The organism is Leisingera sp. SA215 (genome assembly GCF_055902035.1).
Window position 1 is genome coordinate 170,535 of sequence record NZ_JBVVXU010000006.1, and the last position, 54,442, is coordinate 224,976.

Annotated in this window: 40 protein-coding genes (1 of these 40 running past the window's edge); 24 read left to right on the forward strand and 16 right to left on the reverse strand. The window is 64.8% G+C overall.

The annotated features are described in order from the left end of the window. From eutH to AC0KW6_RS09075, 3 genes are all read right to left on the reverse strand, one after another. Positions 1-6 carry the beginning of an ethanolamine utilization protein EutH gene (gene eutH, locus AC0KW6_RS09065; protein ID WP_474034753.1) on the reverse strand. 204 nt of this gene lie to the left of the window's left edge, so the window shows 6 of its 210 coding nt (coding positions 1-6); it begins with the start codon at positions 4-6; its stop codon lies off the left edge, out of view. Positions 7-107: 101 nt separating this feature from the next. Continuing rightward, positions 108-449, reverse strand: a complete 342-nt coding sequence (locus AC0KW6_RS09070) for a zinc ribbon domain-containing protein YjdM (RefSeq protein WP_323783966.1) — start codon at positions 447-449, stop codon at positions 108-110. A gap of 318 nt (positions 450-767) precedes the next feature. Continuing rightward, positions 768-1,226, reverse strand: a complete 459-nt coding sequence (locus AC0KW6_RS09075; RefSeq protein WP_474034733.1) for an Lrp/AsnC family transcriptional regulator — start codon at positions 1,224-1,226, stop codon at positions 768-770. A gap of 113 nt (positions 1,227-1,339) precedes the next feature. Here AC0KW6_RS09075 and AC0KW6_RS09080 point away from each other — a divergent pair, with 113 nt between their 5' ends. After that, on the forward strand, positions 1,340-2,542 hold the full coding sequence (locus tag AC0KW6_RS09080; protein ID WP_323779539.1) for a methionine gamma-lyase: 1,203 nt from the start codon (positions 1,340-1,342) through the stop codon (positions 2,540-2,542). A 10-nt stretch (positions 2,543-2,552) separates the two neighbouring features. Continuing rightward, positions 2,553-4,940 carry a transketolase gene (locus AC0KW6_RS09085; protein WP_474034734.1) on the forward strand — a complete coding sequence of 796 codons (2,388 nt, stop codon included), beginning with the start codon at positions 2,553-2,555 and terminating at the stop codon, positions 4,938-4,940. Positions 4,941-4,979: 39 nt separating this feature from the next. Here AC0KW6_RS09085 and AC0KW6_RS09090 read toward each other — a convergent pair whose 3' ends face one another. From AC0KW6_RS09090 to AC0KW6_RS09105, 4 genes are all read right to left on the reverse strand, one after another. Next, positions 4,980-5,738, reverse strand: coding sequence for an iron ABC transporter ATP-binding protein (locus AC0KW6_RS09090; RefSeq protein ID WP_474034735.1), 759 nt, complete (start codon positions 5,736-5,738; stop codon positions 4,980-4,982). Continuing rightward, positions 5,735-6,679, reverse strand: coding sequence for an iron chelate uptake ABC transporter family permease subunit (locus AC0KW6_RS09095; RefSeq protein WP_323779542.1), 945 nt, complete (start codon positions 6,677-6,679; stop codon positions 5,735-5,737). Before AC0KW6_RS09095 ends, AC0KW6_RS09090 begins: the two co-directional genes overlap by 4 nt. Beyond that, positions 6,672-7,604: an ABC transporter permease gene (locus AC0KW6_RS09100; protein WP_323779557.1), complete on the reverse strand. Its 933-nt coding sequence runs from the start codon at positions 7,602-7,604 to the stop codon at positions 6,672-6,674. The genes AC0KW6_RS09095 and AC0KW6_RS09100 overlap by 8 nt, the downstream gene beginning before the upstream one ends. A gap of 61 nt (positions 7,605-7,665) precedes the next feature. Further along, positions 7,666-8,577 carry a siderophore ABC transporter substrate-binding protein gene (locus tag AC0KW6_RS09105; RefSeq protein WP_474034736.1) on the reverse strand — a complete coding sequence of 304 codons (912 nt, stop codon included), beginning with the start codon at positions 8,575-8,577 and terminating at the stop codon, positions 7,666-7,668. A 273-nt stretch (positions 8,578-8,850) separates the two neighbouring features. On the opposite strand from AC0KW6_RS09105, the gene AC0KW6_RS09110 reads away from it, so the two are divergent. The 6 genes from AC0KW6_RS09110 to AC0KW6_RS09135 all read left to right on the forward strand — a co-directional run bounded on the left by AC0KW6_RS09110 (position 8,851) and on the right by AC0KW6_RS09135 (position 18,035). Beyond that, positions 8,851-10,836, forward strand: coding sequence for a TonB-dependent receptor plug domain-containing protein (locus AC0KW6_RS09110; protein WP_474034737.1), 1,986 nt, complete (start codon positions 8,851-8,853; stop codon positions 10,834-10,836). Positions 10,837-11,180: 344 nt separating this feature from the next. Then, the gene (locus tag AC0KW6_RS09115) at positions 11,181-12,971 is read left to right on the forward strand and encodes an IucA/IucC family protein (RefSeq protein ID WP_474034738.1); all 1,791 of its coding nucleotides are present in this window, start codon (positions 11,181-11,183) and stop codon (positions 12,969-12,971) included. After that, positions 12,958-14,670: an IucA/IucC family protein gene (locus AC0KW6_RS09120; protein ID WP_474034739.1), complete on the forward strand. Its 1,713-nt coding sequence runs from the start codon at positions 12,958-12,960 to the stop codon at positions 14,668-14,670. Before AC0KW6_RS09115 ends, AC0KW6_RS09120 begins: the two co-directional genes overlap by 14 nt. A 1-nt stretch (position 14,671) precedes the next feature. Continuing rightward, positions 14,672-15,910 (forward strand): AMP-binding protein, encoded by a 1,239-nt coding sequence (locus AC0KW6_RS09125; protein WP_474034740.1) that lies wholly within the window; start codon positions 14,672-14,674, stop codon positions 15,908-15,910. Continuing rightward, the gene (locus AC0KW6_RS09130) at positions 15,907-17,202 is read left to right on the forward strand and encodes a DUF6005 family protein (RefSeq protein ID WP_474034741.1); all 1,296 of its coding nucleotides are present in this window, start codon (positions 15,907-15,909) and stop codon (positions 17,200-17,202) included. The genes AC0KW6_RS09125 and AC0KW6_RS09130 overlap by 4 nt, the downstream gene beginning before the upstream one ends. Then, a complete protein-coding gene (locus AC0KW6_RS09135; protein WP_474034742.1) occupies positions 17,199-18,035 on the forward strand; it encodes a sugar phosphate isomerase/epimerase family protein in 837 nt (278 codons plus the stop codon). The genes AC0KW6_RS09130 and AC0KW6_RS09135 overlap by 4 nt, the downstream gene beginning before the upstream one ends. Before the next feature lie 88 nt (positions 18,036-18,123). Here AC0KW6_RS09135 and AC0KW6_RS09140 read toward each other — a convergent pair whose 3' ends face one another. Further along, complete coding sequence (locus AC0KW6_RS09140; protein WP_474034743.1) at positions 18,124-19,965, reverse strand: ABC transporter ATP-binding protein; 1,842 nt, start codon at positions 19,963-19,965, stop codon at positions 18,124-18,126. 287 nt (positions 19,966-20,252) lie between these two features. Here AC0KW6_RS09140 and AC0KW6_RS09145 point away from each other — a divergent pair, with 287 nt between their 5' ends. Next, complete coding sequence (locus tag AC0KW6_RS09145) at positions 20,253-20,564, forward strand: DUF2218 domain-containing protein (RefSeq protein WP_474034744.1); 312 nt, start codon at positions 20,253-20,255, stop codon at positions 20,562-20,564. Between the two features lie 159 nt (positions 20,565-20,723). Here AC0KW6_RS09145 and qhpR read toward each other — a convergent pair whose 3' ends face one another. Further along, on the reverse strand, positions 20,724-21,752 hold the full coding sequence (gene qhpR / locus AC0KW6_RS09150; protein WP_323783911.1) for an AraC-like transcriptional regulator QhpR: 1,029 nt from the start codon (positions 21,750-21,752) through the stop codon (positions 20,724-20,726). A gap of 160 nt (positions 21,753-21,912) precedes the next feature. Here qhpR and qhpG point away from each other — a divergent pair, with 160 nt between their 5' ends. From qhpG to AC0KW6_RS09190, 8 genes are read left to right on the forward strand one after another with little or no spacing between them, the layout of a single operon-like run. Next, a complete protein-coding gene (gene qhpG / locus AC0KW6_RS09155) occupies positions 21,913-23,274 on the forward strand; it encodes a flavin-dependent monooxygenase QhpG (RefSeq protein ID WP_474034745.1) in 1,362 nt (453 codons plus the stop codon). After that, positions 23,250-24,773, forward strand: coding sequence for a quinohemoprotein amine dehydrogenase subunit alpha (peaA, locus tag AC0KW6_RS09160; protein ID WP_474034746.1), 1,524 nt, complete (start codon positions 23,250-23,252; stop codon positions 24,771-24,773). Before qhpG ends, peaA begins: the two co-directional genes overlap by 25 nt. A gap of 18 nt (positions 24,774-24,791) precedes the next feature. Next, positions 24,792-26,216: a quinohemoprotein amine dehydrogenase maturation protein gene (gene peaB / locus AC0KW6_RS09165; RefSeq protein ID WP_323776621.1), complete on the forward strand. Its 1,425-nt coding sequence runs from the start codon at positions 24,792-24,794 to the stop codon at positions 26,214-26,216. Continuing rightward, positions 26,213-26,536 (forward strand): quinohemoprotein amine dehydrogenase subunit gamma, encoded by a 324-nt coding sequence (gene qhpC / locus AC0KW6_RS09170; protein WP_024091506.1) that lies wholly within the window; start codon positions 26,213-26,215, stop codon positions 26,534-26,536. The genes peaB and qhpC overlap by 4 nt, the downstream gene beginning before the upstream one ends. 13 nt (positions 26,537-26,549) lie before the next feature. After that, a complete protein-coding gene (gene peaD, locus AC0KW6_RS09175) occupies positions 26,550-27,629 on the forward strand; it encodes a quinohemoprotein amine dehydrogenase subunit beta (protein ID WP_323776623.1) in 1,080 nt (359 codons plus the stop codon). Beyond that, positions 27,626-29,368, forward strand: a complete 1,743-nt coding sequence (locus AC0KW6_RS09180; RefSeq protein WP_474034747.1) for an ABC transporter ATP-binding protein — start codon at positions 27,626-27,628, stop codon at positions 29,366-29,368. The genes peaD and AC0KW6_RS09180 overlap by 4 nt, the downstream gene beginning before the upstream one ends. Further along, on the forward strand, positions 29,365-30,111 hold the full coding sequence (locus AC0KW6_RS09185) for a hypothetical protein (RefSeq protein WP_474034748.1): 747 nt from the start codon (positions 29,365-29,367) through the stop codon (positions 30,109-30,111). Before AC0KW6_RS09180 ends, AC0KW6_RS09185 begins: the two co-directional genes overlap by 4 nt. Before the next feature lie 15 nt (positions 30,112-30,126). Then, positions 30,127-31,530 carry an aldehyde dehydrogenase family protein gene (locus AC0KW6_RS09190; protein ID WP_323776628.1) on the forward strand — a complete coding sequence of 468 codons (1,404 nt, stop codon included), beginning with the start codon at positions 30,127-30,129 and terminating at the stop codon, positions 31,528-31,530. Between the two features lie 120 nt (positions 31,531-31,650). Here AC0KW6_RS09190 and AC0KW6_RS09195 read toward each other — a convergent pair whose 3' ends face one another. Beyond that, on the reverse strand, positions 31,651-32,355 hold the full coding sequence (locus AC0KW6_RS09195; protein ID WP_323776630.1) for a CpXC domain-containing protein: 705 nt from the start codon (positions 32,353-32,355) through the stop codon (positions 31,651-31,653). A 35-nt stretch (positions 32,356-32,390) separates the two neighbouring features. Continuing rightward, positions 32,391-37,886, reverse strand: a complete 5,496-nt coding sequence (locus AC0KW6_RS09200; RefSeq protein ID WP_474034749.1) for a hypothetical protein — start codon at positions 37,884-37,886, stop codon at positions 32,391-32,393. Between the two features lie 351 nt (positions 37,887-38,237). On the opposite strand from AC0KW6_RS09200, the gene AC0KW6_RS09205 reads away from it, so the two are divergent. Further along, on the forward strand, positions 38,238-38,588 hold the full coding sequence (locus AC0KW6_RS09205) for an META domain-containing protein (protein ID WP_323776633.1): 351 nt from the start codon (positions 38,238-38,240) through the stop codon (positions 38,586-38,588). A gap of 115 nt (positions 38,589-38,703) precedes the next feature. Here AC0KW6_RS09205 and AC0KW6_RS09210 read toward each other — a convergent pair whose 3' ends face one another. Continuing rightward, positions 38,704-39,798 (reverse strand): ParB/RepB/Spo0J family partition protein, encoded by a 1,095-nt coding sequence (locus tag AC0KW6_RS09210; protein WP_323776635.1) that lies wholly within the window; start codon positions 39,796-39,798, stop codon positions 38,704-38,706. Then, positions 39,776-41,197 carry an AAA family ATPase gene (locus tag AC0KW6_RS09215; protein ID WP_024091497.1) on the reverse strand — a complete coding sequence of 474 codons (1,422 nt, stop codon included), beginning with the start codon at positions 41,195-41,197 and terminating at the stop codon, positions 39,776-39,778. Before AC0KW6_RS09215 ends, AC0KW6_RS09210 begins: the two co-directional genes overlap by 23 nt. Before the next feature lie 590 nt (positions 41,198-41,787). Here AC0KW6_RS09215 and AC0KW6_RS09220 point away from each other — a divergent pair. After that, complete coding sequence (locus AC0KW6_RS09220) at positions 41,788-43,071, forward strand: replication initiation protein (RefSeq protein WP_323776639.1); 1,284 nt, start codon at positions 41,788-41,790, stop codon at positions 43,069-43,071. Between the two features lie 81 nt (positions 43,072-43,152). Here AC0KW6_RS09220 and AC0KW6_RS09225 read toward each other — a convergent pair whose 3' ends face one another. The 3 genes from AC0KW6_RS09225 to AC0KW6_RS09235 form a co-directional block, all read right to left on the reverse strand. Next, entirely contained in the window at positions 43,153-46,194 is a 3,042-nt protein-coding gene (locus AC0KW6_RS09225) for an efflux RND transporter permease subunit (RefSeq protein WP_474034750.1), read from the reverse strand. 10 nt (positions 46,195-46,204) lie between these two features. Continuing rightward, positions 46,205-47,245, reverse strand: a complete 1,041-nt coding sequence (locus AC0KW6_RS09230) for an efflux RND transporter periplasmic adaptor subunit (protein ID WP_323776644.1) — start codon at positions 47,243-47,245, stop codon at positions 46,205-46,207. Between the two features lie 430 nt (positions 47,246-47,675). After that, entirely contained in the window at positions 47,676-48,152 is a 477-nt protein-coding gene (locus tag AC0KW6_RS09235; RefSeq protein WP_323776645.1) for a MarR family winged helix-turn-helix transcriptional regulator, read from the reverse strand. A 213-nt stretch (positions 48,153-48,365) separates the two neighbouring features. Here AC0KW6_RS09235 and ectA point away from each other — a divergent pair, with 213 nt between their 5' ends. From ectA to ehuR, 5 genes are all read left to right on the forward strand, one after another. Beyond that, positions 48,366-48,896, forward strand: a complete 531-nt coding sequence (gene ectA, locus AC0KW6_RS09240; RefSeq protein ID WP_323776646.1) for a diaminobutyrate acetyltransferase — start codon at positions 48,366-48,368, stop codon at positions 48,894-48,896. Between the two features lie 62 nt (positions 48,897-48,958). After that, positions 48,959-50,248, forward strand: coding sequence for a diaminobutyrate--2-oxoglutarate transaminase (gene ectB / locus AC0KW6_RS09245; RefSeq protein WP_323776647.1), 1,290 nt, complete (start codon positions 48,959-48,961; stop codon positions 50,246-50,248). A gap of 3 nt (positions 50,249-50,251) precedes the next feature. Next, a complete protein-coding gene (locus AC0KW6_RS09250; protein ID WP_323776649.1) occupies positions 50,252-50,644 on the forward strand; it encodes an ectoine synthase in 393 nt (130 codons plus the stop codon). 31 nt (positions 50,645-50,675) lie between these two features. Continuing rightward, entirely contained in the window at positions 50,676-52,112 is a 1,437-nt protein-coding gene (locus tag AC0KW6_RS09255) for an aspartate kinase (RefSeq protein ID WP_323776651.1), read from the forward strand. A 63-nt stretch (positions 52,113-52,175) separates the two neighbouring features. Further along, complete coding sequence (gene ehuR, locus AC0KW6_RS09260) at positions 52,176-53,555, forward strand: MocR-like ectoine utilization transcription factor EhuR (protein WP_474034751.1); 1,380 nt, start codon at positions 52,176-52,178, stop codon at positions 53,553-53,555. The last annotated feature ends 887 nt before the right edge of the window (positions 53,556-54,442 follow it).

Genomic DNA, 54,442 nt, shown 5'->3' on the forward strand with positions numbered 1-54,442 from the left:
CAGCATGATGCCGGTATAGCCCGCAATCTCCAAGGCCCATCCAGGCCTCGCCGACGATGTGAACCTGCGTGACGCGGGCCATCAGGCGGCCTCGGGCGGCAAGGGTCTTAGCCGGTCACTTTCTTCACAAATTGCGACTTCAGGCCAATCGGGCCGACTCCCGGCACCTTGCAATCAATATCATGATCGCCATCCACCAGCCGGATGCCCCGCACCTTGGTGCCAACCTTAATGACCGAGGACGTCCCCTTCAGCTTCAAATCCTTGATGACCGTCACCGTGTCGCCGTCCGCCAGCAGGTTGCCGACGCTGTCGCGCACTTCGGCGGTCGTGTCGCCAGCAGCCACCGCCGCCCATTCATGGGCGCATTCGGGGCAGATCAGCAGCGCGTCCAGCTGATAGGTATAGGCAGAGGCGCATTCGGGGCACGGAGGCAAAGTGTCAGTCATGCCTGCTCCAATAACCCGTTGGCCGGGCTCTGGCCAGCCAGAGATTACCCGCTGTCCTCAAGCCGCCTGCAGCCAGTCCCCCGGCGAGGTTGCTGCGCAGATCGATGACAGGGATTCACTTAGCGGTTCCTGCCGGTTGACAAGCCGCTGAATAACACTGCCTTGCGGAACGCTTTCCCCGCGTATGATGTATTTTGCGAGCGCGAAGGGCCGTGGCACTGCTCTTGAACCGGCTGCGCGCCTCATGCGGCGAGCAGCATCGGCAATCTGGCCGGATTTCATGCAATCATCGCGGGGGTGAACCCGGCGCGCCCGGGTTCATTCGGTCAACGGAAAGACGGCAATGCGTTTGACGGTGCTGTAGACAAAACTGGTGTCGATCGATGCGATGCCGCCGATCGGGTGAATGCGGTGGCGGATGAAATTCTCATAGGCTTCCAGATCAGGCACCAGAACGCGCAACTGGTAGTCCATTGCGCCGGTCAAAACGTGGCATTCCAGCACTTCCTCGATCATTTGCATCCGCCGTTCGAAATTCTGAACATCGGTTTCGTTATGCCGTTCCAGCCGGATGCGGACAAAGACCGTGATCGCCAATCCGCAGGCAGCAGCATCCGCATCCGCGCTGTAGCCTCGGATAATCCCCTTGGCCTCCAGGTTCCGGACCCGCCGCAGGCAGGGCGACGGGGACAGGCTGACCGCGTCGGCAAGCTCCTGGTTTGTCATCCGCCCGTCCTGCTGCAGGGCGCGGATGATTTGTCTGTCCTTGGCGTCCATGCAGCCCCCTGTTGGCAGTATCTGCCAATTTGCCTGCACATTGAAGCACAGTTCGCAATCACTTGCCACAACTTCTGGCGTATTATGGCTGAAATCAGATTGAGGAGACAGCCATGACCCGCCCCAACGGCTTTGCCACCCGCGCCATTCACCACGCCTATGATCCGCAGGACCACGAGGGCGCGCTGACGCCGCCTTTGCACCTTACCTCGACCTTTGCGTTTGAGACCGCCGAGGCGGGCGGCGAGATGTTCGCGGGGGAGCGCGCGGGCCATATTTACAGCCGCATCTCAAACCCGACCTGCGATCTGCTGGAGCAGCGCATCGCCACGCTGGAGGGGGCGGAAGCAGGCCTGGCGCTGGCCAGCGGCATGGGGGCGGTGACCGCTGTGCTGTGGACGCTGCTGTCGCCGGGGGACGAGGTCATCGTCGACAAGACGCTTTACGGCTGCACCTTTGCCTTTATGCGCCACGGGCTGGCAAAATGGGGCGTCACCATCACCCATGTCGACATGAGCGATCTGGACAACCTGCGCCAGGCAGTCACCAGCAAGACCCGGGTGGTCTATTTCGAAACGCCGGCCAATCCCAACATGCGGCTGGTCGATATCGCCGCCGCGGCCGGGATCGCCCATGCTGCCGGCGCCCAGCTGGTGGTCGACAACACCTATTCCACCCCGTATCTGACCCGCCCGATTGAACTGGGCGCTGATATCGTGCTGCATTCCGCCACCAAATACCTTGGCGGTCATGGCGATGTGGTGGCCGGGCTGGTTGCAGGCCGCGCCGAGCAGATCTCCGAAATCCGGCTGGTCGGCATGAAAGACATGACCGGCGCGGTGATGGCGCCGTTCAATGCGATGCTGATCCTGCGCGGGCTGAAGACGCTGAACCTGCGGATGGACCGCCACTGCGCCTCGGCCGGGGTGGTTGCAGACTACCTGGCCGCCCATCCGGCTATCCGCACGGTGCATTTCCCAGGCCTCAAAAGCTTCCCTCAGCATGACGTGGCAGAACGCCAGATGGACCAGCCGGGCGCGATGATCGCGTTTGAGGTTGACGGCGGCCTGCCCGGCGGCATCGCCCTGATGAACGGTCTGCAGATGATCCAGCGCGCGGTGTCCCTGGGTGATGCGGAAACCCTGATCCAGCACCCCGCCTCGATGACCCATTCGACCTACACGCCGGAAGAGCGCGCCGAACATGGGATCAGCGACGGGCTGATCCGCCTGTCCGTCGGCCTGGAAGAGGTTGAGGACATTCTGGCTGATCTGGAGCAGGCCCTGCCCGCCCCGGTGCAGCACGCCGCCGAATAAGGAGACCGCCATGCGTCCGGCCCTGCCCCATCTGAAAACCATTGAACAGCGGCTGTTGTGGCTGTCACATTGGATGATCCACAATGCCAATCACATCCGCCCCAATCCGGACGGGATCAAAGTGGGCGGGCATCAGGCCTCCTCGGCCTCGATGGTGTCGATCATGACGGCGCTGTATTTCTCGGCGCTGCGGCCCGAGGACCGGGTCGCCGTCAAACCCCATGCCGCGCCGGTGTTCCATGCGATGCAGTATCTGATGGGCAATCAGACCCGCGAAAAAATGGAAAACTTCCGCGGCTTTGGCGGGGTGCAAAGCTATCCCAGCCGCACCAAGGACATTGACGATGTGGATTTCTCCACCGGCTCGGTCGGGCTGGGTGTCGGCATCACCGCGCTGGCCTCGATTGTGCAGGATTTCATCGCCGCCAAGGACTGGGGCGCGGAGACCAGGCTGGGCCGCATGGTGGCGCTGGCAGGCGACGCGGAACTGGACGAGGGCAATATCTACGAGGTGCTGCAGGAGGGTTGGAAAAACGGTCTGCGCAACACCTGGTGGATCATCGACTACAACCGCCAGTCGTTGGACGGGATCGTCCGCGAGGGCTTGTTCGAGCGCATTGAAAAGGTCTTTGACGCCTTTGGCTGGGATGTTGTGAAGGTCAAATACGGGGCGCTGCAGCGTGCCGCGTTCGAGGAGCCGGGCGGGGACGCCCTGCGCGCCTGGATCGACGCCTGCCCGAACCAGGAATATTCGGCGCTGACCTATATGGGCGGCGCGGTCTGGCGGCGGCGGCTGCTGGATGATCTGGGCGATCAGGGCACGGTCACCGCGCTGATTGAGGGCCGCGATGATGCGGAACTGGCGGCGCTGATGGAAAACCTCGGCGGCAACTGCGTGGAAACCATGGCAGAGGCCTTTGCCGCCATTGATCACAACCGCCCGGTCTGCTTCCTGGCCTATACGGTCAAGGGCTGGGGCACGCCGATTGCCGGTCACAAGGACAACCATGGCGGACTGATGACCAAGGCGCAGATGGCGGACTGGCAGACCCATATGGGGGTGCCCGAAGGCCGGGAATGGGATCCTTTCGCCACCGTTGCGGATGTGCCTGCACTGCAGGCCTTTCTGGGCCAGGTGCCGTTTTTTGCCCAAGGCCCGCGCCGCTATTCCGAGGCACCGCTGACCGTGCCGCCCGTGACATTCGAGACATCGCGCGAAATCTCGACGCAGGCCGCCTTTGGCAAGATCCTTGATGATCTGGCGCGGGGCGGCAGCGCGCTGGCCTCGCGGATCATGACCACCTCGCCGGATGTGACCGGCACAACCGGGCTGGGGCCTTGGGTGAACCGGCGCAAACTGTTCGCCCGCGAGGCCCAGGCGGATGCCTTTATCGAGCACCGCATTCCCTCGACCGCCAAGTGGAACTTTGCCCCCGAGGGCCAGCATCTGGAACTGGGCATCGCCGAGATGAACCTGTTCCTGCTGCTGGGGGCAGCGGGGCTGGCGCACAGCCTCTGGGGCAAGCGGGTGATCCCGGTCGGCACGGTCTATGACCCCTTTGTCTGCCGCGGTCTCGATGCGCTGAACTATGCCTGCTACCAGGATGCGCGCTTCATGATCGCTGGCACCCCTTCCGGCGTGACCCTGGCGCCCGAGGGCGGCGCCCATCAATCCATCAGCACGCCGCTGATCGGGATGAGCCAGGACGGGCTGGCCGCCTTTGAACCCGCCTTTGCCGATGAACTGGCGGTGATCATGGAATGGGCCTTTGGCTATTTGCAGCGGGAGGGCGAGGGCGACCCGGATGAACGCACCTGGCTCCGGGATGAGACCGGCGGATCGGTCTATTTGCGGCTCAGCACAAAACCGCTGGAGCAGCCCGGTAAACGCGCCGATGATGATTTCCGCCAAGGCGCCATCGACGGTGCCTACTGGCTGCGCAAGCCCGGACCCAATTGTTCGGTTGTGATCGCCTATCAGGGCGCGGTCGCGGATGAGGCGATTGCCGCCGCCGGCCTGATCGGCGAAGTGCGGCGGGATGCCGGCGTGCTGGCCGTCACCTCGGCGGACCGTCTGAACGCAGGCTGGACCGCCGCCCAGCGGGAGCGCGCCCGCGGCAATCCGGCTGCCCTCTCGCATATCGAACAGCTGCTGCGGGATCTGCCTGCGCATTGCACCCTGGTCACCGTGATCGACGGCCATCCGGCCACCCTCGCCTGGCTTGGCGCGGTGGCAGGGCACAGGACAGTGCCGCACGGGGTGGAGCATTTTGGCCAGACCGGGACGATCGGGGATCTCTCCCGCCATTTCCGGATCGACCGGCAGGCAATCGTCAATTCCATTGACGGTCTTACAGCGGGCCGCAAGGCGGCGCTGATGCCGGCCAATCCCGGCTGACACGGGTCAAACGGCCCGCCGCGGCGCCTGCCTCCGCCCTTAACGGTGGTATTGCGCAACCGGCAGGCCGCCGATCCGGGTCAGGGCCACCGGTGTCTGATACAGCGCCGTCAGGCTGGCGGCGCTGGCGGCCTCATCCACCGGGCCCTGAAAAGCGATCCGGCCGTCCTTCAGCGCCACCACGTGATCGGACCAGCTGATCGCATAGTTGAGGTCATGCACCACAATCACGATGCCTTTGCCGCGCTCTTCGACCAGGCGGCGCAGCTGCGCCATCAGGTTGCGGGCGTGGTGCAGGTCCAGGTTGTTCAAAGGCTCGTCCAGCAGCAGCCAATCGGTGTCCTGGGCATAGGCCATGGCGATAAAGGCCCGCTGGCGCTGGCCGCCTGACAGCTCATCCAGGAACCGCTGCTGCAGCGGGGCAAGGCCGAACAGTTCTGTTGCATCCCCGATTGCCGCGTGATCCGCTGCCGTCAGCCGCCCCTGGCTGTGGGGCCAGCGGCCGAAACCGATCAGATCCTTGACCCGGACCCGGCTGGCCACGGTCAGGTTCTGGGCCACAACCGCCATCTTACGCGCCAGCCGGCCGGGGGCGATCCGGGCCGCGTCCATACCGTCCAGGCTGATGCAGCCGCGGCTCGGGGTCAGCTGCTGCGCGATCAGGTTCAGCAGGGTCGATTTGCCTGCGCCATTGGGGCCGATCAGGGCGGTGACACGGCCTGCGGGGATCTCCGCATCAATCCCGTCCAGAATAGGCTTCGCGCCATGGCCATAGCTCAGGCCGGATACTGTAATCACCGGATTTTCCCCCTTGTCAGCAAATATATGAACAGCAGGCCGCCGCAGAACTCGATGACAACGGCCAGGGTGGATTGCAGCCTCAGAATGCGTTCGAACACGGTCTGGCCCGCAACCAGGATAAGCGCGGAAATCAGCGCCGCGGCCGGCAGCAGCAGCGCATGGCGGTGGGTCCGCATCAGGCTGTGCGCCAGGCTGGTCACCAACAGCCCCAGAAAGGCAACCGGCCCGGCCAGCGCCGTCGACACCGAGACCAGCGCGGCAATGATGCACAGCACCTTCAGCTGCAGCCGGTCATGGCCCACACCCAGGCTGCGCGCCGTGTCCCGGCCAAGCGCAGCCACATCCAGCACCGCATGATTGCGCCAGAGCCACCAGAACGCCAGCAGCATCAGCCCCAGCGCCATAACCAGGGCCTCGCGGTCGATGCTGCCGAACTGTGCGAACATCCTGGTCTGCACGATCGAGAATTCGGACGGGTCCATCAGCCGCTGAAGAAAGGCGGTGATGGTCCGGAACATCAGGCCCAGCACCACGCCGGTCAGCACCATCAGCTGAATGTCGTGACGGGTCCGGCGCAGCACGCTGGTGAACAACAGCAGCGCCGCGCCCATCATCACCGCGGCGTCGAGCACAAACCCCGCCAGGGGCGGGATCCGGCTGCTGCCGGCAATTCCCAGCCCGGCAACCAGCCCGGTCTGCAGCAGCAGGAACAGCGCATCGAACCCCATGAAGGCGGGCGTCAGAATGCGGTTGCGGCTGATCGTCTGCAGCAGCACCGTTGCCACCCCCACGGCGGCCCCGACCGACAGCAGCCCCGCCAGCTTGACCATCCGCAGCTCCAGGATATAGGCCATCGGCCCGCGCAACCCCCAGAACAGGAACAGCGCCGCCGCTGCCGCCAGCACACAGCCAAGGCCCAGGATCCGCCGGTCAGCCATGCGCTCGCCGCCCCAGCAGCATGTACAGGAACACCGCGGCACCAAAGAGACCGAAAACAGTCCCGGCGGGGATCTCGTAAGGGTAGCGGAGCAGCCGCCCCAGAATATCGCAGAGCAGCAGCAGCCCGGCCCCGGTTGCCGCGACCGCCGGCAGGCTGGCCCGCAGATTGTCGCCCATGATGCGTGAGACCAGATTGGGCACCACCAGCCCGACGAAGGGCAGCATGCCAACGGTCACGATCACCAGAGCCGACACCAGCGAAACGGTGACAATGCCGAACCCCAGCACCTGCCCGTAGCGCAGCCCCAGGTTCAGGCTGACAGCCCGCCCCAGACCCGCAATGGTGAATTGATCGGCGGCGAAATAAGACAGCAGCGCCAGCCCCCCGGCCAGCCAAAGCAGCTCGTAGCGCCCCGCCAGAATGCCGGAGAACTCGCCGCTCATCCAGATGCCAAGGTATTGCAGCAGATCGGTCTGAATGGCGATGAAACTTGCACAGGCCATCAGCACCCCGCCGTAAACCAGCCCGGCCAGCGGGATCAGCAGCGGCTGCTCCGGCGGAATGCGGCGGGACAGCAGGATGAACAGCACCGTGCCCGCCAGGGCCGACGCCGAGGCCGCCAGCATCTTGCCGAACAGGGGCATCGCGGGGGTCAGCAGCGTCACCGCAAGCAATCCCAGCATGGCGGCTTCATTGGTGCCGGTGGTGCCGGGTTCGACGAATTTGTTGCGCACCAGCAACTGCATGATGACACCCGCCACCGCCATCGCAGCACCGGTCAGCAGCACCGCCACGGTGCGGGGAATGCGGCTGACCGCCAGCAGCTGCAGCGCTTGCGGATCGCTCAGCAGGGCGCCGGGATGCAGCGGGCTGGCACCCACAAACAGGCTGATCCCGCCCAGCAGGCACAGCAGCAGAGCCATCAGAACCAGCGGGCGGCGGCCCGCGGCACCGCGGCGGCCGCCGCTGTCCAGGGCGGCCGGATCAGCCACCGGCCGCAAACCCTGCCAGAATCTCCTCCAGCGTCGCGGTCATCGCCTGAATGCCGCCGCCGGCCACATAGACGTTGGCAGCATCCAGATAGACCACCTGCTGCCGGCGCCAGGCCGTGGTGCCCGCCACCAGCGCGTTATCAAGGGTGACCGCCGCCGCCTGATTGCCCTGGCCGATCGCCGCGGCCCGGTCGATGATGATCAGCCAGTCGGGGTCCGCCGCGGCAATGAACTCAAACGAGACCGCCTCGCCGTGGGTCTGCGCCTCGACGCTTGCAACCGCCTCCGGCAGGTCCAGCGCGGTGTGCAGCCAGCCGAACCGCGACCCGGCGCCGTAGACCGACACTTTGGGGCCGTTGGTCATCAGGATCATCGCCTTGCCGCGGCCCGCAACGGCGGCTCTGGCCCGCTCCAGCTTGGCGGTGAACGCCGCTTCCAGATCCGCCGCCCGTTCCTCCTGCCCGGTCAGGCGGCCATAGCTGCGCAGCCGTGCCAGCGATTGCCCAATGTGGTCTTCGCCCCAGATCGTCATGTCGATGGCTGGCGCGATCCCGGCCAGCGCCGCAACCTGGGCCGAGGACCGCCCGCCCGCAATGATCAGATCCGGGGCCAGCATGGCAATGGCCTCGTAATCCGGCTCAAACAGGGTGCCCACCGGCGCGGCCTTGTCCTGCAGATCCTGCAGGTGGCGGGCATAAAGCTGCGACGGCACCCCGGCTATGGGCGCCTGCAGGGCGTCCAGCGTGTCCGCAGCAGCGGCATCCAGAACGACGATTTTCTGCGGCGGCCCAGGCAGCTCTACCGCGCCGCGCGCGGTGTCGATGGCAATGCCTTGCGCCTGCGCTGCGCCGCACAGGGCAACAGCAATTGATGCAGCCAGCTGCACGATCTTCCGATGGGCCATTTTCTATCCTGCTGAGATGGAAATTGGCTGGCGGGGCTGGCTTGCTCAAAATCGAGAGGGGCTTACCGGCCCGCGCGGCAAAAGTCCAGCCATGCCGCTGGATCCCCTGCCGCCACCCGCAGGCCGCGCAAAAATGCAACATCAGCATATTAACGGCAAATCTCCCCGGCAGGGGCTTGCAGCTGCGGCGATTGCTTCTTATCAGACCCCAGCCTTTGCAAGGCCAGCCAGGATTCAACCCAAGCTATCAGCTCTTAGAACACGGGTTTTATCATGGCACGAACTTCCAACATCCGCCTGTCAGGGCTGCTGTGCAGCACCGCTCTGACTCTCATCTCCGCCCCGGCAGCCTTTGCAGAAGACGACGGCGTGCTGTCGCTGGACCCGATCACCGTCAAACAGCGCGACCCCGCAGGCAACGCCGCCGACCGCGCCACATCGATCTATGTCGCCGACGCCGAGATCGAACGCGCCGCGATGGGCGACCTCAAGGACCTGTTTGCCGGCATCGCCTCGGTCTCTGTCGGCGGCGGCATTCCAATCGCGCAGAAAATCTTCGTCAACGGAGTCGACATGCTGAACCTCGCGGTGCAGGTGGATGGCGTGTCGCAGAACAACCGCACCTTCCACCACGTCAGCGCCAATGCCTTTGACCCCGGCCTGATGAAATCGGTCCGCGTCGATCCCGGCGTTGCCCCCGCCGATGCCGGCCCGCGCGCGCTGGCGGGCCGGGTGGTAATGGAAACCATCGACGCCGAAGACATCCTGGAAGACGGCGAAACCTCCGGCGGCCGCTCCCGCCTGTCCTATTCCAGCAACGGCGGTACCGCCCAGGGGTCGCTGACCCTGGCAGGCCGCAGCGGCGGCTTTGAAATCCTCGGCTACGCCAAGCGCGCAACCGGCGATAACTACAAAGACGGCGACGGCAACGAGGTCACGGGATCTGCCGCGAACCTCACCGCAGGCCTGTTGAAATTCGCCTATGAGGGCGAACAGGGCGACCGGATCGAACTGTCGCTGCAAGAGGCGCAGGACAATGAAATCCGCAATTTCCAGCCGAACTTCGGCTCCAGCCCCCGCGGTTTCGCTCCCTATTTCACCCGCCGCCGCATCGCTTCGCTGCGCTATGAAAGCGGCAATGAAACCGGCCTTTGGGACCCTTCGGCAACCTTTGGTTTCTCTGAAATCAATGTTGACCGCCCCTCCGATCCGTTCGGGGATTCCACATCCACCAGCTCGAACACCTACGCGCTGACGCTGCAGAACGATTTCCACCTGTCCGACAGCAACACGATCACGGCCGGCGTCGACTATCAGATCCGCGAAAGCGCGGTGAACGCCACCTGGGTCAACGGGCTGACCGGGGAGGAAAGCAAGAACCTGGGCGTCTTCGCCCAGGCCCGGCTTGAACCCGCCAGCCGCCTCAGCGTTTCTGCCGGCCTCCGCTATGACTGGCAGGACTTCACAGGCCAGGACTTTGCCCAGACCGGCACGTCTTTTACCGCCTCCCCCTCCGGGGCAAGCGGCAACCTGTCGCTGGTCTATGACGTGACCGATGCCTTGTCCCTGCGGGCCGGGTATTCGAACGTCTTCGGCGGCATCGACCTCGAAGACAACTTTCTGTTTTATCAGGCCTGGGACTATTCCGCCCTGCAATCTTCACGCGCCGAAAACATCATCGTCGGCGCCGACTGGCAGCGCGGCAACTGGACCCTGGGCGGCGAGCTGTTCAAAACCGGTATCGACAACGTCCGCGGCGTCTCCGGGGCCGGTGCTGTCGCCGGCAGCGATTTCGAAAGCAAAGGCTTCAACCTGGCCGCAACCTATGGCTGGGACAGCGGCTTTGCCCGTTTCACCATGAACAACAGCGACGTCGAATTCAACGGCGCGCCGGCCGAAAGCTTCTTCCTGGTCGACTCGGGCACCCCGATCGGCAAGGTGCTGGCCTTCGAGGTGCAACAGGAAATCCCAAGCATGAACCTGCTGGTCGGCGGCAGCGTCGAGGCGGCGCTATCGAACGACAACGGTGTCTATGAAACCTACACCCAAAAGCAGGAAAGCTATCAGGTTCTGAACCTCTTTGCCGAATACAGCCCGCCGTCGCTTGGCAACGTCACCATCCGGGCGGCCATCGACAACGTGTTCGACACCCAATACGCCGACCGGGCCACCTATGGCACCGAATACTCCGCCTCGACGATCAACACGATCAAGGAGCCGGGCCGCAATATCTCGGTTGTTGCCACACTTAAGTTCTAAGCAACTGCAGGGGCGCCTGCCGTGGCGCCCCTGCCTCGGATTCCCGTCATGCGCGGTCTTCTGCCGGGCACCGTAAATCCTTCGTATTTTTAGCAGAACCCGCTTCCCAGCCTGTCGGAATCCGATTAAAAAAGCGGTGTGAAACCAACCTCACAACAGGCGCCCTGCCTTTCACCGGCGCCGCTCAGCAGCCAGCCTTCCCGCTAGTTCATGTCGAAACAGACCCGGTTGACCTGAATGCCCGGCCCCCGCCAGGCGTCAGCCCGCCGCGGCACGGCTACGGGAAAATCCTGGACCATGCGACCTGCCTTTCCTTCCATCACGTCCCTGCGGGGCTGCCCGCGATGAGTTTTCAGCAGCCCCTTCCGCCCGGCGCCTGCGGCCAGGCCGCATCCCAGGCCGCATCCCAGGCCGCGTCCTTGCAGGCGCTGCTGAATGGTTTCCTGCGGGAAATCATGCCGGACAATGTCAGCCCCGGCCGCCCGGTGGACATCCCGCTCAGCCACATCCCCGCCCGGCTGCGTGTGGCGGTCGTGTACCACTCCCGGACCGGGCCGCATCAATTCGGAGCGGCGCAGATCCGCTTCGCCGCCTCCCCCGCCTGGCAGGCGGCAGCGCCGGTGCAGGTGATCACCCTGATCGCGCAGGAATGCTTCTCGCGCCTGAACAGCCGCGATCCGGGCAAACTGCCGGAGTTCCTGCGCGGCATCTTCAACAGCAATGCCCAGATCGAAACCATCCTGCGCCGCAATGCCGGCCTGCCCGAGCCGGATGGTTTTCTGGCCGCCGAGCAGGCCCTGTCCTATGGCCACTGGCTGCACCCCACCCCCAAAAGCCGCGACGGGCTGACCGGCTGGCAGCAGGCGGCATATGCCCCCGAATACGCAGGCCGGTTCCCGCTCACCTTCTTTGCGGCGGATAAAACCATCGTCTCACAGGGCGCCGCCCAGGACGGAAAACGGGGCGCCGCTGCGGACTTGGTTGATCAGATCCCCGGCATCGCCGGGGCGTTCCAGTTGCAAGCCCATGAAATCCTGATCCCCGCGCACCCGCTGCAGGCCCAGGCACTGCGGCTGGATCCGGCAGTGCAGGCGCTTCTGACCGCCGGCAGATTGCGCGATCTGGGCGCGGCAGGCGGCGATTTTGCCGCCACCTCCTCGGTCCGTACGGTCTATGCGCCGGATTGCCCCTGGATGCTGAAATTCTCCATTCCCGTGCGGCTGACAAACTCCTTGCGCGTGACCCTGCGCAACGAGCTGGAGGTGGGCGTCTCAATGGCCCGGCTGCTGCACAGGCTCGGGTTCGCCGAGACCAGCCCGCGCTTTCAAATCATTGACGATCCGGCCTATCTGACCGTGGACCTGCCCGGCCGCCGCGAAAGCGGGTTCGAGGTGATCTTCCGACAGAACCCCTTTACCGGCGCGCAGGGCAAAGGCGTCTATAATCTTGCCGCGCTGACCGCAGACCCCCTGCCCGGCCGCACCGCCCTGCTGACCGGTATCATCACCCGGCTGGCAGCCGCACGCGGCGAACCCCGGGCCAAGACCGCCCGGATCTGGTTTGATGCCTATCTCGACTGCATGCTGGACCCGGTTCTGGCGCTCTACGACCGGCATGGCATCGCATTGGAGGCGCATCAGCAGAACAGCCTGCTGGATCTCGGCACCGGCCTGCCGTCGCGTGCCTATTACCGCGACAACCAGGGCTATTTCATCACCCGGGACGCCTATCCGCGGCTCAGTGCGCTGGAACCCTCGCTGGCGGGCCAGCCGGTGCTGGTCTTCTCTGAGGACCACATCAATGAACGGCTGGCCTATTACCTGATCGTCAATCAGCTGTTTGCGGTGATCCGCCGCCTGGGCTGCGACGGGGTGGCAGAGGAAGCCGCCCTGCTGCTGCAACTGCGCCGCCGCCTGACCGCAGCCGCCGGCCGCTTCACCGGCGCCGCCGCCGGGTTTGCCCGCTATCTGCTGACCGCCCCGGCCCTGGCCGCCAAGGCCAACCTGCTGACCCGCGTCCACAATATGGACGAGCTGGAGACCGACACCCAGGAAGGCCTGTTCCTGCAGATCAAGAACCCCATCGCCGCCTGCCTGCCGCAGCCCGCACAGGAGCATGCCGATGTCCTTGTATGAACACCGCTTTGCCGGCACTGCACCGCGCGTCCTGCGCCAGCTGTGCGAAGCCCTGCTCAGCGAAGGCTGGGCCGCATCGCTGCACAGCGGGCGCGGAGGGATGCTGCGCTGGTCGCTCAGGGGCACTCAGTTCCGCGCCCTTGGCCGCCGCGGCGCTTTTGACCGCTACCGCCTGCAGGACGCCAGTATCGAGGTTTATGACAGCACCGGATGGCGCCCCGCTGGTACCGGTGACGTGCTGGCAGCCGCGGCGGACCCCTCGCCCGCGATGGAAATCCTGCGCGCCGATCTGGCCCGCACCGAACAACTCAGCGATCTCAATGCACAGCAGATCCCGCCGATGACCGGGCGCCGCAGGCTGACGGTTTCCGCTCTGGAAACCGCCCTGCACGAGGGCCACCCATACCACCCGTGTTTCAAAGCCCGCAGCGGGTTCTCGGACGCCGATCACCTGGCCTATGGGCCCGAAGCAGGCCGGACCTTCCGGCTGGCCGGGGTTCTGTTCCACCACAGTCTGGTGCAGCAGTCCCTGCCGGATAAAGACTTCTGGCCGCAGGAGCTGGGCCGCCGCGAATGGGACCGCATCACCGCGCTGGCAGACCTGCAGAACGCGCCGCTGCAGGATTTCCGCCTGCTGCCGCTGCACCCCTGGCAAGCCGCCAGGCTGCAGGACGAACCGCTGTTTCAGGACTGGCGCCGCACTGGCCGGGCGGTGCAGATCGGCCCGACCGGCGAACCCTGCCGCGCCACCCAGTCGGTGCGCACCCTGATGAATGCAGACACCCCGCAGCGCGCCCATGTCAAAACCGCGATGGCCATGCGCAACACCTCCGCGCTGCGCACCCTCGCGCCGGAGTCGGTCGCTGTGGCCCCGGCCATCTCCAAATGGCTGGCCGATGTGCTGGACAGCGATCCCCTGTTTATCAGCCGCTACCCGCTGACGATCCTGCCGGAATACGCCGCCATCACCGCCGGCCGCGGCACCGTTCTGGACGGGCATCTGGCCGCGATCTGGCGCCAAAGCCCGGAGTCCCTCGGCCTGCCCGCGGACAGCATGATGCCCTTCAACGGCCTTGCCCTGACCGAGCCTGACGGCAGCCCGCTGATCGCCCCGTGGATTGAAAAACACGGGCTGGAGGCCTGGGTCGATCAGCTCATCGAGGTTACCGTTCTGCCGGTCTGGCATCTGCTAATCGCCCATGGCATCGGGCTGGAGGCGCATGGCCAGAACCTGATCCTGCATCACGAAAACGGCTGGCCCGCCGGCCTGATTGCCCGCGATTTCCACGAAAGCCTTGAATACCTGCCAAAGCTGCTTTCGCGCCCGGATCTCTGCCCAGATCTAGCCCAAATCGACCCGGCCTATGCGGATGCGCCGCTGGACCAATTCCACCGGATGTCCAGCGCAGAGGAGCTGCGCTGGCTGGTGATGGACACGCTGTTCGTGTTCAACCTCGCCGACCTCTCGGACCTGCTGCAGCGCCGTTACGGCCTGGCCGAAACCGCATTCTGGCGCCGGGTCCGGGCACGCCTTGACCGGTATGCCGCCGAGCACGGGCTGGAGACCCGCCAGGCTGCGCTGGCGCCCTTTGCGCCGCAGATCCACGCCGAAAGCCTCATCACCCGGAAAATCGATCCCGGCCGGCCGCTGTACCGCCATCTGATCGCCAATGCCCTGGCCCCTGCAAAGGACTGCTGACATGTTTGTGCTGAACGACACCCTTATCGACCCGGCTGATCCGGCCGCCCGGCTGGACAGCGTCCTGACCGGTCCCGCTGTGCACCGCTACGGGCTGCACATGCAGAACACCGGCGCCGCGCTCTCGGCGCTGCTGTACCTGCGGGCGCAAAACGCGGGCGTGTTCCCGATCCATGCCGGCATCCCGGCGGAAACCGCCCGCGAAATGGCCCGGGCCGCCGGCTGCGATCTGCTGCTGAGCGACGGGCTGAAGCAAACCGCCATACCGCAACCCGGCGGCACCGCGCGCGGCGGCGTTCTGGTGCAGATGAGCTCGGGCACAACCGGGGCCGCCAAGGTCATTACCCGCACCTGGGAGGAAATCGCGGCAGAGATCGAAAGCTACGCCGCCTTCTTTACCGCCAGCGCGGCGATGACGCCGGTGATCGCCTGCCCGGTCACCCATTCCTACGGGCTGATTGCAGGCGTCCTGGTGGCAATGCACCGCGGCCATCTGCCGGTGATCCTCGACAGCCTGAACCCGAAATACATCCTGCGCCGCCTGCGCGAGACGGATCAGCCGCTGCTCTATACCTCGCCCGCGATGCTGCACACCCTGGCCCGGCTGCTGCCCGCGGACCAGCGGCTCTACGCGGCCAACACTTCCGGCACCGTTCTGCCCGAGGCCTGGTTCCAGCTGATCCGCGCCCGCACCACCCATTTCTTCCAGCAGTACGGCTGCTCCGAGGCCGGCTGCGTTGCCATCAACCAGGATCTGCAAGACCCCTATGACGTCGGCCACCCGCTGCCGCACGTGACCCTGACCGCAGGCCGGAACGGCAGCCCGGATGCGGTGCGTATCACCGCCGCCGGGCGCGAAACCGACACCGGCGATCTTGGCCATCTGCGCGCGGACGGAATGCTGGTGTTCACCGCCCGCGCCGACGACATGATCAATGTCGCAGGCCTCAACGTCTATCCGCAGGACGTCGAGAAAACCGTCATGGCGCTGCCCGGCGTCTCCGATGCCATCGCCTTCCGCCTGCCCGACCCGCACTCCGGCGCCCGCGCCGGGCTGCTCTATGCCGGCAGCGCAGCCGAGGACGATGTGCGCCAGGCCTGCCGTGATACGCTGGCCGACTACCAGCAGCCGCGTCTCATCAAACACCTGCCCGCCCTGCCCCGCCAGGCCAACGGCAAGATCAGCCGCCGCGGGCTCGCGGCGCAATACGCCGCCCCCAAGGATCTGGAAAACGCATGACTTACGACAGTCTTCTCGAGGCCATCCGCCTGACCCTGCAAGGGCCGCTGGCAAATGCGCATATGGCGCGGTTCGGCCCCGCTGCCGTGCTGAACGACGATCTGCACATCGACTCGGTCATTCTGATCAACCTGATGCTGCATCTGGAAACCGATCACGGCATCGAAATGCCCGAACGCGCATTGTCCAAGGACGATTTTGCCACCGTGGACGCCCTGATCCGGATGCTGATGGGCGGAACTCCGGCACCGGCGACGGAGGACGGCAACGCTCCCGCCGCTAGTGAAATCACCGTGCATTGCTTTGTCAGCTGCCTCTGCGCCGCCATCCGCCGGCACCGGGATCTGAACTTCCGGCCGTTCTACTTCGGCACCTGGGACAGCAGCTTTGCCGTCACCCCTTCGATGCAGCTTGCCTACCACAGCAAGGAGATCACCCAGGACCACTACGCCGGCTGGGTCGAACGGCTCTACAATATCCCGGTGCGCGAATGGTACGATCACAGCCGGACCAAGGCGGAAAACCTGACCCGTTTCGAACGGCTGCTGTCCGCAAAATCAGATGACGAGCAGCTGGTGGTCTTCCTCGACATGTACCACCTGCCCGAGCGCGAGAATAAGTACAATCAGAACCCCTTCCCGCATTTCGTGATCATTGAGCCGACAGACGATCCGGACATTTGGCACCTCTATGATCCGGACTACCGCTGGCGCGGCGGCCTGCCGCGCGAAACCATCCTCAATGCCATGGCGCAGCCCACCGTCGCAGGCGGCTATATCATCAACAGCGGCCATGCGCGGGCGCCGCACCCGCAGGATCTGGCCGCCTATTTCAATGAAACCTTCCGGCCGGACGACAATGTGCTGACCAGCGCCCTGCGCCGGATCTTTGAATACCACTGCCTGCCCGCACGCCCGCTGGCCTTGGCAGACCTGCAGAACGCGGTGCGTGAATTGCCGGTGCTGTCCTTGCGCAAATACGCCTATGAGCACGCCTTTGCCTTCTTCTGGCAGGAGCTGGACACAGCGTTTGCAGCCTTCGACGCCGAATGCGACCGGATCGAGGCGCTGTGCGAGGGCTTCCGCAGCCTGCACTTCCTGGCCGCCCGCATCGCCCATACCGGCGACCGCGCAATGATCCCCGATCTGTTCGCCGCGCTGGAGGCGCTGGACGAGCTGGAATTCACCATAAAATCCGCGCTCCAGACCCAGTTCCACGCCTGGTGCGCAGCCAACCTGCCAGCCCCGCCCAGTCTTCCGGCCAGCCCCCAGCCGCAGGAGCTTCCGGCATGAAGATATCCCTTTGCACCATCTCGTTCCGCCACCAGCTCATCGGCCTCAAGGACATTGCGTTCTGGGCCCGTGACAACGGCTTCCAGGGGATCGAGCTGTGGGGCGTGCATGCCCGCAGCCAGCCGCCGCTGGCCCTGCATAACGCCCAGTGGATGGCAGCGCAGGGGCTGTCGGTGCCGATGATCAGCGATTACCTGCCGCTGCAGGACCCCGATCTGCTGCGCCGCCGCACCGTCGCGCTTTGCGCCCAGGCCCGGACATGGGGGGCTGGGAAATTACGCACCTTTGCCGGCCAGCACGGCAGCGCCGCCGCCACCCCTGACGAGCGCCGCCAGACCATCGGCGCCCTGCGCGAGGCCTGCACCATCGCCGCCGATCACGGGCTGCGGCTGCTGGTTGAAACCCACCCCGGCACATTGGCCGACACGCTGGCCAGCACCTGCGATCTGATCGATGCCGCCGATCACGATGCGCTGATGATCAATTTTGACGCCCTGCACGTCTGGGAAGGCGGCGGCGACCCGGTCGAGGCCCGCCGCATCCTGTTGCCCCGCATTGCGCATTACCACCTGAAAAACGTCGCCGCCCGCGACCGGCTCGGGGTCTTTGCCCCCGGCAACGTCTACAGCGCAGCAGGCAGCCGCGACGGCATGGTGCCGCTGTTCGACGGTGCTTATGATTACAGCCGATTCCTATCCGCCTTGGCACAGGAGCCCGGCTGCGAGGCCTCGCTGGAATGGTTCGGAGATGCGGTTTTTCAAACCCTGAAAAGCGATATCGCAGAAATCCGCGCCCGGACCCGCAACAACATCCCCGCGGCAAAAGCTGTCTAGCAACCAGGCCCGCCACTGCGGAAAAGAACCGGTGTGCATCCCTGCACACCGGTTTTACTTTTCTCTATGCCGAAATATCCAGCAGGCCTCAGCCGGCCGGTTCCAAGACCCGCCCGGACGGTCCCGCCTGGCGGTGCCACAATCCGGCATAGATCCCCTGCCCGGCCAGCAGCGCCTGATGGCTGCCGTCCTCGGCAACCCGGCCGTCCTGCAGCACCACAATGCGGTCCATCCGGGCAATCGTCGACAGCCGGTGGGCAATTGCAATCACCGTCTTGCCCTGCATCACATCCATCAGGGTTTTCCGGATCTCTTCCTCGACCGCACTGTCCAGGGCCGAGGTCGCCTCGTCCAGGATCAGGACCGGCGCGTTCTTCAGCACCACCCGCGCAATGGCGATCCGCTGCCGCTGGCCGCCCGACAGCGCCACGCCGCGCTCGCCCACATGGGCGTCGTAGCCGGTGCGCCCCGCCTGGTCTCGCAGCGCCGTAATGAACTCATGCGCCTCGGCGCGTTTGGCAGCGGCAATCATTTCCGCCTCGCTGGCGCCGGGGTTGCCATAAAGGATATTGGCCCGCACCGACCGGTGGATCAGCGCGGTGTTCTGCGTCACCACCCCGATCTGGCTCCGCAGGCTCTCCTGCGTCACCCCGCGGATGTCCTGCCCGTCGATCAGGATGCGCCCGCCCTCGGGGTCGCGGAACCGCAAAAGCAGGTTGATCAGGGTCGACTTGCCCGCCCCCGACGGCCCGGCAATGCCAACCCTTTGGCCCGCCGGAATATGCAGATCGATTCCGCTCACACCGCCGCGCGTGTTGCCGTAGTGATGCGTCAGCCCTTCGATCCGCACCTCAGCCCTGCCGACCTGCAGCGCCGGCGCCCCCGGCGCATCGGTGATCCCATGCGGCGCCGACAGCGACCGCAAACCCTCGCGGATCACCCCCATGTTTTCAAACAGCCGGATCGTCACCCACAGGATCCAGCCGCTCATCCCATTCAGCCGGATCGTCAGGGCCGAGGCCGCCGCCACCTCGCCGACGCTGACCTGGCCGCGCATCCAAAGCCAGATCGCGGGGGCCACCACGATCAGGATCAGCACGCCGTTGATCGCGATGCTGCCAAAGGCCAGCGTCGTCATCATCCGCAAGAACCGCTGATACCGCGCCCGCAGGCGGCGCAGCGCCGACAAGGCATAGACCTGCTCCTGCTGGTTGCGGGCAAACAGCTTGACCGTCTCAATATTGCCATAGGCATCCACGATCCGCCCTGTCGCGTTCGACCGCGCGTCCGACCATTTCTCGGCGGTGGCCGCGACGTTCAGCGCCACGTGGCGCACATAAAGGATGTACAAACCCACCCACAGCACCAAAGGCACCGCCAGCCGCCAGTCGATCTGCGACAGCACCAGCACCGCGCCGATCATATAGGTGACCGCAAACAGGATCGCCTCGAACAGCATATGCACGCTGTCCTGCACCGCCGGCCCCATCTGCATCACCCGGTTGCTCAGCCGCCCGGCAAAATCGTTTTGAAAAAAGCCGACCGATTGGCCCAGCAGATGCCGGTGCGCCTGCCAGCGCACTTGCTCCTGCAGGTTCGACGACAGCGTCTGCTCCAGCAGCAGATGGTTCAGCCCGGTCAATGCCGGCCGCAGGATCAGCACGCAAAACAGCGCCAGCAGCATCTCCGTGCCATGCGCGGCCCAGAACGCCGCGGCGCCGGTCCCGGCCATCAGATCAACCACCCGCCCTGAGTAAAAGATCAGCCCGCTTTCCATCAGCGCCGTCAGCACCCCAGTGGCAAACATCAGCGGCAGCCATTTTCTATAGGGCGCCATCTGCTGCATCAGATAGGCCCGCAAACTGGCTCGCGGCGGGTCCATCCGGTCCGCGGCAAAGGGATCGACAAGGTTTTCAAAAGCCCGGAACATGGGGACCCTCTCAAGTAGGTTGTTGGAATCGCTTGAGATGTGGGTTGCCGTTTCCGCCCTGCAGACGGCCCGCGGGCGGGACCGAATCTGAAACCATTGCGAAAGATGCCTGCACCGCAGCCCGGCTTTTCTAGAATGCGCGCAAGGCTTTGTCAGCAACGGATTTGCCCCCGCCGCAAATACCGCAACCGCAAAAACCCTCCGCCTGCGCCCGTGTTTACGGGTTGCAGTGCCGTGGCGATTCACTACATTGCCTGTAGCTTAGTAAAACAGTAAGGAATTTGGCGATGCTCACCGACACAGGCCGCTTTGACACCCCGGATGCAGCAAAATACCTGCAGCAGCTCTGCAAGCATTTCGCCCATAAGGTCGAGGTGAAATTCGACACCACCGATAAAACCGGCCACGGCACCGTGGCGCTGGGAATGGGCCCCGCAACCCTGCGCGCAACCGCACAGGAGCTGACCGCCGAAGTCACCGCCCCGACCGCTGATGAGCTGGATCATGCACGGCAGATCATCGACAACCACCTTGCCCGCTTTGCCTTTCGCGAAGAGTTCAAGACCATGGCCTGGCAGTCCGCAACAGCCCCGGCATAATCCCTCCGCAGGACAGGATATGCGCCCGGTTCCGGTTTTTTACCGTATTGGATAAATTTCCTGAAGATCCCCCGCTCTCCGTAGAAATTCATCGAAACCGGCACCCGCGACGCGCGGGCCTGCCCCCAATGCCCGGGACCGCGGCCCGCGTCAGCACATTTAGCTGCGGCCGGCTCCGCAATCGGAGGCTTGCTTGCGGTACTGGCTCGGCGTCGCCCCCTGCCGCTGGCGGAAGGCGCGCTCAAAGGCCGAGACTTCGGAATAGCCCAGCCGCTCCGATATATCATGCAGCTGCGCCCCTGGCGCCCGCAGCATGCGCTTGGCAATCTCCATCCGGCAGCCCGCCAGCAGCTGCGAGAACTTCTGCCCTTCCTCCTCCAGCTTGCGCCGCAGGGTCCGGCGCGACATGCCCAGGGCGGTGGCAATGACGGTCTGCTCGAAACTTTCGCGGCCAATGCGCATCAGCAGCTCGCGGCGCACCCGCACGGCAACCGGCGCCTCGCGCTCGTTTTGCCGGGCGCTGCGGACAATCGACTGCGACGCCGCCTTGAACGCCGGGCTATCGCTGTCCGCCAGCGGCAGATCCAGCAGGGCCTCCGGAAACACCAGCGTATTGGACGCGGCGGCAAACTGCACCGGGCAGCGCGGCCCGGCGGCGCTGCGGTGTTGCAGGGCGCTTGATTCGTGCTCCAGAGACACCAGATCGGGCCGCCAGTCCGGCCCGGCCGCAGATCTCACCAGGCTATGGAACACCGACAGCGTCAGCTCCGCATCCTGCTGCCGCGGCCAGATGCGGAGATCCAGGATCCGGTAGGTCAGCAGCGCCTTGCCCGCCTCCATCGACAGCCGCATTTCCGAGTCGCTCTGCACCATCGGAAAGGCATTGCGGAACAGCGACAGCGCCGCCCCCAGCGTCGGGGCCTGCTGGATGAATTCTCCAAGCCTGCCAAGATTTTGCAGGTCGAACACCGACCCCACCCGCCAGCCGAAATCGGGTAGCCCCAGCTGGTCCGAGGCATGCTCGCAGAAGTCCACGAATTTTTTCAGGCCGATCTCGCCCTCCAGATCTTCGGGGCCGATCCCGGCGGTGCGGAAAATCCCGGCGGTATCGCCGTTCATGAACTCAACAGCCCGCAACGGATCGTTCAATGTGGTGGCCGAAATCCGGGGCTGATAGTCGTTTGGCATCGCGCAATTCCTCAGGATTGCGTCAGAATACCGCAAAATCCCGCCATTCCAGAAAAAACACTGCGGTCCGGGCCGCAGCTGCCAATTCTGTCCGGAAATGTCGTCTTGTTGTCCGGATGTGTCCGCCACAAGCACCGCCGCCACAGTGCAGCCTGTGCAGATGGCACCTCAAACCGGCACCTTTCACATAGCAATCGCAGGCGGCGGCCCGGCCGGGTCGGTGGCCGCAGTGCTGCTGGCGCGGGCCGGCTTCCGCGTGGCGCTGGCCACCCTGCCGCCGCGCGGGGCCCGGTATGAGGGCCTGTCCGCCCGCGTCGCCGCAATCCTGCAGCGCCACGGGCTGCCGCTGGCGGGCATCGGGCCTGCGGCGCAGCGCCATGTCAGCTGGGGGGCTTTCCAGGGCGGCCGCAACAGCGAGCACCCGGCCGGCCGCAGCCAATTCGACGCCGGGCTGCTGGAGGCCGCCAAGGATGCGGGCGTTGCCGTTTTTCAACAACCCGTGGCCAGCCTCCGCCCGGACGCCGGCGTCATCCGGCTGGCCAGCGGTCAAAGCCTCTCCGCCCAATTGCTGTTCGAGGCCCGCGGCCGCCGCGCCCCGCGTCCCTGCACGGAACAAAGCCGGGCAAAGCTCCTCGGCCCGGAGACCATCTCCATTGCAGGAATTGTGCAGCCGCAGACCGGGGACCTGGACACACCGCAGTTAATGGCCCGGCCCGGCGGCTGGACCTGGTCCACCCCTGTGGGCAAAGATCAGCTTTGGCTTCAGGCTGCGGGCGATGCCGCCGCTCTGGACAAACGGGCCGGCGGCAAGGCGGCGGTGGCGGCGCTGTGGCACACAGTGCTGGCGGACACCCCCCTGCCCCGCCGCCCCGCCATCCATGCCATTGCACCGCGGCTGACCGCGCCGGAGCTTGATCCGCGCTGCCCGCGGCTGGGCGATGCCGCGGTGGCGCTGGATCCCCTGTCCGGGCACGGCATGTTCTGGGCGGTCTCCTCGGCGCTGATGGCGGTGCCCATCGCACGGGCCTTGCTGGACGGTCAGACGGCGCTGGCCCGCGATTTCTACCGCAACCGGGTGGCCGAAACCTTCTGGCGTCAGGCCCGGGTGGGCCGCGATTTCTACCGCGAGGCGGACATTCAAACACCGTTCTGGCAGCAGCGCGCCGCCTGGCCCGATGATCTCCCCGCCCACAACACCGGGATCCGCCCGCACATCGCCCGCCGGGTGATCGTGCAAAACGGCCATCTGGCGCGGCGCGAGGTGCTGATCACCCGCGATGCCCCCGGCGGTGCCGCCTTTGCCGCCGGGCAGGAGATCGTGCCGCTGCTGCGCCGCCTGAACGGCCGGCCGCTGCCGGACGCGGTGCGCTTTCACTCCGCGGTGTTACCGGCGGCCCCGCCGCAGACGGCCCGCGCCATCCATCAATGGCTTCTATCGCAAGGCTTCACCGAGGGGGCGCAGATCCCCTTGGACACCAGCAACAGGGAGAAACTTCCATGGCAAAACAATCAGCCAGTCTGACGGCTGCAATGCTCTTGACAGTCACCAGCGCCGCCCCCGCGCTGGCCAGCGAAGCGCTGGTGCAGGACATCTGCACCGCCTGCCATACCGGCGAAGACGGCGGATTGACCCGCATCAGCGGCCAGCGCAAGACGCCCGAAGGCTGGATGATGACCATCGTCCGGATGCAGCAGGCGCATGGGCTGGAGATCAGCCCTGAGGACCGCCGCGCCATCGTGCAGCATCTGTCAGACACCCAGGGACTGGCCCCGTCCGAGGCCGCCCCTTTCCGCTATGCGCTGGAAAAAGACCCCAACGCGCAGGAAAGCTTTGACGAGCCCTTTGCCTCGATGTGCGCGCGCTGCCACACCGGCGCCCGCGGTCTGCTGCAGAACCGCACCGCCGAGGAATGGACGCTGCATATGGATTTCCATGTCGGCCATTTCCCCACCATCGAATATCAGGCGCTTGGCCGCGACCGCGAGTGGTACAACATCGCCCGCACCGAAATCGCCGGTTATCTGGCCGAGCGGAACCCGCTGGAAACCGCCGCCTGGGCAGACTGGCAGGCGGCAGACAAACAGCCTGCGGCAGGCGATTGGGTGGTGATCACCGACCTGCCCGGCATCGGCGAGGCCTACGGGCGGCTGACGGTAACGGGTGATGCCTCGCCCTATCAGGTCAGCGGCGAATTTGTGACCGCAGACGGCACCAAACATCCCGCCTCGGGCCGGATGAACCTTTATACCGGCTATGAATGGCGCGCCAATCTGGACATTGGCGGCACCGCCTACCGCCAGGTTCTGGCCCTGTCCAAGGACGGCAACACCCTGCAGGGCCGCCAGTTCGACCGCAGCAACGACGCCCTCGGCGCACCCTTGAGCGGCGCGCGGGCGGGCGCGGGCAGCGTCATCCTCGGCACGGTTCCTTCTGCCGTTCCGGCGGGCGCCGCACAGGCGCAGGTGGTCGGCACCGGGCTGGACACCCTTGCCAGCTCCAGCGGCACTGCAACCGCAAATGGCTATGGCGCGGCGCTGTCGCTGGCGGCTGAGGGCAATGGCGTGGTCACCTTCAGCGCCGGCGGCGCCGAGGGGCAGATCGCCCATTACACCTCGGTCGACAGTCTCCGGGTGGAGCCGGAATTCACCATCGCCCGCGTCGGCGGCGGCAGCGACGCAGGACCGCCCCCGGTGCCCGCCTATTTCAACGCGATCGGCATGTGGAACGGTCCGGACGGCAAACCCGGAACCGGGGACGACATCCGCATCGGCCGGGTCGAAGCGCAATGGTCGGTGGCCAACGCGCATGAACATGCGGCCCATATGAAGGACACCGAATACGCAGGCGGGATGCAGCCGAACGGCATCTTCCAGCCCGCCATCGCCGGCCCCAACCCCGACCGCCCCTTCAGCGCCAATAACGCCGGTGAGCTGAAAGTGCAGGCCGAGGCAATGGGCCAGCAGGCCGAGGCGATGCTGATCGTCACCGTGCAGCGCTTCATCGATCCGCCGATCCGCTGAAGCACAGGGAGAGAGACCATGAAAGACTTTCACTATCAGCCAGCCAATGCGCACCGGGTCGCGGTCGACGGGCGCGAGGTTCTGTTCCACGTTCCCACCACCTCGATCTTCGAGATGGACAGCACCGACCGCGACATCCTCGACTACGCCGCGCAGGAACAGGCGTTCAGCATGGACGACTTCGCAGCCCGGTTTGCGGCATCGGATGCCGCCGCCCGGCTCGACGGGCTGGTGCGGCTCGACATTGTCAACGACGGGCGCCCGCTGCAGCCCGAGCGCCCGCCGATCGAGATCGAAAACTTCCCGCTCACCACCATCGTTCTGAACGTCAACACCGGCTGCAACCTGGCCTGCTCCTATTGCTACAAGGAGGATCTGGCGATCCCGTCCAAGGGCCAGAAGATGGCCTTTGACACCGCGCGGAAGTCGGTCGAGATGCTGCTGGCAGAAAACCCGGACCGCGACAGCTACAACGTGGTGTTCTTCGGCGGCGAGCCGCTGTCGAACCAGCCGCTGATCCGCCAGGTGGTGGACTGGGCGGAGCCGCATTTCGCCGCCCTTGGCAAGGCGGTGAACTTCAGCCTCACCACCAATGCCACCCTGCTGACCGAACCGCTGATCGACTGGCTCGACCAGCACCGGTTCGGCCTCACCGTCTCCATCGACGGCCCCAAGGCGCAGCACGACCTGAACCGCAAGACGGTCGGCGGCAAGGGCACCTATGACGCGGTCGCCGCCAAGGCGCGGCTGCTGCTGTCGCGTTATAAATCCAAGCCGGTGGGCGCCCGCGTCACCCTGACCGCAGGCATCACCAACATCGTCGAGATCTGGGACCACCTGATCAACGATATCGGCTTTGCCGAAGTGGGCTTCTCACCCGTCACGTCGGGCGAGATGGATGCCTTCAACCTCAACGGCGCCGAACTGCTGGAGGTGTTCGAGGGCATGAAATCCCTCGGCCGGCTCTATGTCGAGGCGGCGCTCAGGGGCCGCAACATCGGCTTTTCCAACATGCACCAGATGATGAACGACCTTTACGAGGGCCGCTCCAAGGCGCTGCCCTGCGGTGCCGGGGTGGGCATGCTGGCGGTCAACCACGACGGCGCGCTGAACCTGTGCCACCGTTTCACCGGATCGGAAATGGACCAGTTCGGCACCGTCGACGAAGGCATCAAGCGCAAGGAGCTATCGGGCTTCATCAAGGCACGCTCCGACCGCACCGAAAAGGGCTGCGCCACCTGCCGCATCCGCAACCTCTGCGCGGGCGGCTGCTACCACGAAAGCTATGCCCATTTCAGCGACCCGATGATGCCGACCTATCACTACTGCGACCTGATGCGCGACTGGATCGATTTCGGCGTCGCCGCCTATGCCGAGCTGATCGCCAAGGCGCCGCAGTATTTTCACCAGCATGTTGCGCCGAGGAGGGCGTTTGGAAAATGAAACCGCTCAATCAGAAAGCCGAACGCGTCCAGCAGGCCGCAACCGAGGGCCAGATGGAAGAGGTCCGCGCGATGCAGACGGTGACCGCCGGCTGCGCCACCACCTTCGATCCCGGCTGGGAGGTCGATCCCTTCGGCGGCCTTGCCGCCCTGTGCCAGCCGATGGAGGCGGACCTTTACGGCTGCTCCGACCCCTGCTGGTGGCCCGCCCAGGTGCCCGACATCATGGTCAACCACCAGAACTGGGACGAAAACGCCCCCAATGCCGCCAAGGACTGGCGCGCGCTTGGCGCCACCTACCCCACCGACGCCGAAACCTGAGGAGACCCGCATCATGAAAACCGCGTTTTTTGCTGCTGCCGCGTTCTGCGCCTCCGCCCTGCCGCTGGCCGCAGGCGATCTGCTGGTGACGGTGGCCCGCCCCTCCAACCTCTATGTCTTTGATGCCGGGGACCGCTCGGTCAAATCCGACTGCGATCTTGGCGCCAACGTGACGCCGGGGGTGATTGCCATGTCGCCGGACAACCGCATTGCCTATGTGCTGCTGAACCACTGGCAGGATGTGGTCGGCGTCGATATCGAGACCTGCGAGACAGTGTTCCACGCCGCCCAGTCCGACGGCGATGTGACCCGCCGCTCGCTGGCCTCGCTCGCTGTCTCCAAGGACGGCAGCCAAATCTATACGGTGCGCAATCCGGTGCGCAAACTGACCGACCGTTACGAGGTGATGCAGCCGGAGTTTGCCGTCTATGACGCCAGCGCCGGGCTGGAGGCCGCCCCCGCAGCCGTGTTCGAGGCGCCGCGCCGCTCGACGCTGATGGCCACCGACCGCAACGGCCAGGTCTATGTCGCGGGCCACGACCTCTACCGGGTTGATCCCGCCACCGGCAACACCGAGGTGGCCATCGCCAATGCCAGCTGGGACCGCCCCGCCTACAGCCCGCCGGATGTGCTCGCCTTCTGGCCCACCGGCAGTCAGAACGACGAGATGCTGCTGATGTACACGGCAGCGGTCTTCACCGACGAAACCCAGCAGGAAATGGCGGATTTCGTCTGGGGCTACCAGTCGGTCGACCTCACCACCGGCGAGACCGGGATCGCCGATTTCGCCTCCTTCGAGGTGCTGATGTTCTCCGCCGTTCGCAGCGCTGTGGACCCGAAATACCTCTATGGCGTCTATACCCAGCTCTCCAAGCACAATCTGGAAACCCGCGAGCTGGTGAAACGCGTGGACCTGCCGCACACCTATTACGTCATCAACGTCTCCAGCGACGGACGCGAGATCTATGTCGGCGGCACCAATGACGACATCGGCATCTACGACAGCGAAACGCTGGAGCGGACCGGCGAGATCCGGATGCCCTCCGGCGGCGATATGTCGGTCTCCACCCTGCACGTCGTGCCGCAGGGATGACCGGACCGGCCGCCAGACTCTCCCCCCAGCCGGGCGGCCCTGCGGCTGCCCGCACTTGGCCGCGCCTGCAATCCCGTGCAGGCGCGGCGCTTTTCACATCTTCCACCGCGGCCTGGCTGCTGCCGCTGCTGCACCCGCACCGGCACCGGCTGGCGCTGCTCTTGCTGATCAGCTTTGCCGCCGCCGCCATCGGCCTGCTGCCGCCCTATATCAGCAAGCTGGTGATCGACCGCGGCCTGATGGCCGGCGATGCCGCGCAGCTGGTGGTCTGGTCGCTGGCGCTGTTTGCCATCGGCCTCGCGGCCACAGCCACCGGCGCGCTCAGCAATATCCTGCACATGCGCGCCTCGCTCCGGATGCTGGCACGGCTGCGCCGGAAACTGCTGGCCCGGCTGGCCGCCAAGCCCTCCGGCTGGTTTGCCAGCCAGCGCGCAGGCGAGCTGCTGGCCCGCATCGACGGCGACGCGGCCGAAGTGCAGAAATTCGCCTTCAATGCGGTGCTCGGCGGCTCCTCGGCGCTGATCCGGCTGATCGGCGGCTCGGTGATGCTGATGGTGCTGGACTGGCGGCTGGGCCTGCTGACCGCGCTGCTGGCCCCCGCCGAGCTGCTGTTCCTGATCTGGGCCCGGCCGCGCACCGAACGCCACGCCGCCGCAGTGCGCGGCATGCAGGGGCGCTACGCCGCCGGTCTTTCGGAAACCCTGTTCGGCCTGCCCGCGCTGCAGGCCGCCCGCGGCACCTTGTGGGCGCAGCGGCGCAGCCTGCGCGACCATGCCGGGCTGAACAGCCGCCTGATCGCCCAGAACCTGTGGGGCGAATTCACCCGCGCGGTGCCGGTGCTGCTGTCGGCGCTGACCCGTTCCGCGATCTTTCTGGCCGGCGGGCTGATGGTGATCCGCGGCGACTGGCCGCTCGGCTCTTTGATCGCTTTCATCGCCTATATGGGCTTCATGACCGGCCCGATGCAGTCGCTGCTGGGCCTCTGGCACGCGCAGGCGCGGGTCAAGGTTGCCGCGGCGCGGCTTGATGCGGTGATGCAGCCCGCGGCGCGCGCGAAAGCTTCCTGTTTCTCCCCCGCGGGCTACGCCCTGCAACTGGACCGGGTCACCGTCGCCCGCGGCCAGGCTGCGCCGCTCGGCCCGCTGAACCTGACCATTCCCCAAGGCACCAAACTGGCCCTCAAAGGTCCCAGCGGCGCCGGAAAAACCTCGCTGCTCGCGGTGCTCTGCGGCCGGGCGCAGCCGCTGTCGGGCCGTATCACCCTCGGCGGCGCGGACCTCCGCCAGCTTGGCGGAGCCGCCTTGCCGGAGCAGGTGGCCTATGCCGGCCAGCGGCCCTTCACCCTGCGGGCCAGCCTGCGCGATAACCTGTTCCAAAGCCGCGCCTTCTGGGCCAATCCGGACAATGAAACAGACGTCTGGGAGCTGCTGGATCTGTTCGGCCTCGCCGAACGCTTCCGCAGCGCAGACGGCCTCGGCACGATGCTCGGCGAAAGCGGGCTGACCCTGTCGGGCGGCGAACGCCAGCGCCTTTGTCTGCTGCGCGCCCTGCTCACCCCCTTCAATATCCTGATCCTGGACGAGGCCCTGTCCGAGGTCGACCCCGCCACCGCCGCCCGGATCCTGACCCATATCGACCGGGCTTTCCCCCGGGCCACCCGCATCATCACCGCCCACGGCGGCGCGGCCGCCGCCGCCCCGTTCGATATGGAGATCACCCTGACCGAGGCCGGCGCATGACCCCCGCGCCGCTGATAGCGCTGATCGACGGCCCGCTGGCCGCGGACACCCCGGGCCGCGCCGCCCGCACCGATATCTGCGAGGTGCACCCCCGCGCCGCCGAAAGCCCCGCCGCCCTGCACGCCGCCCATATCGCCGCCGCCATCCGCGCCAATGCGCCGGCGGCCCGGTTCCTTGGGTTCACCATCTTTCCCGGCCGCCTCTCCGCCTCCCTCGCCAGTGTGGCCAAGGCCCTGCACCGCGCTGCCGGTTCCGAGGCGCAGATCGTCCACTGCTCCTTTGGCCAGCCACATCACAGCCCGCTGCTGGCCGCGGCCGCCGCCGCGGTGCTGCAGGCGGGCAAGCTGCTGGTCGCCTCCGCCCCCGCCCGCGGCGCGCCGGTCTACCCGGCGGCTTGCATCGGGGTGCAATCGGTGCAGGGCGACGCCCGCTGCGCCCCCGGCCAATGGTCGCTGCTGAACCTGCCCGGCGCGCAATACGGCGCTTGCCCCGGCGCACCGGACGCAGCAGTGCGCGGCGCCAGCCTGGCAGCGGCGCATTACACCGGCCTGCTGGCCCGCGCCCGCAGCGACGGCAGCGGCAAGACAGTGCTGCCCCCCCCGGCCTTCACGGGCCGCGAACGCATCACCCTGCCCCCGCCCAGCGGACCCTTGGCGCAGGGCTCACCCTCAGCCCCCCGGCGGCCCCCTGCCCCGCCGCCGGATCCTGCTGATCTTTTTCAATCCCCCAACGCTGACAAATAATCAGGGAGAACACCAATGGACTACCGAATGCTCATCAACGGCGAACAGGTTTCGTCAGACCGGATGATCGGCGTCATCAACCCGGCAACCGAGGCGGTCTTTGCCCGCGTGCCGCATGCCTCCGAAGCGCAGCTGAACCAGGCCGTGGCCGCCGCCAAGGCCGCCCAGCAGGATTGGGCAAACACCCCGATGGCCGAACGCCGCGCCAAGGTGGAGGCGCTGGCCGCCGCCATCGGCGAGGAGGCCGGCGAACTGGCCCGGCTGATCACCCTGGAACAGGGCAAACCGCTGCCCGAGGCACAGGGCGAGGTTGCCTGGTCGCAGGGCTATCTGGCCCACACGGCCACGCTGGAGCTGCCGGACCGCATTATCCAGGACGACGCCGAATTCCGGATTGAGACCCGCCATAAACCGCTGGGTGTGGTGGCCGGCATCATCGCCTGGAATTTCCCGCTGCTTCTGTGCTGCTGGAAAATCGGCCCGGCGCTGATGGCCGGCAATGCCATCGTGCTGAAACCGGCGCCGACCACCCCGGTCACGGCGCTGAAACTGGGCCAGATCTGCGCCCGCATCCTGCCGCCCGGGCTGGTCAATATCATCACCGATGCCAATGACCTTGGCCCGAAACTGACCGCGCATCCGGATGTGGCCAAGATCGGCTTTACCGGATCCTCCGAAACCGGCAAGCGGATCATGGCCGGCGCCGCCGCCACGATGAAACGGGTGACGCTGGAGATGGGCGGCAACGACCCCGCCATCGTGCTGCCCGACGTCGATGTAAAAGCCGCGGCCGAGAAGATCTATGGCGGCGCCTTCCTCAATGCCGGACAGGTCTGCCTGGCGGTGAAACGCGCCTATGTGCACAGCGACATCTACGAAGACTTCTGCGCCGAACTGGCCGCATTGGCCGAACAGGCAGTTGTCGATGACGGCATGAAACAGGGCACCACCATCGGCCCGATCCAGAACAAGGCGCAGTTCGACAAGATCAAGGGTTTCCTGGAGGACGCCCGCGCCAGCGGCCGGATCATTGCCGGCGGCACCTCCAAGGACGGCCCCGGCTATTTCGTGCGCCCGACAATCGTGCGCGATGTGACCGACGGCCAGAAAATCGTCGACGAGGAGCAGTTTGGCCCGATCCTGCCGGTGATCCGCTTTGACAGCATTGATGATGTGGTCGCCCGCGCCAATGCCTCCGACTACGGGCTGGGCGGCTCGGTGCATTCAGGCGATACCGCCAAGGCGGCAGAGGTCGCCGGCCGGATCGAATCCGGCACCATCTGGGTGAACCAGCAGCTGAACATCGGCCCGCATATCCCGATGGCGGGTTTCAAAGGCTCCGGCCTTGGCGTCGAACAATCGGTCGAGGGGCTGGCCGAATACACCCAGATGCAGGTGATCAACGTCGCCCGCGGCTGACCGCACACCAAACCACTGAACGGCGGGCTGCATCCCAGCGGCCCGCCTTGTGCTCAGGCCTGCCGCCAAAGCGTCACAACCAGTCCACGCCAGCCGCCGCCACGGCGGTGCCGGGCCGGGCTATTCCGCCGCGCGCCCTTCCCCCATGTACAGCTTCTGCATATCCACGAAATGCCCGGTATCAAGCCGCTTGCGGATGGCGCTCCAGCCCTCCGGATTGCCCTCGATCGCCCTGTACAGCTCCGCCGGCACGGTCATGTATTCGATGTATTTCTCCGATGCGGTTTCCAGCCAGGCAAAGACATAGCCATCGCTGTCTTCGTCGGTGTTCACCAAACGCAGCTCTATGCCCTCGGCCATCGGCACCGATTCAACACTGCGCAGAATGTGCAGCTTCATCATTTCGACAATCACATCCTCCAGCCCCAGTTGCCTGATCAGCAGCTTTTCCCGCACCGCAGGCCAGCCGAATGTCAGGCGCACCGCCAGCCCGCTGCCCACATCCCGCGCCGCCGCCGGGGCACTTGCGCCATAGCTGGTGTCAAACAGCGCGGCGGCCTCATCCTCAATTTCCAGATGATCCCGCAGGCGGCTGGCGGGCATCGCCGCGATCCACTGGCCGCGCCCGGCATCCAGATAATTGAACTGCGGCTGCAGCCGGAAGCTCTCGCCGCAGGCCTCGCAGGTCACATCCTGAAACCGGTCTTCCAGGATATCGTCCCGCAGATCGGGGCGGCGGTCGGCGTTCACACTGCCCACGGCCATCATGGTCACCGGGGCCTCGCATTGCGGGCACACCAGGTTGACGGGGTGAAATAGCGACATCGGTCAACAGCCTTTCAATCGGTCAAATCAGTGGGTCAGAGTTTGGCCAGCCAGCCGGCGGCGGGGTGGTTCGGCTTCAGCTTGCCGGAATGATAGGCGGCATACAGCTCCGAGAACCATTCCCCCGGAGCACGGAACTGATAGCCGGTGATCCCCTTGGCCCGCTCGCCCAGCAGATAGGAATTCCAGGTGTTCGGATAGCTTTCCTGATACACCACACCGCCGATTTCAATCTGCTTGGCAATCGCCATGCTGGACCAGGGCTTGGCCGGTTCCGAGGCCATGTCGATATGCGCCTGCATCTTGATGCGCCGGCTTTCCCATTCCTCGTCGGTGCAGGTTTCACCGGCCGGTTTGGGCGGCACATGCGCGCCCTTGTTATGCGCCATATACTCGGTTGCATAGGCCTTGTCATAGCTGAACTTTTTGGCAATTTTCTCAGCGATGCCCGAGATATCCATGCCGTGTTCGGTCCAGCCGCCGAACTCCTTCTTGCCGCCGTTGTTTTTCATGAAGCTCTGCTTGTCATCGACGGCATGGCCGACCTCATGCAGGGTGTTCCAGTTGAAAAAGGTGACCGGCTCCTCGTTTGCGGGTTTGCATTTCTCCAGCTCGGCGCGTTCTTCCGGGGTGGCGGCATCATCCAGGCCGCCCACCGCATCATCGCTGCCAAAGGCATAATTGGGCGACACGCCCGCATCGCCCTCATGCATCACGATCCGCTTTTCGTTGCCCTGGTACATTGAGCCGCCTTCCGCAGCTTCATTGACCGCAAATTTCTGCAGCGAGTCGTTGTTCAGCGTGTGATCCAGCGGCAGATCCTGCATCGCCTTGTAAAAGGCGACGATATTCGGCCCCTTCAGATCGGCATCGGCAATTTCCGTGGCCGGTGCCAGGTTCTTATTGCTGAAGTTCTTGATATCGCAGCCGAAACGTGCCTTGAACGCCACTTTGACAACGGCCCGCTGCGCCTCCGGCTCCAGGTTGTCGATCATCGCGTCCAGCTCGTCGGTGCCATTGGGGCGCGACAGGATTTCCTTGATGTCCTCTTCCTTGGGCGGCGTGTTGGCCCGCATTTCGGCCATCACAAAGGCGCTGGTGCCGATGGCGCGCGCCTCTTCCAGCAGCTTGATCGCATCTCCCGGCTTTTTGCCGGCCGCCGCGGCGGCGGCATCCGACAGTTTCTTGCGCATGGTGTCGATGCTGGGCTTGACCGCATAGCGGTGCTCATGCGCTTCCAGCACGGCCAGCCGCGGCTCCACCTCCGGTTTCGCCCGCAGGTCCTTATACGCCTTGTGCTGCTCCGCCATCTCCAGCGCGGCTTTGGTCCCGGCAATGGCCGCCTCGATGTCGCTGCTGACCTTGGCGTAATCCTGGCCGCCCTTGGCGGCGGTTTCGGCCCCGGCAAGCAGCTTTTCCACCGCGCCGGTCTCATCCTTCACATAAGCCGCTTCATCATGGCTTGTGACCGGCCCCAGTGCCGCCCGTGCGCGGGTGATCTCCTGTTCGATAAAGGCATATTGCGAGATCACCTCATCGGCCGTGTTGCAGGCCTCCAAAGCGGCCAGCAGATGGCCCTTGGCGGTCTTGGCGTCCAGCCCGTCCTTCTGGCAGTTTTCAATCTCGGCATTGGCGGTGTCCAGATGGGTCTTGGCCACGGCGGCGTTTTCACGGCTGCCAACCACCTTGATCGACAGTTTCGCCGCCTGCACCTGCGGCCACCAGGGGGCGCTGTCCTCGTCGCCGCCGATGGCGGAATTCACCGCCTCCAGGATGCCATGGGTATTGGCAGAGCTGATCGCCTCCCCGGCGGATTCCGTCACCTCCTCGGCCATGGTCTTGGCGGTTGCGTAATCGCTGGGCGCCAGTTTCACCAGGGCATCGTATTTCGCAGTCAGCCGGGTCAGCTGCGCCTCGATTGCATCGGCCTGCTTGTGGTCCTTTGCCTCTGCCAGCTTGGCCTCCGCGGCGGCGCGGGCCGTTTCATAGTCGGACGACCCCTGGATCGCGGTCAGCAGCGCCTTGGCATCCTCGGTGATCTGTTTCAGCAGCTTGATCGCCTGGGTATAATCGTTCTCGCCCAGATCCGTCCTGGCGGTATCCAGCTTGGCCGCGGTCAGCCGGTCGGCCAGCGCCTTGATCCGGTCCTTGGTGGCATCATTGCGTTCCGGCGCCAGCGCGTCCACCGCTGCCTGCGCGTCAGTGACGGTCTGGTTGTACGGAGCCGCCGCCGCAACCAGGCGCTGGCAGGCGGTGATTTTCTGATAGGCCTTTTCGAACATCGCCTTGGCAGCCGTATAGGTATGCGCTGCCTTCGCCGCCTGGTATTTGGCGTAATCCGCATCCGCCCGCGCAATCTGATGCACGCCGGCCTCGTTGCCCGGCCCGACCAGCGCCGCACGGGGCACAACAAAATACTGGTTTTCCCAGCCCAGCACCGTCTTCAGCGTCTTCAGGTCCGAATCCGTGGCTTGTTCCCAGCCCGCGGCAGCCTTGGCCTTGTCCGCCGCCCCTTGGAAGTCCCGCGCGGTCTGCTTGGCGGTGCTGTCATCCAGCAGGTCCTGGATCTCGGTCTTGCGATGGGTCAGCTGGGTCTCAACCGCGCCGCCTTCGGTGGTGATCTTGGCAATCACCGCGGCGGCCTTGGCCCTGTCCGCCTTGATCGCCTTGTACAGCTCGCCATCGGCCCGGGCCTGGTCGGCCATTTTGCGCCCGGCGGCAAGTTTGGCCTCAGCCCCCTTGTAATCATAGGCTTCGGGCTTGATCAGATCGTCCGCTTCACCGGTCAGCCGGGTGATGTCATCCAGATGCGGCTGCAGGCAGGCAGCGTCATTCAGCGGCGCCAATGCGGCGGCCTGTGCCGCCAGCGAGGTCTTCAACTCGCCATAGGCGCGATGCTGATGAACCAGCACCATGGCCATCTTCAGGTTTGCGATGGCGCTGTCCAGATGCGCCCTGGCATCATCGTATTTCTTGGCCGTCTTGGATTTTTCCGCTTCCGCCGCAGGCAGTTGCGCCTTGGCGATCAGCGCGGTGAAATCATTGCCCGCATCCGCCGCAACAACCTTGTCGCGGATATCGGTGAAGACCTTGAACGCCGGGTCCCATTTCTTTTTCAGATCATCCAGCGCCGCGGTGTCGGTCATCCCGTCCAGCTCGACCGCGGCCTCTGCCGCCGCCTTGGCGCTGTCCACCCGTTTCTCGGCATCCGCCAGGCAGGTGTTTGCCAAGGCGAAATCCAGCTTCAGCGCCGCGGCCGCCGCCTCGGCCATCAGCGCCTTGGCATCCTCCAGCATCGGGGCCGCCTGCGGCACATTCTTCAGGGGATCGATCTTGCCCTGAACCGCCACGCGTTTTTCCTTATAGGCCTTGCAGGCATCCGCCTGGGCCGTGGCCGCCGGCCAATCGCTCTGGGTGGCATCCAGAAGGGTCAGCGCGGTGGAATATTTGTGCAGGGTTGCTTCCGCCTTGGCCGAAACAAGATCCGCCTCCATTTTCAATATGATGACCTGAATGCCCGAGGCGCCGCCGTGGTCCTTGAAATCCTTCAGCTTGGCCTCGAAGGCCGTCAGCTTGGGCGCATATTGCTGAACAACCGGGATTTCCTTTTCGATGAAGGGCCGCACATTCCAGAATTTGCCGAGCTTCTTCAGCGACTCGCCGTAATCCTTGGTCGTCGCAACATCAGAATCGGTGTAATAGCCGTTCGCCTCGTCCAGCTTGTCCGTCAGCAGCGTTTTGATTGCAGCAGAAAGCCCGGCCCAGCTGTCAACCCAGGTCTTGGCGTTCGGGCGCTGGGTTTCATAGGTTGACCGCTGCTGCCGCACCTTGGCGGTCTTGGCATGAACCGTGGCAATCTCGTCAAGCTTTTTGACGCCGTCCTTGAATTTCTTCGCCGCCTTGTCCTGCTGCGCCGTATCGTACAGGCGCTCCATCTCGCGCGCCGCATCGTCGATCGCTGGGTCGCCGACAGTGACACCGCGGGCGGCATCGGCCAGCGCCTTGCGGTCCGGGTCAAGCGCCATGAAATGCGCGAAATCATCGGCCAGAACCTCGGCTTTGGCTATCTCGGCCTCTGCCGCCGCCAGATCATCGGTGGCGGTTTTCAGATCATGCGCCTTGGCCTTGCCGACCGCGGCCGTGCGCAGCCCGTTGATCCGGGTGATTTCCGGCGCAATCTCCGGCGCCGCGGCCTTGGGGTGGCTGGTCAGGGGCACCAGCCGCAGATCGAAAATCTCCAGGGCTTTCTGAAAGCCGGTCTTGGCGGCGGTGTCGGCGGCAACCGCCTTTTCCAGCGCCTGCAGCGCCTTTTCCCCGGCGCCCAGCTTGGCGCCGTCGGCGTCCTCGGGTTTGGCCTTGGCCTGGGCTGCCAGGGCCTCGACCTTGTCCAAAGCGGCCTTCCACTTGTCCGGGGTCTGGCTGACCGCCTCCGGCACCATCGTGTTGTAGGTCTTCACCGGCCCGTCGCGCAGCGCCTTCAGCGCCGCCTCGATCCGGGCGATCTGCTCCGCCACATCGGCGTCTGCGGTGTCTGCGCCGCTGTCCTCCGAAGGCGGCGCGGCCTGGTCCGGCGCCTTGGCCGGGGCCTCGGGTTTGGCGGTGGTGACGGTATCCCCCTCCCCTGCCGATGCGGCACCGGCACCGGCTGGTGCCGCCTCTTCCGCAGTGTCGGCTGCCGCCTGGCGGGCCTTGGAAATAGCCTGGGCCAAGGGGCCGACCGCCTTCAGCGCGCCTTCGTAATCCGGCGGCGCGGCGGCCACCCGGGCCTTGATCTGGGTCCAGACATTTTCGATTTTCGCCGACTGCGGCGTATTCAGCGCCAGAACCTCGCTGACCAGCGGTTCCAGTTTGCCCGCGGCCTGCTGCCATTTGCCTTCCAGCAGGGTTTGCCGCTTGGCCCGCGCCGCTGCGTCCTGGGCCGCGGTTTTCATCTCGGCAGACAGCTTGGCCACATGCTCCAGCGCCGCCGCATAGCCGCTGCCCTCCGCCTTGGCCTGAATCGCCTTCCACAGCGCGTCAGCCTTCGACAGGTCGATGCCGGCAATATCCCGCAGCTTGGCCAGATTGGCCTCAACCTTGGCGGCGGTGGTTTTCCATTTTGCTTCGGCCGGGTCCGGTTCCGCCGACGGTGCTGCCGGCGTATCCTCAGTATCTTCGGTGACAGTGTCGCCGCCTTCCGCCGGGGCTGCCTGCGGCCCGTCTTCCGCGGCCTCGTCGTCATCGCGGTCCGCCTCGACAACGGTTCCGTCGGGATCCAGAATGATGATGCTGTATTTGAGCCCGACCACCATGAACATCTTTTTGGCCTTGCGGGCCATGCCCGGCACCACCTTGCCTTCAAGCGAAAACGACAGCTCTTTGCCGTCCAGCTTCAGCGTCCCGAAGGTGAACTGCGGCGTCTCGCCATCGGCTTTGGCCTGCTTGCCCAGGACCTTGGCCGCCTTGGTCTTGTGGGTCAGAAATACCGAGTTTTCGATTTTCTTGCCGAAACACAACCCGAAGGACAGCGCCCGCTTTCGCGCAATCGCCATCTGTTGCTTAATTTCTTTTGCGGCAGATCCATCAAGAGGCATGGGAAGCTCCTGAGTTAAAAAACTGTTTAAAACTAGGGCGTTAGCTCCTATCTCCCTTCAGCGTCGCATGGAACCCGGATTCCAGCAAGATTTTTTTCTTGTCAATCTGCTCAGGCTGCGCACACTCGACCCCTACATGCATCAAGGTGAGACGCTGATGACTTTCCAGCCAGCCGCTTCAGCCCAATGACGGGTTTGCGCCCTGCCCGGGCGGCACTGCTTGCGGCGCTCGCAGTCCTGTGCGGCGGCGGGCTGGCGGTGTGCTCATTCGCCTCTGAAAACGCAACCGGACACAACGGAGAGATTTCAATGGCTTCAACCACCGCAGCAAATTTTGACGGCGCCTGGATTGTTCAAAAGGTCCAGGACGTCGATCTGGCGCAGTTCGAAGACCTGCGGTTTGATTTCGATGGCGGCACGCTTTACGGCTCCAGCCCCTGCAGAAGCTTCACCACAACTTTCGGGCCCGGCACGGAGACCATGATGTTTTCGCCGTTGCAGATCGGCGGCGGGCTGTGCGACGAAGCGACGATGATCGCCGAGCGGGATTTCCTGCAGCAGATCGGCCTGGTCAACCGGATCGAGCTGACCGGCGACGGCCAGCTGGTGATGTATAATTTCGATACGCCGCTGCTCTGGGCCAAACGGCTGGAGGCGTGACGGCCCGGGGTTTCGCTGCGAAACCCTGAAAACCGTTTTCACCGGCGCCTGAAATGAAAAACCCCGGCCACGCAGGACCGGGGTTTCGCAGCGAAACCGGACCCCGGCGCCGGTCCTATCCGCCCTGCGCCAGCAGGTGGCGGACATTGTCCATCACCGTGTCAACCAGTTCAGCCGTCACATCGCCGCCGGAGAACCGGATGGCATAGCCGCCCGGGCCGTATTCCCGTTCGATGGTGATGCCGCTGGCGACGCGGGTCTTTCCGGACCGCTCCACCTTTTGCGCGGTCTTGGGGCGGCCGCCGCGGCTGGGATCCTGCGGCGCGCCTTCGGTGTCCTCGATCACCGGCAGCAGGGCGTCCCATTCCTCGGCGGCCGAGCGCCCCTCTGCCCGCTCCAGCGCAGCCCGCAGCCGCTCAGCCCCGCCGCTCCGCAAAGCGGCGGCCAGACGCAGGCACTGGCGTTCATTGAGGCCGGTGGCATGGGACAGCATATCGCCCAGCTCTTCGTGGATCAGGGCAAACGAGCGGATCTTGGAGCGTTTGGCCTTGGAGGCATTCTGGAACAGCACCGCGACGGCTTCGTCCACCGTCGGGAACACACCGTCATGCACCGCCGAGGCCGCAGCCCTGCCCCGTTCGTACTGGCTGAGACCGGAGCGGATTTCGTTTTCCTCGATCATCGAGACCAGCGCATTTGCAAGGCTGCCGGGTTCGCGGACGAACGCCGGAATGGTCTGGAACCGCTCGCCGCCGCTGAGCGCCTTCAGGCGGCGCAGGGCTGTCAGGCGGCGGAAGCCGGAGACCAGCGCGTATCTGCCCGCGTCCTCGGGATTGAGCGGCACAAAGACCTCGACCGGCAGGCGCAGGCCATTGACCGAGATGGAGGTCATCAGCTCCTGCATCTCCTCCTCGTCCAGCACGATCCGGTCGCGGTTCAGGGCATCCGCAGTGATGTCTTCCAGCGGGATTTCCACCGCCACCAGCCCTTTGCTGGCCGCGTCGCGCAGGCGTTCGGCGTCTGCCTTGTCACGGGCTGCAGCCTCGCGGTCGGCCTGCGGCATCGGATCCGCGTGGCGGGCGGCATCGGCCACAACATCGGCAATCGGCGGCCGCAGGCCGGGGCTGCGCGACAGGTCGCGATCAATGCCTGCTTCGATCTCTTTCAATGCCTCGGGCGAGGGGGTCTCAAGCTGTCTGCGTCTGGCCATCTTCGCTCTCCTCAGTCTGTGCTTCTGCCTGCTGCATCTGCTGATCGCGCCACCAGCTGCCGATCAGCAGTTCCTTGAATTCCGCATAGGTGCGGTCAAACACCTCGCGGCCGCGGACGTAAGTATCGCGGTTGAAGTTGCGGTAGTCCGCCTCGTAGATGCCGGACACGCTTTCACCGGCCTGGCCGACCATGGCGGTGTAATCCTGCCGGTAAGCGTTCATCATGTCGCCGAAATAGGCCTGGATCACATTTGCCAGATCGGTCTGCTGGCTGGCGTCGAAGCGGGTGATCAGAGCCCGCACCACGTCCCATTCGAACTTCATCTCGGGCAGCCCGGCGCGGCGGCGGCCGGCGTTTTCACCGTCCTCGATCGAGGCGAAGGTGGAATAGAGCATGTCGAAGAACCGGCCGGTCGAGTCGAACTCGAGGAAGGACGCGCCAAGCGGCACCATCAGGATGTCGGCAGCCGCCAGCGCATTGATGGTCAGGTAGCCGAGGGCAGGCGGGGTATCCAGCAGCACGATGTCATAGTCATCGAGCGCGCCGCCCTGGTCCAGCGCGTTGGTGAGCGCGTCCCACAGCGCCCAGTTCCTGAGCCCCATCCGCCAGACCGGGATCTGGAACTCCGCCCAGTAGAGATTCAGCTGGGCGCCGATCAGATCGATGTTGGGCCAGTGGGTTTTCTGGACCACGTTTCGCAGCGAAACCTCCCGCGCTTCGGTCAGGGTCTCATCCAGCGGAATAGGGTCTGATCCGGAGGCGGCGCGGACCTTGTTTTCAGACTCTACCGCTTCGGCATAGTCTCTGGCGAGCAGCGGGAAGACGGTCTGCCATTCATCGGCGACCTGGCCGCCCATGATCGAGGTCATCGAGCCCTGGGAATCCAGATCGACCACCAGCACCTTGTAGCCGTCCAGCGCTGCCGACATCGCCAGATGGGCGGCGGTGGAGGTCTTGCCGACGCCGCCCTTGAAGTTGGCCACGGCCACGACTTTGGCGGGCAGGCCTTCGGGGCGGTAGGGGCGGTATTCCTTGGTGCTGATGCCTTCTTCGGCAAAATGATCGCGCAGCTTCAGCACGTCCTCCAGGGTGAACCAGCGCGAGCCGCTGGCGCCCTCGCCCTGGGGCAGGTCGGGGTGTTTGTTGAGGACCCGGCGCAGATGGGCGGGGGCGACCGGGATCAGGTAGCGGCAGACCTCCCATGTGGAGAAGCTGCGCAGGCGCTTGCGCCCGTCGGGGGCATAGCCGCGTTTGGCCAGGTCATCGCGGCCGCGGCCGGCGAAGGCGGCAGCCTTGGCGAATCTGGCGGTGTCGACCAGCTCGCCCAGCTTGGCGGCGGCCGCCTCGGGGTCGAGGTTGAAATAGGGGGGCAGGGGAGTTTCAGGTTTCTTTGCCATGTAACGGGTGCCTCGGGTATATCGCCTGTTTGGCGTGTTATCCCCGCATTTGTGGCACATCCCCGGGAGAGAGTGAATCATATTCTGGCAACGCATCTGTTTTCCGCTGCCGTCCGGTTTCCGCGGAATATATGACTCTTTTCCCCGTATTCATCATCGCACAAACAGGTTGAAATGTTGTGAATCTTTGATTCAGTTTAGAGTCTTTGTCCCTGATAAGCTGTTATATATCAGATACTTATATAGCTTTGGGGACCTGTATCCAGTATCAAAGGAACCCGTTTGCAGGAGCATTGGTACCCGTCTGCGGGAGCAAGGGTCCCGATTCGCAGGAAGACAGGCACCCGCGACTCGCAGGCGGTAAATCTGGCGGTTTCAGGCAGGATAATCGCCGGAAAACCGGGGAAACCAGCGCTGAATGGCGCCTGAAACCGGGATGATCCGGTAAAGGTACCCGTTTCCGGGACCGGGTTTCCCCGTAAATGGGTCCCCAAAGCAGGATTGAGCGCGGGTTCCTTTTAAGTCATAGTACCGCCAAGGCAGGCCCCGGAGAGTCGCAAAGACCGGCACGGGGGCAAGAGGGCAGGGCGATGGACGCAAAAGACATCCCGCATAACAAGCTGACAGGCCCGCTGCGCCGGGGGTCGGTGAAGAAGAATGTGGCGGCCATTCATGTGTCCGGCAAGCTGACGCTGCTGCAGCGCAAGCTGTCGAATGTGCTTTTGCTCAATGCCTATGACACGCTGATTTCAAAGCCCAAGCACCAGATCGATGCGCAGACGCTGTGCATGATGGTGGGCTATAACTCCAACGACATGGACACCCTGAAGCAATCGCTGCGCAGCCTGGCGGAGACGGTGGCGGAATGGGATATGCTGGATGAGCAGGGGCGGCAGGAATGGGGGGTCAGCTCGCTGCTGTCTTATGCCAAGCTGGCGGGCGGCGTGTGCGAATATGCCTATAGCCCGGCGCTGGCGGAGAAGCTGCATGATCCCAAGGTGTTTGCGCTGATCAACCTGAACATCCAGCGGCGGTTCACCAGCGGCCATGCGCTGGCGCTGTATGAGAACTGCTACCGCTTTGTGCGCACCGGCTCGACGGGCTGGTGGGATATCGCGCTGTTCCGGCGTCTGATGGGGGTGGATGGCAGCGCCTATTACGAAAGCTTCAAGCACCTGAATGCCAAGATCATCAAACCGGCGGTGGCGGAGGTGAACAGGACCTCGAACATCCTGCTGACGCCGGATTTCAAGAAGATGGGGCGGCAGGTGGCCGAGGTGCGGTTCCTGATCAAGGAGAACCCGCAGCTGGCAATGCTGGACATTGATGACGGGGCAGGGGTGCGGCAGGGGGCTGTTTACAGCCAGCTGATCGGGCTTGGCGTCAGCGACCGGCTGGCGCGGCAGTGGATTGCCGAGCACGGCGAGGACTACGTGGCCGAGAAGGTCGGTTATCTGAAGGGCAGGAAGGGCGTGGACAGCCCGGTGCGCTATCTGAGCGCGGCGCTGCGGGATGATTATAAGGATACGCCTGCGGAGACCGCGAAGGAGCTGCCGCCCGAGGTTGTGGCGGCGGCTGAGGCGCGCCGCGCGGCGGAAGCCGAGGCGGCCCGGCTGGCGGCAGCAGAGGATGCGGTCAAGGCGCGGGAGCGGTCGCTGAGGGCGCAGCGGCTGGAGCGGATCCGGGATCTGGCCGCCGGGCGTTCACCGACCCAGCGGGACGCGGACAAGCGGCTGTTCCTGAGCCGCCTGGAGACCGAGATCGACCGCGAGGAATTCCGCAACCGGGGCTGGGCTGCGGCGCTGCTGGCCGGTGAGATGGCAGAATTCTGGGAAGAGCTGATCCCCGGCGCGCTGGAGGATCTGGCAGGGTAGGGCGGGCCGCTTGCGGCAAGCGGCCCTGCAGGATCAAACGGTGTGCCGGGCACAGGCCCGAAAGAGCAGAGGGCGGAGGTGTTAAACCGCCGCCATTTCCAGTTTCTCGGCCCGCCGGAAGAAGATCAGATAGAACACCGGCGCGGCCACCAGGGTGAGCACGGTGGCAAAGGCCAGACCGCCCATGATGGTGATCGCCATCGACACAAAGAAGGCGTCGGTCAGGAGCGGCGCCATGCCAAGGATCGTGGTCACCGCCGCCAGCATCACCGGGCGCAGACGCGACACCGAGGCCTCGACGATGGCCTCGCGCAGGGGCAGGCCGGTTTCGCGCACCAGATCGATTTCCTCGACCAGCACAATGCCGTTCTTGATCAGCATGCCCGACAGGCTGAGCAGGCCCAGAAGCGCGGTGAAGGTGAAGGGGAAGCCGGTGCCCAGCAGCCCGATCACCACGCCGTTCACCGACATCGGCACCAGCAGCCAGATGATCACCGGCTGGCGGATCGCATTGAACAGCAGCACCGAGATCAGCACCATGATCAGCAGCGTCACCGGCAGCTGCTTGCCCAGCGACTCATTGGCATCGCCCGAGCTTTCATGCTCGCCGCCCCATTCCATCAGGTAGCCGGGCGGGATCTCCATCGCCTCGATGGTGTCCTGCACCTCGGCAAAGACGGTGGCGGCCGTCAGATCCGGCGGGATGTCGGCGCCGACGGTCAGGGTCGGCAGCCGGTCGCGGCGGTGCACCAGGGTGTTTTCCATCACCACATCAACGCCGTCGATCATCTGTTCCAGCGGCACGAACTTGCCGGCCGAAGCGGAAAACACCACCTGATCATAGATGTTGTAGGGCTCCTGCGGGGCCCGTCGCACAATGATCGGGATCAGCCGGTCGCGTTCGCGGAACACCCCCATCTGCAGCCCGTCGGTGGAAAACTGCAGCGCATCGGCGATGTTTTCGCGGGTGACTCCGGCGGTTTGCGCCCGGTCGCTGGCATAGACCGGCTTCAGCACCGGCTCCTGGTCGCGCCAGTCGTGGCGCGGGGTCAGGATATTGGCGGAGGCCGCCGCAAGCCGCTGTTCCGCCTCTGCGCCCAAGCGGCGCAGGACCTTGGGATCAGGGCCGGAGAAACGCACCTGGACCGGGTCGCCGCCGCCGGGGCCGAATACCAGCCGTTTGGTGCGGAATTCGCCCTCGGGGAACTGCGCCTGGCCAAAAGCCTCAAGCGCGGCCTGCAGCGGCGGGATCGCATCGAGGGTTGCGGTGCGGATGATCAGATGGCCGTAGCTGGGGTTCGGCTTTTCGGCCGAATAGGTCAGCATGAAGCGGGTGGCGCCCTGGCCGGCGAAGGACGCGACCGAGACCACGTCTTCGCGTTCGGCAAGCCAGTCCTCGAACACCTTCAGATGCCTGGAGGTTGTCTGGATCGAGGTGCCCTGCGGCAGCTTGTAGTGGACAAAGAACAGCGGCGTGTTGGAGTCCGGGAAGAACTGCTGTTTGACCTGGCCGAAGCCGATGAAGCAGATCACGGTGATGGCCGCCAGCCCGGCCACCACCAGCCAGCGCAGTTTCAGCGCCCATGCCAGGACCCTGCCATAGGTGCGGAACAGCAGGCCGCTGTAGGCATCCTTGCTGTCTTCGGTGCCCTGTTTGAAGAAATAATGGCCCAGCAGCGGCGTTGCGGTCAGCGCCAGCAGCCAGCTGAGCAGCAGCGAGATCGCGATGACGGCAAACAGCGAGAACAGGAATTCGCCCGCAGAATCCGGGCTGAGACCGATGCCCGCAAAGGCCATGATGCCGATCACCGTGGCGCCGAGCAGCGGGATCTGGGTTTTCGAGGCCGCGTCATATGCGGCTTCGCGCGAGGTCTTGCCGCGCAGCATGGAGATCTGCATCCCCTCGGCGACGACGATGGCATTGTCGACCAGCATTCCCATGGCGATGATCAGCGCGCCCAGCGAAATCCGCTCCATCTCGATTGAGAGCATGTTCATGAAGAACAGGGTGCCGACCACGGTCAGCAGCAGGGTGGAGCCGACCACCACGGCAGCGCGCCAGCCCATGAACAGGGCCAGAACCACCACCACAATGGTGACCGACATCGCCAGGTTGACCAGGAAGTCGTTGGACGCCTGCTCGACCACCACATGCTGCTGATAGATCGGTTTCAGGTCCACGCCATAGGGGATCCGGCTGTCCAAGGCGGCCAGTTTGGCGTCGACGTTCTGCCCCACTTCGACGATGTTTTCTGTGGCGAGGCCGGCGATCCCGAGGGTAAAGGCCTCAACCCCGTTGAAGCGGATCAGCAGGTCCGGGTCGCTGAGGCGGCCGCGGTGGACGTCGGCCATGTCGATCACATTGACCACGTCGCCCTGCGAGCCGATGGAGAGGCCGGCGATGGCAGTGACCGAGTCCGAGCCTTCCGGGGTGCTGAGGCGGGTGTCGGCGGGGCCGGCCTCAAGACTGCCGGCCGGACGGACCGAGTTGGCATTGGCCAACGCGCTGCCGATGGCGTCGATCGGGATGTTCTGATTGACCGCAACCGCCATCTTGGGTTCGACAAAGACGGCCTCGGGCGGCAGCCCGGTGATTTCGACATCGGCCACCCCGTCGACGGTCAGCAGCTCGCGCCGCAGGTAGCTGGCCAGTTCGTGTTTCTCGGCGTCGCTGTAGCCCTCGGCGGTGACCGCGTAGAACAGGCCGAACACATCGCCGAAGCCGTCATTGATATAGGGCGGGCTGACGCCGTCGGGCAGGGCGCGGGCCGCATCGCGAACCTCGGCGCGCAGTTTGGTCCAGATCGCGGGCAGCTCGGTGCCGTCGTAGGTGTCCTGCATCTCCACTTCGATCAGCGAAGAGCCGGGCCGGTTCACCGAGGTGATCAGCTTGACCTCGCCCATCTTCTGGATCGCCGATTCCAGCGGTTCCGAGACTTCCAGCGCCACCTGGGCGCTGCTGGCGCCGGGATACTGGGTCGCGATGACCGCGGATTTGATGGTGAAGGCCGGGTCTTCCAGGCGGCCCAGGTTCAAAAAGCCCCAGATCCCGCCAAGCAATGCCGCCAGCATGATGAGCCAGGTGTAGAGCGGCCGGTTGATCGACCCGCGTGCAATGTCCATCAGGCCGCCCTCAGTTGCCGAAACCGGTGAAGCGGCTGACCCGCTGGCCGTCTTTCAGCGCAGCGCCGCCGGTCAGCACGATCTCCTCGCCGCCCGTGAGGCCCTCGGCAATCCGGAAGTCGCCGTTCTGGGTCGCCTCGGCTTTGACGCGGGTCCAGGTGACGGTGCCGTCGTCGGCGCCTGCGGGGGCAAAGAGCATCACCCCGGTGCTGCCATCAGGGGCGGCGACCAGCGCGGTGCCGGGCACCCGGATCGCCGCATCGCCGGTGTCAACGCGCACATGTACCGTGGCCGAGGCGCCGGGCAGAATCTGGCGGTCGCCGGGCGGGGGCAGGCGGAAGGTCACCCGGTAGGTCTGGCCGACGCTGCGGGCCTCGGCGTCGTATTCCAGGATTTCGAGCGGGTAGTCGGTATCCCGGCCGGGAAAATTCGCAACCATCGTCAGCATATCGTTATGATCGGCCTTCTGGAACAGAACCTCGGGCACATCCACCTTGATGTGCAGTTCGGACATGTCGTGCAGCCGCACAATCGGGGTGCCGCCGCTGACGGTGGTGAACTGTTCCACCTCGCGGCTGGAGACCAGCGCATCAAAGGGCGCATTCAGGGTTGCATGGCCAAGCGCATATTCGGCGTCCCGCAGGGCGACACGGGCCAGGCCGGCCTCGGTCTCGGCGTCGTCGATCGAGACCTGGCTGACGGTGCCGCGCAGCTTTTCCAGCCGCACCACGGTGCGGTCGGCCTGTTCCTTGCGCAGCCGCGCCTGTTCCAGCTGCAGCTCGAACGGCTCCAGGTCCAGTTCGGCAATCAGCCCGCCCTGCGCAACAGAACCGCCTTCGGTCACCGGGAATTTGAGGATCTGCCCGCCGACCTGGAACGCCAGATCAACCGTCTGTTTGGCCGCGACCTTGCCGAAGAACTGCCGCTCCAGCATCAGCGAGTCCGATGACGCCTGCAGCAGTTTCACGGGTTTCAGCGGCTGCTGGGCCGCGGCGGCTGCGGCAAGGACGGCAACACCGCCCGCAACGGCAAGGGTTTTGCACCAACGCATTCCTGTCACTCCTTCCGGGCGGTTTTGCCGCCTGCCCGCATTGTTGTTTCGTGCGCTTTCACGTCCGGTTGCGCAAACCGCCCGCAAACCAGCCAATAGGCCAGCCGGCCGGGGAATTTGCGCTCTATAGCCCGGTTGCGGGAACTTTCTTGTGAACGAGGTCACAATGCAACGGGTTCCCCAAGGGCATGCGGGGGCCGGGCAACAGCACAGGCGGCGGCTTTCTGGTCTGCGTCCCGGAGATGAGCCTGCAGACCCTGGTGCAGCAAATGACTGGAGGGGTGAAACCCGCCGTCCATCGGCATTACCATCTACGGGGTGGTCTCGGGCACTTCGAGAGCGCAGCTGTTCAGCTTGGACCTTGCCGGCGCCGATGGGCACGAGGATAATGCAACCTGCCGGCCTTTAGGCAGATGCGGTCCTCACAGATTCACGAGGCAGTGAGGGACTCGCCGGTATCCAGAACCGGTGCTGCATCAATGTCCTCTGCATCCAGCATCGAGGCCACGCGCTCAAGCGCCGCAATCAGTGCCGCCTGCTCCCAGTCCTCCATCGCAGCAAATTTGCGCACAAATCTCTGCTGCAGCGGATCGGGCGCATCGGCAAGTGCCCGGCGCCCCTTTTCGGTGACAAGGATATTGGTCTGGCGGCGGTCAGTCAGCGACTTTTCCCGCACCACCATTCCCTTGCGAACCAGCTTGTCGACCAGCGAGGTCACCGTTGCCTGCGAGATCCGCATCTGCTGCGCGATTGCCTTGGCGGTGCAGTGCGGGCTGGCGGCGACGATCTGAAGCACCCGGAACTGCGCGGCTGTCAGCTCGACCGATTGCGCCAGTTCCCGGCTGAACAGGTCGGTCGCACGCAGAATCCGGCGCAGGGCGATCAGGCTTGAGTCAATGCGGTCCATATCCCGGTTCTGGCAGAGCGCAGCGGGACAATCAAGGCACACACATTGTAATTTAATTTGATAAGCGAAGCATAAAACCCTGCGATGCCGCGCTGAAACGCGTTGAAATGATGGAAATTTGCCACATTGTCGCAGGAATTCTCTGAAGGCTTGAAATAATTATCACCTCGATATACTTAGCTTGCCAAAGCAATAATGGAGACGCTAGGACAGATGCGACATGCATTAGAGTTATTCCGGAAGGCAGCCCCCGCGCTGCGTGAGCCCAAGGCAGACGACGGCCCCGAAATCTGGGAGCTGGTGCGGGCCTGCAAACCGCTCGACGAGAACTCAATGTATTGCAATCTGATCCAGTGCGACCACTTCCGCGATACCTGCGTTGTGGCAGAGATCGGCGGCGAAATTGCCGGCTGGGTTTCCGCCTATGTACTGCCCGAGGATCCGGAAACGCTGTTTGTCTGGCAGGTGGCGGTGTCAGAAAAAGCCCGTGGGACCGGTCTGGGCTCGCTGATGCTGAGCGGCCTGCTGCGCCGCAAGGCCTGCGAGAAAATCAAACGTCTGCAGACAACCATCACGCAGGAAAACAGGGCCTCCTGGGCTTTGTTCCACAAATTCGCAGCCAATCGGAGCGCGCCGCTGAACAGTCAGCCCTATTTTACCCAGGGCCAGCACTTCCGCGATCGCCAGAGCACCGAACACATGGTCACGATCGATTTCTCCCAGGCGCCCAGCTGGGCAGCTTGAGACCGGCCGATCCCATGTGGCGCACGCCCGTTCTGATCTGCACACTGCCAAAAGGACACACTATGCCGACTGACATGTCAGCCAAAATCTCTATTTTCAAACGCCGCGAATCCGAGGCGCGCAGCTATTGCCGCAGCTTCGACACGGTTTTCACCCAGGCCACGGGGTCGCAACTGACTGACAGCAAGGGCCGCAGCTATATCGACTTTCTGGCCGGCTGCTCGTCGCTGAACTACGGTCACAATGACCCGGACATGAAGGCGGCGCTGCTCGACCACATTTCCTCGGACGGGCTGGCGCACGGGCTGGATTTCCACACCAGCGCCAAGGCTGATTTTCTGGATGCCTTCGACCAGCACATCCTGCGGCCGCGCAATTTGGACCACAAGGTCATGTTCACCGGCCCCACCGGCGCCAATGCGGTTGAGGCGGCCCTGAAGCTGGCCCGCAAGGTGACCGGCCGCAGCAACGTGATCGCTTTCACCAACGGGTTTCACGGCGTCACCATGGGCGCATTGGCGGCCACCGGCAACAGCTACCACCGCGGCGGCGCCGGCACTCCGCTGAGCGGCGTCACCCGGATGCCCTATGACGGTTATTTCGGCGCGGACACTGATACCGCCGCCTATCTGGAGACGATGCTGGAAGACGGCTCAAGCGGTGTCGACGCCCCGGCGGCGATCCTGTTGGAAACCGTGCAGGGCGAAGGCGGCCTGAACGCTGCCAGCCCGGAATGGGTGCAGCGCATCGCTGCCCTGGCCAAAGCGCACGGCGCCCTGCTGATCATCGACGACATCCAGGCCGGCTGCGGCCGCACCGGCGGCTTTTTCTCCTTTGAAGACATGGGGGTCACCCCGGACATCGTGACGCTGGCAAAATCGGTATCGGGTTTCGGCCTGCCGATGGCGCTGATGCTGGCCCGCCCGCAGCACGATATCTTCGGCCCGGCAGAGCACAACGGCACCTTTCGCGGCAACACCCACGCCTTTATCACCGCCAGCGTGGCAATCCGCAAATTCTGGGCGGACGCCGGCTTTCAGCAGAGCGTCGCTGCAAAGGCGCTGCTGCTGACCTCGGCGCTGCAGGAAATGTCCGGGCTGATCCCCGGGTCCAGGCTTAAAGGCCGCGGCATGATGCAGGGGCTTGATGTCGGGTCCGGCGACCTTGCCGCCAGCATTTGCGCCCGTGCATTCGAGAACGGCCTGATCATCGAAACCTCGGGCAACAAGGATCAGGTGGTCAAGGTTCTGGCCCCGCTGACCACGCCTGAGGAGATCTTTGTGAAAGGTCTGAACACCCTGCGCAGCGCCATCCGCGGTGTGACCGATTCAAGCAAATTTGCAGCGGAGTAAGACATGATTGTTCGCGACTATAACGACATTATCAAAAGCGACCGCAACCGCGTTGTATCTGACGCCAAATGGTCTTCGGTCCGGATGCTGCTGGCCGAGGACGGGATGGGGTTCTCCTTCCACATCACCTTCCTCGAAGCCGGGTCCGAACACACGTTCGAATACAAGAACCACTTTGAGAGCGTCTATTGCATGCAGGGTTCAGGCTCGATCACCGATCTGGCCACCGGCGAGACGCATCTGATCCGGCCCGGCGTCATGTATGCGCTGGACCAGCATGACCGCCACACCCTGCGGGCCGAGGAAGAGCTGGTCATGGCTTGCGTGTTCAACCCGCCGGTGACCGGCAGCGAAGTGCATCGCGAAGACGGCTCCTACGCGCTGGAAACCACCTGAAGAGGCCCCGGCTGCGGCCGGGTGAAGCATTTTGAATTTCCCTGACCATACCGTCGAGAAAATCGGCGGCACCTCGATGAGCCGTATCCGCGAGCTGCGCGATACGCTCATCATCGGCGGCCGCACCGGTGCCTCGCTCTATCACCGCATCTTTGTGGTTTCCGCCTTTGGCGGCATCACCAACCTGCTGCTGGAGCACAAGAAGAGCGGCGAACCCGGTGTCTACGCGCTGTTTGCCAATGATGACAACGACCACGGCTGGCTTGATGCGCTGACCCGCGTTGCCGGCGCCATGTCCGAAGCCCATAACGGGGTGCTGGACAATCCGGCGGACCGCGCCCGGGCAGAGGATTTCGTGCGCGACCGCATCGAAGGCGCCCGCAGCTGCCTGTTCGACCTGCAGCGCCTGTGTTCCTACGGCCATTTCCGCCTGTCGAGCCAGATGATGCTGGTGCGCGAGCTGCTGTCCGGCCTGGGCGAGGCGCATTCTGCCTTTGTCACCGCACTGATGCTGCAGCGCGCAGGCGTAAACGCCAGTTTCGTGGACCTCAGCGGCTGGCGGGACGAAAGCGAATGCTCGCTGGAGGAGCGGATTGCCAACGGGCTGCGCGATCTTGATCTGGCCTCGGAATTGCCCATCGTCACCGGCTATGCCCAATGCCGCGAGGGTTTGATGCGTGAATATGACCGTGGCTATTCCGAGGTCACCTTTTCCAGCATCGCCGCCTTTACCAAGGCGAAAGAGGCGATCATCCATAAGGAATTCCACCTGTCTTCCGCCGATCCGGCGCTGGTAGGCACTGCAGCCGTGCGCAAGCTGGGCCACACGAACTATGATGTGGCCGATCAGCTGTCGAACATGGGGATGGAGGCCATCCACCCGAATGCCGCCAAGATCCTGCGGCAGTCGGATGTGGCCCTGCGCGTGACCAATGCCTTTGAACCTTCGGATCCCGGCACCCTCATTGACAGCCAGCCAGCCAAAGTTCCTGCGGTCGAAATCGTGACAAGCCTTGATGCTGTTGCGCTGGAACTGTTCGAACAGGATATGGTCGGTGTCAAAGGTTATGATGCCGCCGTGCTTGAGGCCCTGCGCCGGCACAGTGTCCGGATCATCTCCAAAAGTTCAAACGCCAATACCATCACCCACTATGTTGAGGCGTCTCTGAAAGCAGTGCGCCGGGTGACGAGCGATCTGGAGCGCGTCTATCCCTCCGCCCAGGTCAGTGCGCGATCGTTGTCGATTGTCTCGGCGATCGGACGCGACCTGTCCGGGGTGCAGGCGCTTGGCCGCGGGCTTGCAGCCTTTGACAAGGCTGGTGTCGAGGTGATTGCCGCGCATCAGACGCCGCGCAATGTTGATGTGCAGTTTGCGGTGCCGCGGAGATCGGCAGAAACAGCGGTTGCGGTTTTGCATAGGGCGCTGATTCCGGAGACCGGCCAGGAACTGAGGTCAAAAGCGGCGTGAGCCCGGGGCCGGGTTCACGCCGCGCGGTTGCTTTGGCCATGAGGGCAAACGGGAAGGGCGGCCATGTGGTATCCTGATCCCGAAACGCTGCACGCCCCGTTGCACGCCAGCCTTGCCGGCGCCATTGAACAGGCCATTCTGACTGAAGAGCTCGCCGCCGGCGCCCGCCTGCCGCCGCATCGCGGAATGGCAGGCCGGCTTGGGCTGAGCGTTCACACGGTGAGCAAAGCCTATCAGAGCTTGCGCAAACGGAACCTGATTGACGGGCAGATAGGCCGGGGCAGCTATGTTTGCGGCCCGGCGCCGCAAGACCCCCCGCAAGAGCCCGGACCCGGGGACGGGTTTGATTTCTCCAACTCCCACCCTGTCCGCAGCCAGCAGCACAGCAGGCGGTTCCAGCTTTCCTTGCAGGCGCTGGCGGCGGAACTGGATCCCTCGGCGCTGCAGGTGTGCAAGTCGGTCGCCGGCACCGGTGCCGACAGAACCGCAGGCGCGCGGTGGCTGGCAGCCTGCGGTTTTGCAGCGGCTCCGGATCAGGTTATTCTGACGAATGGCGGCAGTCACGGGTTCACTGTTGCGCTCTCGGCACTGACCCGCCCTGGCGATACTGTCCTGTCTGACAGCATCACGGATAATCTGCTTGTGTCCGGCTGCGCCTATCTGGGGTTAAAGCACGTGGGCCTGCAAGCGGATCCGCATGGCATTCTGCCGGATGCCCTGACGGAAGCCTGCCGGACCTCCGGCGCCAAAGTCCTGTGTTTGCTTCCGTCGCTGGCAAATCCGGTTCCGGTGATGATGCCCGAGGGCCGGCGCAGGGCGCTGGCCCGGATTGCGCAAGAGAATGACCTGTACATCATAGAGCATGACCCGCTTGGCCCCGTGGCTGGGGATCGCCCGCCGCCAGTCTCCGCACTGCTGCCGGAGCGGTCCCTTTATATGACCGCCCTCAGCACTTGCCTGATGCCCGGGCTTCAGGCCGGATATATGGCCGGACCGTCCCATCTGCTTCCTTCGCTGAAGGGCCGCCTGCTGAGTTTCGGAGGAGCGGCAATGCCTTTGATGCGGGCGCTGGCCAGCCGCTGGGTGCTGGACGGCACGGCGCTGGAGCTTGCAGACTGGCAGCGGGCAGCGTTGAAAAGCCGTCACCGCATCGCCTGCCGGGTGCTGCATGGGGTCCCCTGGACAGGGCATCCTTCTGCAATGCATCTTTGGCTGCCGCTGCCTGAGGGGTGGAGCGCTGCCGGTTTTTCGCAATATGCGCGCCAGATGCAAATCGCCGTTATGCCTGACATGCCATTCCTCGCCCCGGGAACATGCTCGGCGGGCGGATTGCGCATTTCCTTGGGCGCGGTTCAGGCGGAAGGCCGGTTCCGCAAGGGCTTGGAGCAGATCGCGGCCCTCTTAAAGCTGCAGCCGCACAGCTTGCCCCACCTCGCATTTTAACGGCCGCACTTCGGCGGGCGCCTTTCCGGGAGCAGCAGCTTGCAGCGCCCGCCGCCTGGCCGCCGCGGCGACAGTCAGCAGGCCTTGCGCGAACGGTGCCCCTGCTGCGGCGGCCCGATGGGGACACGGCTGAATTTCTTGCCGCAAGCGAAGGGGCCAGCCGGTCTGTCCGGGAAACGGCCGGTTCCAGCGAATGACGCCTGCGCAAACCTGCGGTGAAGCGATCAGCCGGGGATCTTTGTAAGGCTCTTTGACGGTCCTCCCAGACTTGCCCGCACCCGGCCGGTGCCGGCTTTTTGTTTAGCCCGGTCACTGAACGTCCCCAATGGCGGAGCGGTTCAGGCCTTCGCCGAAGCGGATAGGCTCGCCCACGGCCTGTCCGACGTGAGCGAAACCCCCGCTATGCTCCAGGTGGGCCCGTTATGCTCCAGGTGGGCCCGTTATGCTCCAGGTGGGAATGTCCGCTCCGGCGGCTCTGGCATGTTGTGTCTTTGCCGCGTTGGGCTTTGGCGGCCTTTCCGGGCGTGTTGTTGCGGGGAAAGACGCGGGGCGACTCGTTTTTCGGGGGTGATTTGCTGTGATTCCGGAGGTGGCCTGTGGATAAGGCGGGGTGGTCTGTGGGTAAATCCGCCGGATCCCGGGGCGGCGGGGTCCGGGGCGGGGTTTGGAGCGGGGTGCGGCGGTTCTGATGGCGGGAGGCGGGGCAGGGGGCGCGAGTTTATTCCGGCGTAAGTTATTGATTTTGCAGTGATTGTGGTTTTTCACGGCAGAAAGTTTTGTTTTTTGCGATTTTGGGCTTGCGGGTTTGGGGGGTGAACCGTAAAAGCCCCCTCACCGGCGGCGCTGAGGCGCAGCGGGACACACCGGACGGGGCGGCGGCGACGCAG

Bases quoted from the DNA above. Each gene is read 5' to 3' on its own strand.
- AC0KW6_RS09210 (WP_323776635.1), bottom strand. From the start codon at position 39,798: ATGGCCAGACGCAGACAGCTTGAGACCCCCTCGCCCGAGGCATTGAAA.
- AC0KW6_RS09185 (WP_474034748.1), top strand. From the start codon at position 29,365: ATGACCCCCGCGCCGCTGATAGCGCTGATCGACGGCCCGCTGGCCGCG.
- qhpR (WP_323783911.1), bottom strand. From the start codon at position 21,752: ATGCCAAACGACTATCAGCCCCGGATTTCGGCCACCACATTGAACGAT.
- AC0KW6_RS09140 (WP_474034743.1), bottom strand. From the start codon at position 19,965: ATGTTCCGGGCTTTTGAAAACCTTGTCGATCCCTTTGCCGCGGACCGG.
- AC0KW6_RS09080 (WP_323779539.1), top strand. From the start codon at position 1,340: ATGACCCGCCCCAACGGCTTTGCCACCCGCGCCATTCACCACGCCTAT.
- AC0KW6_RS09220 (WP_323776639.1), top strand. From the start codon at position 41,788: ATGGACGCAAAAGACATCCCGCATAACAAGCTGACAGGCCCGCTGCGC.
- peaB (WP_323776621.1), top strand. From the start codon at position 24,792: ATGAAAGACTTTCACTATCAGCCAGCCAATGCGCACCGGGTCGCGGTC.
- AC0KW6_RS09230 (WP_323776644.1), bottom strand. From the start codon at position 47,245: ATGCGTTGGTGCAAAACCCTTGCCGTTGCGGGCGGTGTTGCCGTCCTT.
- AC0KW6_RS09100 (WP_323779557.1), bottom strand. From the start codon at position 7,604: ATGGCTCTGCTGCTGTGCCTGCTGGGCGGGATCAGCCTGTTTGTGGGT.
- ehuR (WP_474034751.1), top strand. From the start codon at position 52,176: ATGTGGTATCCTGATCCCGAAACGCTGCACGCCCCGTTGCACGCCAGC.
- AC0KW6_RS09105 (WP_474034736.1), bottom strand. From the start codon at position 8,577: ATGGCCCATCGGAAGATCGTGCAGCTGGCTGCATCAATTGCTGTTGCC.
- AC0KW6_RS09075 (WP_474034733.1), bottom strand. From the start codon at position 1,226: ATGGACGCCAAGGACAGACAAATCATCCGCGCCCTGCAGCAGGACGGG.
- AC0KW6_RS09110 (WP_474034737.1), top strand. From the start codon at position 8,851: ATGGCACGAACTTCCAACATCCGCCTGTCAGGGCTGCTGTGCAGCACC.
- AC0KW6_RS09200 (WP_474034749.1), bottom strand. From the start codon at position 37,886: ATGGCGATTGCGCGAAAGCGGGCGCTGTCCTTCGGGTTGTGTTTCGGC.
- AC0KW6_RS09115 (WP_474034738.1), top strand. From the start codon at position 11,181: ATGAGTTTTCAGCAGCCCCTTCCGCCCGGCGCCTGCGGCCAGGCCGCA.
- AC0KW6_RS09095 (WP_323779542.1), bottom strand. From the start codon at position 6,679: ATGGCTGACCGGCGGATCCTGGGCCTTGGCTGTGTGCTGGCGGCAGCG.
- AC0KW6_RS09145 (WP_474034744.1), top strand. From the start codon at position 20,253: ATGCTCACCGACACAGGCCGCTTTGACACCCCGGATGCAGCAAAATAC.
- qhpG (WP_474034745.1), top strand. From the start codon at position 21,913: ATGGCACCTCAAACCGGCACCTTTCACATAGCAATCGCAGGCGGCGGC.
- peaA (WP_474034746.1), top strand. From the start codon at position 23,250: ATGGCAAAACAATCAGCCAGTCTGACGGCTGCAATGCTCTTGACAGTC.
- AC0KW6_RS09225 (WP_474034750.1), bottom strand. From the start codon at position 46,194: ATGGACATTGCACGCGGGTCGATCAACCGGCCGCTCTACACCTGGCTC.
- AC0KW6_RS09190 (WP_323776628.1), top strand. From the start codon at position 30,127: ATGGACTACCGAATGCTCATCAACGGCGAACAGGTTTCGTCAGACCGG.
- AC0KW6_RS09205 (WP_323776633.1), top strand. From the start codon at position 38,238: ATGGCTTCAACCACCGCAGCAAATTTTGACGGCGCCTGGATTGTTCAA.
- AC0KW6_RS09235 (WP_323776645.1), bottom strand. From the start codon at position 48,152: ATGGACCGCATTGACTCAAGCCTGATCGCCCTGCGCCGGATTCTGCGT.
- ectB (WP_323776647.1), top strand. From the start codon at position 48,959: ATGCCGACTGACATGTCAGCCAAAATCTCTATTTTCAAACGCCGCGAA.
- AC0KW6_RS09215 (WP_024091497.1), bottom strand. From the start codon at position 41,197: ATGGCAAAGAAACCTGAAACTCCCCTGCCCCCCTATTTCAACCTCGAC.
- AC0KW6_RS09085 (WP_474034734.1), top strand. From the start codon at position 2,553: ATGCGTCCGGCCCTGCCCCATCTGAAAACCATTGAACAGCGGCTGTTG.
- AC0KW6_RS09130 (WP_474034741.1), top strand. From the start codon at position 15,907: ATGACTTACGACAGTCTTCTCGAGGCCATCCGCCTGACCCTGCAAGGG.
- AC0KW6_RS09120 (WP_474034739.1), top strand. From the start codon at position 12,958: ATGTCCTTGTATGAACACCGCTTTGCCGGCACTGCACCGCGCGTCCTG.
- AC0KW6_RS09125 (WP_474034740.1), top strand. From the start codon at position 14,672: ATGTTTGTGCTGAACGACACCCTTATCGACCCGGCTGATCCGGCCGCC.
- ectA (WP_323776646.1), top strand. From the start codon at position 48,366: ATGCGACATGCATTAGAGTTATTCCGGAAGGCAGCCCCCGCGCTGCGT.
- AC0KW6_RS09135 (WP_474034742.1), top strand. From the start codon at position 17,199: ATGAAGATATCCCTTTGCACCATCTCGTTCCGCCACCAGCTCATCGGC.
- AC0KW6_RS09070 (WP_323783966.1), bottom strand. From the start codon at position 449: ATGACTGACACTTTGCCTCCGTGCCCCGAATGCGCCTCTGCCTATACC.
- AC0KW6_RS09195 (WP_323776630.1), bottom strand. From the start codon at position 32,355: ATGTCGCTATTTCACCCCGTCAACCTGGTGTGCCCGCAATGCGAGGCC.
- peaD (WP_323776623.1), top strand. From the start codon at position 26,550: ATGAAAACCGCGTTTTTTGCTGCTGCCGCGTTCTGCGCCTCCGCCCTG.
- qhpC (WP_024091506.1), top strand. From the start codon at position 26,213: ATGAAACCGCTCAATCAGAAAGCCGAACGCGTCCAGCAGGCCGCAACC.
- AC0KW6_RS09180 (WP_474034747.1), top strand. From the start codon at position 27,626: ATGACCGGACCGGCCGCCAGACTCTCCCCCCAGCCGGGCGGCCCTGCG.
- AC0KW6_RS09250 (WP_323776649.1), top strand. From the start codon at position 50,252: ATGATTGTTCGCGACTATAACGACATTATCAAAAGCGACCGCAACCGC.